General features: G+C 62.8%; 59 protein-coding genes, 1 tRNA gene and 1 pseudogene (1 of these 61 only partly in view). 5 read left to right on the top strand and 56 right to left on the bottom strand.

Translation table 11 applies throughout. The annotated features are described in order from the left end of the window. On the bottom strand, positions 1-777 hold the 5' portion of the coding sequence (locus CK221_RS10220) for an NAD(P)H-hydrate dehydratase (protein WP_095777799.1). The gene continues 750 nt to the left of window position 1, outside the view; the window shows 777 of its 1,527 coding nt (coding positions 1-777); the start codon lies at positions 775-777; its stop codon lies off the left edge, out of view. Positions 778-1,121: 344 nt separating this feature from the next. Between CK221_RS10220 and CK221_RS10215 the strand changes: the two genes are divergently transcribed. Continuing rightward, entirely contained in the window at positions 1,122-1,460 is a 339-nt protein-coding gene (locus tag CK221_RS10215; RefSeq protein ID WP_006205430.1) for a P-II family nitrogen regulator, read from the top strand. A gap of 60 nt (positions 1,461-1,520) precedes the next feature. Further along, complete coding sequence (gene glnA / locus CK221_RS10210; RefSeq protein ID WP_066989632.1) at positions 1,521-2,930, top strand: type I glutamate--ammonia ligase; 1,410 nt, start codon at positions 1,521-1,523, stop codon at positions 2,928-2,930. Between the two features lie 241 nt (positions 2,931-3,171). Here the strand turns inward: glnA and CK221_RS10205 are convergent, their stop codons facing one another. Then, entirely contained in the window at positions 3,172-4,212 is a 1,041-nt protein-coding gene (locus tag CK221_RS10205; RefSeq protein ID WP_066989630.1) for a glutamine synthetase beta-grasp domain-containing protein, read from the bottom strand. Positions 4,213-4,520: 308 nt separating this feature from the next. Here CK221_RS10205 and CK221_RS10200 point away from each other — a divergent pair, with 308 nt between their 5' ends. Next, positions 4,521-4,715, top strand: coding sequence for a DUF2735 domain-containing protein (locus CK221_RS10200; RefSeq protein ID WP_095777631.1), 195 nt, complete (start codon positions 4,521-4,523; stop codon positions 4,713-4,715). Between the two features lie 77 nt (positions 4,716-4,792). On the opposite strand, the gene CK221_RS10195 is transcribed toward CK221_RS10200, so the two are convergent. The 38 genes from CK221_RS10195 to rpsL form a co-directional block, all read right to left on the bottom strand. After that, a complete protein-coding gene (locus CK221_RS10195; RefSeq protein ID WP_095777630.1) occupies positions 4,793-6,682 on the bottom strand; it encodes an MFS transporter in 1,890 nt (629 codons plus the stop codon). Positions 6,683-6,861: 179 nt separating this feature from the next. Further along, positions 6,862-7,653 (bottom strand): ATP12 family chaperone protein, encoded by a 792-nt coding sequence (locus CK221_RS10190; RefSeq protein WP_095777629.1) that lies wholly within the window; start codon positions 7,651-7,653, stop codon positions 6,862-6,864. 10 nt (positions 7,654-7,663) lie between these two features. Then, positions 7,664-8,539 (bottom strand): DMT family transporter, encoded by an 876-nt coding sequence (locus CK221_RS10185; RefSeq protein WP_067321630.1) that lies wholly within the window; start codon positions 8,537-8,539, stop codon positions 7,664-7,666. A 41-nt stretch (positions 8,540-8,580) separates the two neighbouring features. Next, the gene (locus tag CK221_RS10180) at positions 8,581-9,567 is read right to left on the bottom strand and encodes an RluA family pseudouridine synthase (protein WP_067321449.1); all 987 of its coding nucleotides are present in this window, start codon (positions 9,565-9,567) and stop codon (positions 8,581-8,583) included. Positions 9,568-9,688: 121 nt separating this feature from the next. Next, positions 9,689-10,519 (bottom strand): aspartyl/asparaginyl beta-hydroxylase domain-containing protein, encoded by an 831-nt coding sequence (locus CK221_RS10175; RefSeq protein ID WP_095777627.1) that lies wholly within the window; start codon positions 10,517-10,519, stop codon positions 9,689-9,691. A gap of 206 nt (positions 10,520-10,725) precedes the next feature. Continuing rightward, positions 10,726-12,033 (bottom strand): replication-associated recombination protein A, encoded by a 1,308-nt coding sequence (locus CK221_RS10170; protein WP_095777626.1) that lies wholly within the window; start codon positions 12,031-12,033, stop codon positions 10,726-10,728. A 44-nt stretch (positions 12,034-12,077) separates the two neighbouring features. Next, on the bottom strand, positions 12,078-13,571 hold the full coding sequence (locus tag CK221_RS10165) for a DegQ family serine endoprotease (protein ID WP_095777625.1): 1,494 nt from the start codon (positions 13,569-13,571) through the stop codon (positions 12,078-12,080). A 190-nt stretch (positions 13,572-13,761) separates the two neighbouring features. Then, complete coding sequence (gene rplQ / locus CK221_RS10160) at positions 13,762-14,193, bottom strand: 50S ribosomal protein L17 (RefSeq protein WP_066989613.1); 432 nt, start codon at positions 14,191-14,193, stop codon at positions 13,762-13,764. A 104-nt stretch (positions 14,194-14,297) separates the two neighbouring features. Beyond that, positions 14,298-15,308: a DNA-directed RNA polymerase subunit alpha gene (locus CK221_RS10155; protein WP_059188661.1), complete on the bottom strand. Its 1,011-nt coding sequence runs from the start codon at positions 15,306-15,308 to the stop codon at positions 14,298-14,300. 99 nt (positions 15,309-15,407) lie between these two features. Continuing rightward, entirely contained in the window at positions 15,408-15,797 is a 390-nt protein-coding gene (gene rpsK / locus CK221_RS10150) for a 30S ribosomal protein S11 (protein ID WP_006205444.1), read from the bottom strand. 156 nt (positions 15,798-15,953) lie between these two features. Further along, entirely contained in the window at positions 15,954-16,322 is a 369-nt protein-coding gene (gene rpsM, locus CK221_RS10145; RefSeq protein WP_027170351.1) for a 30S ribosomal protein S13, read from the bottom strand. A gap of 223 nt (positions 16,323-16,545) precedes the next feature. Next, a complete protein-coding gene (locus tag CK221_RS10140) occupies positions 16,546-17,136 on the bottom strand; it encodes an adenylate kinase (RefSeq protein WP_095777624.1) in 591 nt (196 codons plus the stop codon). Further along, positions 17,133-18,473 carry a preprotein translocase subunit SecY gene (gene secY / locus CK221_RS10135; protein WP_066989608.1) on the bottom strand — a complete coding sequence of 447 codons (1,341 nt, stop codon included), beginning with the start codon at positions 18,471-18,473 and terminating at the stop codon, positions 17,133-17,135. Before secY ends, CK221_RS10140 begins: the two co-directional genes overlap by 4 nt. A 260-nt stretch (positions 18,474-18,733) precedes the next feature. Next, positions 18,734-19,207, bottom strand: a complete 474-nt coding sequence (rplO, locus tag CK221_RS10130; protein WP_066989606.1) for a 50S ribosomal protein L15 — start codon at positions 19,205-19,207, stop codon at positions 18,734-18,736. 23 nt (positions 19,208-19,230) lie between these two features. Continuing rightward, positions 19,231-19,428 (bottom strand): 50S ribosomal protein L30, encoded by a 198-nt coding sequence (rpmD, locus tag CK221_RS10125; protein WP_027170355.1) that lies wholly within the window; start codon positions 19,426-19,428, stop codon positions 19,231-19,233. Between the two features lie 25 nt (positions 19,429-19,453). Continuing rightward, complete coding sequence (gene rpsE, locus CK221_RS10120) at positions 19,454-20,023, bottom strand: 30S ribosomal protein S5 (protein WP_027046810.1); 570 nt, start codon at positions 20,021-20,023, stop codon at positions 19,454-19,456. Positions 20,024-20,149: 126 nt separating this feature from the next. Continuing rightward, complete coding sequence (gene rplR, locus CK221_RS10115) at positions 20,150-20,512, bottom strand: 50S ribosomal protein L18 (protein ID WP_066989604.1); 363 nt, start codon at positions 20,510-20,512, stop codon at positions 20,150-20,152. Positions 20,513-20,600: 88 nt separating this feature from the next. After that, positions 20,601-21,134, bottom strand: a complete 534-nt coding sequence (gene rplF / locus CK221_RS10110; protein ID WP_067321468.1) for a 50S ribosomal protein L6 — start codon at positions 21,132-21,134, stop codon at positions 20,601-20,603. 113 nt (positions 21,135-21,247) lie between these two features. Beyond that, positions 21,248-21,646, bottom strand: coding sequence for a 30S ribosomal protein S8 (rpsH, locus tag CK221_RS10105; protein WP_066989600.1), 399 nt, complete (start codon positions 21,644-21,646; stop codon positions 21,248-21,250). 12 nt (positions 21,647-21,658) lie between these two features. Then, complete coding sequence (gene rpsN, locus CK221_RS10100) at positions 21,659-21,964, bottom strand: 30S ribosomal protein S14 (protein ID WP_095777623.1); 306 nt, start codon at positions 21,962-21,964, stop codon at positions 21,659-21,661. Positions 21,965-21,990: 26 nt separating this feature from the next. Next, a complete protein-coding gene (gene rplE / locus CK221_RS10095; RefSeq protein ID WP_095777622.1) occupies positions 21,991-22,569 on the bottom strand; it encodes a 50S ribosomal protein L5 in 579 nt (192 codons plus the stop codon). Next, positions 22,562-22,876, bottom strand: a complete 315-nt coding sequence (gene rplX / locus CK221_RS10090) for a 50S ribosomal protein L24 (RefSeq protein ID WP_059188493.1) — start codon at positions 22,874-22,876, stop codon at positions 22,562-22,564. Before rplX ends, rplE begins: the two co-directional genes overlap by 8 nt. A 12-nt stretch (positions 22,877-22,888) precedes the next feature. Then, positions 22,889-23,257, bottom strand: a complete 369-nt coding sequence (gene rplN, locus CK221_RS10085; protein ID WP_006205457.1) for a 50S ribosomal protein L14 — start codon at positions 23,255-23,257, stop codon at positions 22,889-22,891. Between the two features lie 81 nt (positions 23,258-23,338). Next, positions 23,339-23,578: a 30S ribosomal protein S17 gene (gene rpsQ / locus CK221_RS10080; RefSeq protein WP_040970380.1), complete on the bottom strand. Its 240-nt coding sequence runs from the start codon at positions 23,576-23,578 to the stop codon at positions 23,339-23,341. Between the two features lie 11 nt (positions 23,579-23,589). Further along, complete coding sequence (rpmC, locus tag CK221_RS10075; protein ID WP_040970379.1) at positions 23,590-23,790, bottom strand: 50S ribosomal protein L29; 201 nt, start codon at positions 23,788-23,790, stop codon at positions 23,590-23,592. Positions 23,791-23,802: 12 nt separating this feature from the next. Further along, a complete protein-coding gene (rplP, locus tag CK221_RS10070) occupies positions 23,803-24,216 on the bottom strand; it encodes a 50S ribosomal protein L16 (RefSeq protein ID WP_027170364.1) in 414 nt (137 codons plus the stop codon). Between the two features lie 27 nt (positions 24,217-24,243). After that, complete coding sequence (rpsC, locus tag CK221_RS10065) at positions 24,244-24,966, bottom strand: 30S ribosomal protein S3 (RefSeq protein ID WP_066989596.1); 723 nt, start codon at positions 24,964-24,966, stop codon at positions 24,244-24,246. Beyond that, on the bottom strand, positions 24,966-25,355 hold the full coding sequence (gene rplV, locus CK221_RS10060) for a 50S ribosomal protein L22 (protein WP_066989594.1): 390 nt from the start codon (positions 25,353-25,355) through the stop codon (positions 24,966-24,968). Before rplV ends, rpsC begins: the two co-directional genes overlap by 1 nt. Positions 25,356-25,357: 2 nt before the next feature. Continuing rightward, a complete protein-coding gene (gene rpsS, locus CK221_RS10055; protein ID WP_006205463.1) occupies positions 25,358-25,636 on the bottom strand; it encodes a 30S ribosomal protein S19 in 279 nt (92 codons plus the stop codon). Positions 25,637-25,652: 16 nt separating this feature from the next. After that, positions 25,653-26,486 (bottom strand): 50S ribosomal protein L2, encoded by an 834-nt coding sequence (gene rplB / locus CK221_RS10050; RefSeq protein WP_040970375.1) that lies wholly within the window; start codon positions 26,484-26,486, stop codon positions 25,653-25,655. 22 nt (positions 26,487-26,508) lie between these two features. Then, the gene (locus CK221_RS10045) at positions 26,509-26,802 is read right to left on the bottom strand and encodes a 50S ribosomal protein L23 (protein WP_040983033.1); all 294 of its coding nucleotides are present in this window, start codon (positions 26,800-26,802) and stop codon (positions 26,509-26,511) included. Next, positions 26,799-27,419: a 50S ribosomal protein L4 gene (gene rplD, locus CK221_RS10040; protein WP_066989592.1), complete on the bottom strand. Its 621-nt coding sequence runs from the start codon at positions 27,417-27,419 to the stop codon at positions 26,799-26,801. Before rplD ends, CK221_RS10045 begins: the two co-directional genes overlap by 4 nt. Further along, positions 27,419-28,135 carry a 50S ribosomal protein L3 gene (gene rplC / locus CK221_RS10035; RefSeq protein ID WP_067321479.1) on the bottom strand — a complete coding sequence of 239 codons (717 nt, stop codon included), beginning with the start codon at positions 28,133-28,135 and terminating at the stop codon, positions 27,419-27,421. The genes rplD and rplC overlap by 1 nt, the downstream gene beginning before the upstream one ends. Before the next feature lie 94 nt (positions 28,136-28,229). Further along, a complete protein-coding gene (rpsJ, locus tag CK221_RS10030; protein WP_006205468.1) occupies positions 28,230-28,538 on the bottom strand; it encodes a 30S ribosomal protein S10 in 309 nt (102 codons plus the stop codon). A 66-nt stretch (positions 28,539-28,604) separates the two neighbouring features. Continuing rightward, on the bottom strand, positions 28,605-29,780 hold the full coding sequence (gene tuf, locus CK221_RS10025) for an elongation factor Tu (RefSeq protein ID WP_066989565.1): 1,176 nt from the start codon (positions 29,778-29,780) through the stop codon (positions 28,605-28,607). A 101-nt stretch (positions 29,781-29,881) separates the two neighbouring features. Continuing rightward, complete coding sequence (fusA, locus tag CK221_RS10020) at positions 29,882-31,972, bottom strand: elongation factor G (RefSeq protein ID WP_067321482.1); 2,091 nt, start codon at positions 31,970-31,972, stop codon at positions 29,882-29,884. A gap of 29 nt (positions 31,973-32,001) precedes the next feature. After that, positions 32,002-32,472, bottom strand: coding sequence for a 30S ribosomal protein S7 (gene rpsG / locus CK221_RS10015; RefSeq protein WP_041003106.1), 471 nt, complete (start codon positions 32,470-32,472; stop codon positions 32,002-32,004). Between the two features lie 62 nt (positions 32,473-32,534). Next, positions 32,535-32,906, bottom strand: a complete 372-nt coding sequence (gene rpsL, locus CK221_RS10010) for a 30S ribosomal protein S12 (RefSeq protein ID WP_006202128.1) — start codon at positions 32,904-32,906, stop codon at positions 32,535-32,537. Between the two features lie 463 nt (positions 32,907-33,369). Here rpsL and CK221_RS10005 point away from each other — a divergent pair, with 463 nt between their 5' ends. Further along, positions 33,370-33,651 carry a transcriptional regulator gene (locus CK221_RS10005; protein ID WP_066989908.1) on the top strand — a complete coding sequence of 94 codons (282 nt, stop codon included), beginning with the start codon at positions 33,370-33,372 and terminating at the stop codon, positions 33,649-33,651. Positions 33,652-33,748: 97 nt separating this feature from the next. Then, positions 33,749-34,678 carry a Gfo/Idh/MocA family oxidoreductase gene (locus CK221_RS10000; RefSeq protein WP_095777621.1) on the top strand — a complete coding sequence of 310 codons (930 nt, stop codon included), beginning with the start codon at positions 33,749-33,751 and terminating at the stop codon, positions 34,676-34,678. An 18-nt stretch (positions 34,679-34,696) separates the two neighbouring features. Here CK221_RS10000 and CK221_RS09995 read toward each other — a convergent pair whose 3' ends face one another. The 16 genes and pseudogenes from CK221_RS09995 to tuf (CK221_RS09920) form a co-directional block, all read right to left on the bottom strand. Beyond that, the gene (locus CK221_RS09995; protein WP_095777620.1) at positions 34,697-35,779 is read right to left on the bottom strand and encodes a WG repeat-containing protein; all 1,083 of its coding nucleotides are present in this window, start codon (positions 35,777-35,779) and stop codon (positions 34,697-34,699) included. Positions 35,780-35,854: 75 nt separating this feature from the next. Beyond that, a pseudogene (locus CK221_RS09990) lies at positions 35,855-36,521 on the bottom strand (O-methyltransferase). 76 nt (positions 36,522-36,597) lie between these two features. Beyond that, a complete protein-coding gene (gene rpoC, locus CK221_RS09985) occupies positions 36,598-40,794 on the bottom strand; it encodes a DNA-directed RNA polymerase subunit beta' (RefSeq protein WP_066989905.1) in 4,197 nt (1,398 codons plus the stop codon). A gap of 146 nt (positions 40,795-40,940) precedes the next feature. Next, positions 40,941-45,077: a DNA-directed RNA polymerase subunit beta gene (gene rpoB / locus CK221_RS09980; RefSeq protein WP_066989583.1), complete on the bottom strand. Its 4,137-nt coding sequence runs from the start codon at positions 45,075-45,077 to the stop codon at positions 40,941-40,943. 265 nt (positions 45,078-45,342) lie between these two features. Continuing rightward, positions 45,343-45,723: a 50S ribosomal protein L7/L12 gene (rplL, locus tag CK221_RS09975; RefSeq protein WP_066989581.1), complete on the bottom strand. Its 381-nt coding sequence runs from the start codon at positions 45,721-45,723 to the stop codon at positions 45,343-45,345. A 54-nt stretch (positions 45,724-45,777) separates the two neighbouring features. Beyond that, positions 45,778-46,296: a 50S ribosomal protein L10 gene (rplJ, locus tag CK221_RS09970; protein WP_066989579.1), complete on the bottom strand. Its 519-nt coding sequence runs from the start codon at positions 46,294-46,296 to the stop codon at positions 45,778-45,780. A 386-nt stretch (positions 46,297-46,682) separates the two neighbouring features. Next, positions 46,683-47,381 (bottom strand): 50S ribosomal protein L1, encoded by a 699-nt coding sequence (gene rplA, locus CK221_RS09965; RefSeq protein ID WP_066989577.1) that lies wholly within the window; start codon positions 47,379-47,381, stop codon positions 46,683-46,685. A 4-nt stretch (positions 47,382-47,385) separates the two neighbouring features. Continuing rightward, positions 47,386-47,814 (bottom strand): 50S ribosomal protein L11, encoded by a 429-nt coding sequence (rplK, locus tag CK221_RS09960; RefSeq protein WP_059189557.1) that lies wholly within the window; start codon positions 47,812-47,814, stop codon positions 47,386-47,388. A 160-nt stretch (positions 47,815-47,974) separates the two neighbouring features. Beyond that, on the bottom strand, positions 47,975-48,499 hold the full coding sequence (gene nusG / locus CK221_RS09955) for a transcription termination/antitermination protein NusG (protein WP_066989575.1): 525 nt from the start codon (positions 48,497-48,499) through the stop codon (positions 47,975-47,977). 27 nt (positions 48,500-48,526) lie between these two features. Next, the gene (gene secE, locus CK221_RS09950) at positions 48,527-48,730 is read right to left on the bottom strand and encodes a preprotein translocase subunit SecE (protein WP_066989573.1); all 204 of its coding nucleotides are present in this window, start codon (positions 48,728-48,730) and stop codon (positions 48,527-48,529) included. Positions 48,731-49,087: 357 nt separating this feature from the next. Further along, positions 49,088-49,163 (bottom strand) — tRNA-Trp (locus tag CK221_RS09945). A gap of 36 nt (positions 49,164-49,199) precedes the next feature. After that, the gene (locus CK221_RS09940; RefSeq protein WP_095777619.1) at positions 49,200-49,709 is read right to left on the bottom strand and encodes a metal-dependent hydrolase; all 510 of its coding nucleotides are present in this window, start codon (positions 49,707-49,709) and stop codon (positions 49,200-49,202) included. Between the two features lie 88 nt (positions 49,710-49,797). Next, positions 49,798-50,283 (bottom strand): group II truncated hemoglobin, encoded by a 486-nt coding sequence (locus CK221_RS09935; RefSeq protein ID WP_095777618.1) that lies wholly within the window; start codon positions 50,281-50,283, stop codon positions 49,798-49,800. 98 nt (positions 50,284-50,381) lie between these two features. Next, positions 50,382-51,926 carry a hypothetical protein gene (locus CK221_RS09930; protein ID WP_095777798.1) on the bottom strand — a complete coding sequence of 515 codons (1,545 nt, stop codon included), beginning with the start codon at positions 51,924-51,926 and terminating at the stop codon, positions 50,382-50,384. A 251-nt stretch (positions 51,927-52,177) separates the two neighbouring features. Next, positions 52,178-54,067: a hypothetical protein gene (locus CK221_RS09925; protein WP_245430603.1), complete on the bottom strand. Its 1,890-nt coding sequence runs from the start codon at positions 54,065-54,067 to the stop codon at positions 52,178-52,180. A gap of 12 nt (positions 54,068-54,079) precedes the next feature. Then, the coding region (tuf, locus tag CK221_RS09920; RefSeq protein ID WP_095833147.1) for an elongation factor Tu at positions 54,080-55,254 on the bottom strand (1,175 nt) is incomplete at its 5' end.

Below are 55,254 nucleotides of genomic sequence, written 5' to 3'. Positions count from 1 at the left end.
CGCCGACAGGCGCGCGGCACCGGTGGCCGCAGGACCGCCCGAAAAGACACTGGCAAGACCGCGCTTATATTTATGCGCATCGACGGCCGGAACCGGAACGACAGGCAGCCAGACCACCGGCGCATTCTCGAAAGTGCGCGGCGCGACTCGAGCGATGACGTCGTCATCGATGCCGATATCGGCGAGCACGATCTCGCCGCTCATTTCCCGCCCCGGCAGCAGCAGATGGCCCGGTTTCTTTCGCGCGAACGTCACGGTAACCGCCGCCCGAAATGCGCTGCCGAGGATGGCGCCGCTTTCGCCGGAAACGCCCGAGGGCAGGTCCACGGCGACGACCGGCAAGCCGAGATCCGTAACGACCTGGACGGCCCGGCCGGCATCGCCCGACAGTGCCTTCGAGAGCCCCGCTCCGTACAGCGCGTCGACCACCAGCGATCCCGGTTCGGCCGCGAAGGCAGATAGCGGTCGTGGCTCCAACGGGCAATCGGCTGCAGCCAGCGCGGCATCGCTGCCCGCGCGCGGTTCGCCCGATCTCCACAACGCAACGTCGACACCGCTCTTCCGGAGCAGGCTCGCCACGACATAGCCGTCGCCGCCATTGTTGCCGGGTCCGCAAAGCATGTGCACCCTTGCCGCCGCCGGATAGCGCGCCATGAGCACGGCCGCCAAGGCCTCGCCGGCCCGGCGCATCAATCCGTAGCCGTCGAGCGGACCTTGTGCGATCGCCAGCCGGTCGGCTTCGGCCATTTCGGACGGGGAAAGAAGTTCATTGCGCATGGGATTGCCGATCTCCATCCGATCAAGCATTGTCCGATTTGCGGCTCGAAGCAAACAGCGGCGGGCTATGCATCCCAAAGCGGTGGCGCCCGGAGGGGAATCTGCCTGCAAATTGCGCTATCTGCTCAAGTTTTGCGCAGACGGATGGAGGAGCGATGTATAGGCTTTGGGCGTCGATGACGCATCCGATGCAGCGGATGACGCGGATTTGCATTCGGATGCGGCAAGGCATGGAAATCGCCCGATACCGCCCTCAACCTCTGGTAATTGGCACGCTTCGTGCTTGATGAAGGCGCAAGCGGGGCGCGCAACCCGTCTCTTTGGCAGTGGAGGCCACTTTCTACATGAAAAAGATCGAAGCGATCATCAAGCCATTCAAGCTGGACGAAGTGAAGGAAGCGCTTCAGGAGGCCGGGCTGCAAGGCATCACCGTCACCGAGGCCAAGGGTTTCGGTCGGCAGAAGGGCCATACCGAGCTTTATCGGGGCGCCGAATATGTCGTCGACTTCCTGCCCAAGGTGAAGATCGAGGTCGTGCTCGGCGACGACGCCGTCGAAGGCGCCATCGAAGCCATACGCAAGGCGGCGCAGACCGGCCGCATCGGCGACGGCAAGATCTTCGTCTCCAACATCGAGGAAGTCGTCCGCATCCGCACCGGCGAGACCGGCATGGACGCGGTCTGACTCCACCCGTCTTCCTGAACCGTCATCATCAAAAAACGTCAGCACACAGGGATACATGACATGACGACAGCCAAAGACATCATGAAGCAGATCAAGGACAACGATGTAAAATTCGTCGACCTGCGCTTCACCGATCCGAGGGGCAAGCTGCAGCATGTGACGATGGACGTCGTGGAGGTCGAGGAAGACATGTTCGCCGACGGCGTCATGTTCGACGGCTCCTCGATCGCGGGCTGGAAGGCGATCAACGAGTCCGACATGGTGCTGATGCCGGACACGGATACGGTCCACATGGATCCGTTCTTCGCCCAGTCGACCATGGTCATCCTGTGCGACATCCTCGATCCGATCTCGGGCGAGGCCTACAATCGCGACCCGCGCGGCACCGCCAAGAAGGCCGAAGCCTACATGAAGTCGGAAGGCATCGGCGACACCATCTATGTCGGCCCCGAAGCCGAGTTCTTCGTGTTCGATGACGTCAAGTACAAGGCCGACCCCTACAACACCGGGTTCCGCCTGGACTCGACCGAGCTTCCGTCCAACGACGACACCGACTATGAGACCGGCAATCTCGGCCATCGGCCGCGCATCAAGGGCGGCTACTTCCCTGTGCCGCCGATCGACTCCTGCCAGGACATGCGTTCCGAGATGCTGACAGTGCTCGCCGAAATGGGCGTGCGCGTCGAAAAGCATCACCACGAGGTCGCGGCCGCCCAGCACGAACTCGGCATCAAGTTCGACACGCTGGTGCGCAACGCCGACAAGATGCTGATCTATAAGTATGTCGTGCACCAGGTCGCCAATGCCTATGGCAAGACGGCCACTTTCATGCCGAAGCCGGTGTTCGGCGACAACGGCTCGGGCATGCACGTGCACCAGTCGATCTGGAAGGGCGGCAAGCCGACCTTCGCCGGCAACGAATACGCCGGCTTGTCGGAAACCTGCCTCTTCTACATCGGCGGCATCATCAGGCACGCCAAGGCGATCAATGCCTTCACCAACCCGCTCACCAACTCCTATAAGCGTCTGGTGCCGGGTTACGAAGCGCCGGTGCTGCTCGCCTATTCGGCGCGCAACCGTTCGGCCTCCTGCCGCATTCCGTTCGGCTCCTCGCCGAAGTCGAAGCGCGTCGAGGTCCGCTTCCCCGATCCGGGCGCGAACCCCTATCTCGGCTTTGCCGCCATGCTGATGGCGGGTCTCGACGGCATCAAGAACAAGATTCATCCCGGACAGCCGATGGACAAGGATCTCTACGACCTGCCGCCGAAGGAATTGAAGAAGATCCCGACGGTCTGCGGCTCCCTGCGCGAAGCGTTGCAGAACCTCGACAAGGACCGCGGCTTCCTGAAGGCAGGCGGCGTGTTCGACGACGACCAGATCGACTCTTACATCGAGCTCAAGATGGCCGAGGTGATGCGCTTCGAAATGACCCCGCACCCGGTCGAGTACGACATGTACTATTCGGTGTAAGCGACTGCATTCCCGACAGAAAACAACCCCGGCGAAAGCCGGGGTTTTTTCGTGAACAGCTCGCCAGAGGGCGGAAAGGCCGCAGGACGGGCCTCGTCAGAACAGCAGGCCAGCACTGTCGCGAGAGCACGGATCTCATCGCCGCCAAGCAAGCCAGGCCTAAAAAAAGCCCCGGCATTTTCGCCAGGGCTTTTTAATCTTCGATGGTCTGGCGGGGAATGCCGCCGACGCATTTAAGGCATCACGCCGCAGCCGAGACCTTCGCGTCGGTCGCGACCTCCGAGATCGTCTTCAAGACCTGCGAGGCGATCTGGTAGGGGTCGCCCTGGGAGTTCGGGCGGCGGTCTTCCAGATAGCCCTTGTAGTCGTTCTTGATGAAGGAGTGCGGCACGCGGATCGAGGCACCGCGGTCGGCAACGCCATAGGAGAACTTGTTCCAAGGCGCGGTCTCATGCTTGCCGGTCAGGCGCTTGTCGTTGTCCGGACCATAGACGGCGATGTGATCCATCAGGTTCTTTTCGAACTGGGCCATCAGCGCCTCGAAATAGGCCTTGCCGCCGACTTCGCGCATGTACTTGGTCGAGAAGTTGCAGTGCATGCCCGAGCCGTTCCAATCGGTATCGCCAAGCGGCTTGCAGTGGAACTCGATGTCGATGCCGTACTTTTCGGTAAGGCGCAGCAGCAGGTAGCGCGCCATCCAGATCTGGTCGGCGGCTTTCTTGGAACCCTTGCCGAAGATCTGGAACTCCCACTGGCCCTTGGCCACTTCGGCGTTGATGCCTTCATGATTGATGCCGGCGGCGAGACAGAGGTCGAGATGCTCCTCGACGATCTGGCGCGCGACATCGCCGACATTCTTGTAGCCGACGCCGGTGTAATAAGGTCCCTGCGGCGCCGGATAGCCGCTCTCGGGGAAGCCGAGCGGGCGGCCATCCTTGTAGAAGAAATATTCCTGCTCGAAGCCGAACCAGGCGTCCTCGTCGTCGAGGATGGTCGCGCGGCTGTTCGATGCATGCGGGGTGACGCCATCGGGCATCATGACTTCGCACATGACGAGAACGCCGTTGGTGCGCGCCGGATCCGGATAGAGCGCGACCGGCTTCAGCACGCAGTCGGAGCTGCGGCCTTCGGCCTGGTTCGTGGAAGAGCCGTCGAAGCCCCACAGTGGCAGCTGCTCGAGCGTCGGGAACTCGGCAAACTCCTTGATCTGGGTCTTGCCGCGCAGATTGGGGGTCGGGGTGTAGCCGTCGAGCCAAATATACTCGAGTTTGTATTTGGTCATTCCAGTGCCTCTCGTTGCTTGGACGCCGGGGCGGCATCAACGCATGGCCGGACCGAGCCGGCCTGCCGTGCGCTAAAATGCAATTCATATGCCACTCTCCTCGTCCAGGGTGCGGCAAAATGGTCATCGCAAAGCGTTGATTTTACTGAGCCTGCGCAGCAATGCGCGGCGATCGTTCAGGCGCGCTTTCTGCATAAATGTTGTGCAACGGCTGATCTTTTTGTGAGCATATTGCCTAAATGAATCGCAGAACCTATCTTGGGAACAGATTTGAATCGACTTGCTCCTGAAGAGGTAGGAGGCCGCCAATGGAAGTCACCACGTCCCGTCCGTCGGCAAGGATCCTGATGTTCCCGCTTGCAGGCCGGGCGTCTGCCTCAAATTTAGGCGCGAAGGCGAAATTCGCGGCAGAGCTTGCCTCGTTGCGCAATACGCACGCAGATTTCGACGGCTGGTACCATCAGGCGGCAATCGAGGAAGAACACAAGCAGCGCAAGAGCTGACCAATTCTTTCCAGCTCGAGACGAGAAAGAGCCCGGCGCGATCGCTCGCGCCGGGCTCTTCATTTGCCGAGGATCGGCTACTGCTTGGCGTCCAGATCGGTGCCCAGCGTATCCCTGACGAAGATCATGCCGATGATCAGCGACATCGCGGCGATCACCACTGGGTACCAGAGGCCGTAATAGATGTCGCCCTTGTAGGCGCTAAGCGCGAACACCGTTGCCGGCAGCAGGCCGCCGAACCAGCCATTGCCGATATGGTAAGGCAGCGACATGCCGGTATAGCGGATGCGGGTCGGGAACATCTCGACCAGGATCGCGGCGATCGGCCCGTAGACCATGGTCACGAACACGACCAAGATGAACAGGATGCCGATCGTCACCGGCCAATTCACCGCCTCCGGATCGGCGACCATGGCAAAGGCACCACCGCCCGGGATGTTGTAGACAGTGACCTCGGGGGCGCCGGCCGCTTCCTCCTTGGTCAGCAGCTTGTCGGCGACCGCCTTGTCGGTCGGAACGGTCGTCTTCTCGCCGCCGCGGATCGCCGCCGCATCGAGCTTCAATTCCGGATTGGCTGCGACGAAGGCGTCGAGCTTCTGGTCCGGCACCTTGGCCGCGGCCCGCTTCAGCGGATAACCGCCATCCTGCAGAGACATGTTGACTGCCTTTTGGAAGGCGGCCTCCGTGGCCTTGGCCTGATCGCCGGCGGCGACGGCGTCATAGGACTGCACCGTCTCGTTGCCGATCTTGACCGTGGCGGCGGTGCCGGGTGCCGCCGTCGAAACGACGTCGTAAGGCACCGAGTTCTTGGTCAGGAACGAGGTCGCGATATCGCAGGATGTCGTGAACTTCGCCGTGCCGACCGGATTGAACTGGAACCTGCAGTCGCCGGGGGCCGCGGTCACCGTTGCGCGCGTGTTTTGCTGTGCGGTGGCCAGCGCCGGATTGGCGGCCCAGGTCAGCGCCTTGAACAGCGGGAAGGTGCAGACGATTCCCAAAGCAAGGCCGGCCATGATGATCGGCTTGCGGCCGATCTTGTCGGACAGCCAGCCGAACACGACGAAGAAGATCGAGCCGACGGCAAGCGCGATCGCGATCATGACGTTGACCGACCACGCGTCGACCTTCAGCACGTTCTGCAGGAAGAACAGCGCGTAGAACTGGCCGTTGTACCAGATCACGGCCTGGCCTGCGGTGAGGCCGAGCAGCGCCAGAAGCGCGATCTTGGCGTTCTTCCACTGGCCGAAGGCTTCTGACAGCGGCGCCTTGGAGCCCTTGCCCTCCTCTTTCATGCGCTGGAAGGTCGGCGACTCCGAAAGCGACAGCCGGATCCAGATCGAGATGGCAAGCAGCAGGAAGGAGACGATGAAGGGAATGCGCCAGCCCCAGGCAGCGTAGGTTTCCTTGCTGAGCGAACCCTGGACGATGAGGATGACGATCAGCGACAGGAATAGGCCGAGCGTTGCCGTCGTCTGGATCCAGGAGGTGTAGAAGCCGCGGCGATCGTCCGGCGCGTGCTCGGCGACATAGGTTGCGGCACCGCCATATTCGCCGCCAAGCGCCAGCCCCTGCAGCATGCGCAGCCCGATCAGGATCACCGGTGCCGCGATGCCCCAGCTGGCATAGCCGGGCAGCAGGCCGACCAGGAAGGTCGACAGGCCCATGATCGTCATGGTGACGAGGAAGGTGTATTTGCGGCCGACGAGGTCGCCGATGCGGCCGAACACAAGCGCGCCGAAGGGACGGACGAGGAAGCCGGCGGCGAAAGCCAGCAGCGCGAAGATGTTGCGCGTCGCCTCGGGGATGGTCGGGCTGAAGAAGGTCGCGCCGATGAAGGCGGCCAGCGAACCGTAAAGATAGAAATCGTACCATTCGAAAACGGTACCGAGCGAGGAGGCGAAGATGACCTTCTTTTCCTCCCGCGTCATGCCGCGGCTTTTTCCGCCGGCGGTCGATGCCATTGCCATTGATATATCCTCCCGTGGATCCCGTCTGTCCTCGATGGCTGCGCGCCACCGTCCGCAATTCCTCCGAACGCGGACTCAAAAACGCGGCCAACGAAGGAAAAAATGGCAGAAAGCGCCCCGGAAAGGCACCGCGACGATGGGATTATGACTTTGGTATTAGATGCAATGCGAAGCGGAGCTCAGGCTTTGAGCGCCTCAAGCAGGCTGACTGCCGCCATCATGTCGCGCATGCGGGCGGAGCGGCGCGCGACGGCTTCGGCATCCTGGCCCCAGTGCTCGATCTGCCAGTCTTCGTCGACATGGCCGGCGGCCCAGGCCTCCTCGCCGTCGAGCTCGCCGAAGTCGACGGCAAGCGCCAGCAGCGCTGAGCCGGTCAGCGAGGTCATGACGTGGATCGCGGCCAGACGCAGCGGCTCGGCGCGCTGGGCAAGATGAGCGCCAAGGACGGCGATCGTCTCGCGCGGCTGCTCGACATGGATGACACCTTCGGCGAGGTTGAAGCGCACGCCGAGGTTGCTTCTTGCCCAATCGAGAACCGGATCCCAGAGCCTGTTCTGACGGTCTACCAGCCCCTGCGGGCCATCGGCTCGGTAGCAAAGCAGGTCCGACGAAGCGAAGCGCAGGACATCCTCCAGCACCGCTTGCGGGTCGCTGGCCACACCGTCGAGTGCCGTGTTGGCAAGGCGCATCACCGGCATGGTCACAGGGTCGATGATCTCGCGCTGGGCGGAAAATTCGTCAGCAACCAGCGTCGCGGCTCCTTCAGTCGGCAACACCAGCAGCGCCTTTCCCGGCGTGCGGACCGGCCTGCCGTCCAGATGGACGGCAAAACCGCCTTCGACCGGCACTACCGAAACCGCCTCGTAGAAGCGCTTCGGCAGCGGCGTCTTCATCTGGATCTGGGCGCGGCGCACCGGATCGGGATCTGAAAGCTGCTTTCCCGCTTCGAGGTCGTTGAGGATGTCGCGCATCTCGAACTCCTTACGCTGGGACCTGCTTGCGCGACGGCCGATTGACGATGATCAGCCCGGCCGCGATCAGGCCCAGTGCCAGGAAGATCCTGATCGTCAGCGGCTCGCCCAAAAGCACGGCGCCGCACAGAACGCCGAACACCGGCGACAGGAAGGCGAAGCTGGACAGGCCCGCCGCCGGATAGCGCGTGAGCAGCCAGAACCACAAAACATAGGTGAAAGCGACGATATAGAAAGACTGGAACATCAATGCCAGTGTCGGCAATGCAGCGATTTCGCGGATCGGCGGGCCGGCGAACGGCATCACAAGGGCGCCGACGACGGCAGCGCCCGCCAGCTGATAGAGCAGAAGCTTCTCGGCGCTGGTCTCGACCAACTTCGATCGCTTGATGACGATGCTGGTCAACGCCCACAGGATGCCCGAGCCAAGACTGAGCAGATCGCCCGTCAGCGTCGCGTCATTGCCGGCGAAGATGCCGTCTGAGAACACGGCCAGAAGCCCGCAGAAAGCAAGCACGAGGCCCCCAAGCTTGCGCGCGTTGATGCGCTCGCCGAGCAAAAAATGGCCGCCGATCAGGACCCAGAACGGCATGGTGTTGACCAACAGCGTGTTGCGAGCGACGGTCGTGTATTCCAGCCCGATATAGAGAAACAGGAACTCGACGCCGAAGAGCACGCCGACGACAATACCGGCGCTGAGCGTCCCATCCGCTTCAAACAGCTTGATGCCGCGCAACCGGCACCAGCCGAGAACGCACAGCCCGCCGATGATCGAGCGCGCGATCGAGACGAAGACCGGATCGTAGCCGGCATAGGAGACCTTGGCGGCGACGTAGTTCAGGCCCCAGGACAATGTCAGCCCGACCATCATGGCGGCCGCGGTCATGTCGACCGCCTCGCGTCGGCCGAATGTATCGGCAGCACCGCTCAATTGTCGTCCTCCGCGCTCTGCTCATCGAAGCCGAGCAAGTTCCAGCTTTGGCGCATATGCGGCGGCATCGGCGCGGTAACATCGATGACGCCCTGGTCTGGATGCGGGATAACGATGCGGCGCGCGTGAAGATGAAGGCGGTTCTGGATGCCGCCGGGAAACTCCCAATTGGTGTCGGCCTCGAAATATTTGGGATCGCCGATGATCGGGCAGCCGATATGGGCGGCATGGACGCGAAGCTGGTGGGTGCGGCCGGTATAGGGTTCCATTTCCAGCCAGGACAGCGACTGCGCCGCCTGCTCGACGACGCGGTAATAGGAAACGGCATGGTCGGCGCCCTTCTCGCCATGCTTGGCGATGCGCACGCGGTCGCCGTCCGGCGTCGCCTCCTTGACCAGCCATGTCGAGATCTTGTCCTCGCGCTTCGGCGGCACGCCCTTGACCAAGGCCCAATAGGTTTTCTTCGTCTCGCGCGCCCGGAACGCTTCCGACAGCTTCATCGCGGCAAGGCGGGTGCGGGCAACGACCAGCACACCGGAAGTGTCACGGTCGAGGCGATGGACGAGGCGCGGCTTCTCGCCCTTCTGGTTGCGCCAGGCCTCCAGCATGTCGTCGACATTGCGCGTGACGCCGGAGCCGCCCTGCACGGCAAGCCCGGCCGGCTTGTTGAAGACGAAGACCTTCGGGTCCTCGTGCAGCAGCATCTTGGCCAGCACATCGGCATCGCCCTGGTTGCGGATCGAATGGCCGGTGAGTGGGGCGTCGCCCTTCTTGTCGACTTCGAGCGGCGGAATGCGCACGGTCTGCCCGGGCTCGACGCGCGTGTCGGCCTTCACGCGGCCGCCATCAACGCGGACCTGGCCCGAGCGCAAGAGCTTTTGCAGGTGACCGAAGCCGAGGCCCGGATAATGGACCTTGAACCAGCGGTCGAGCCGCATGCCCGCTTCGCCGGCCTCCACCGTGATTTGTTCGACACCTGCCATGGTTACGCTTTTCCGTTTGAAGGCGGCGCCATAGCACTAAGGCAGAGAGGTTGCGAGCCAAAGACCCAACAACGGACAAAGATCGCGCCAAAGAGCGTTGCGGAGCCGCGGGCGCGGAGCTTCAGTTTGCGGCCGCCTTCTTGGCCTTGGACGAGCCGATCATCTTCCAGTTCTTGTAGAACATGGAATTGATGCGCTCGACGCTGACCGAGACGATGGCGAGAAGGTTGGCGATCAGGCCGGGGAATGGCGATGGACGGACGATATCCATGAACACGCAGTAGCGGCGTCCGTCATATTCGTTCACCGAACGGTGCAGCAGCGTGTCGTCGAAAATGTAAAGCGGGTTGTCATGCCAGTAGTTCCTGGCGCCGTTGCACTCGACGAAAATCTCAGCCTTGACCGGCAACAGGTTGTAGAGGATGCGCAGGCTGAGCCGTAGCGGCCCGAAATGCCAGGAAGTCGATTCCTTGCCTCTGAAGACTGAGACCGCGATGGTCTTGATGTATTTGAAGTCCTTGTTGAATTCCGCGACGTTGTCGATCTTGTGCTTGCCATACCACTGATAGACGTACATGCCGCGCCGACCGGTGCCGAAATTGGCGTCGATATCGGCGATAATCTCGTCCTTGCGAGTCTTGAAGACGTCGAGAACCTCGTTGACCTCGCGCTGATAGTCTGCGGGGAACTGCTCCAGCTTCCATACGCCCGGGTTCCGATAGCAAAGCAGGTCGACCAAAAGGTTGAACGGCGACAGCAGCCAGGTGAAGATGCCGTTGCCGAGGAAATAGCCGCGGAACAACGACAGATCCTTGTTTGCATTGCGCATCACGTCGATCAGACCGCAGACGATCCAGATCGTGGTCAGGATCGGGATAAAATAAAAGCCAAGCGCGAGAAGCGGGACTGCGATAGCAGCCTGACGAAGAGTCTTACGGGTTTGCTTTGTCATAGTCTTTCGCCTGGGAGCGCGATCCTGTTCGCATGAGCCAAATCACGGCGACCCCCGCCAGCCGTGCGCCTTCATAGGATTTTTCATGACGCGGCACAATCTGGAACAGGTTTGCCCGCTCACGATCGCGCCAGCATCTCGACTTTGCTGTCATGCCGACGAAGCTTCGCCGCGAAGCACCCGGGCTCGCCGAGCCGCGGAAGCGGCTATTCCCGCTCTTTGCGCAGCTTTGCCCAGTATTCCAACCGCTTCTTGACCTCGCGCTCGAAGCCGCGCTCGGGCGGATCGTAGAAAGTGCGGCGGCCCATCTTTTCCGGGAAATAGTCCTGGCCGGAAAAGGCATCCGGCTCGTCGTGGTCGTAGCGGTAGCCGGCGCCGTAATCCTCTTCCTTCATCAGCTTGGTTGGCGCATTGAGGATGTGCTTGGGCGGCAGCAGCGAGCCGAATTCCTTGGCCGCTTGTGTCGCCGCCTTGAAGGCGGTGTAGACGGCGTTCGACTTGGGCGCGGTGGCGAGATAGACGGTGGCCTCGGCGAAGGCGAGTTCGCCCTCGGGCGAGCCGAGATAATCGTAGGCGTCCTTTGCGGCATTGGCGACGACCAGGGCCTGCGGATCGGCAAGCCCGATATCTTCCACCGCCATGCGCACCAGCCGGCGGCCGAGATAGAGCGGATCCTCACCGGCATCGAACACGCGGGCGAGGTAATACAGCGCGGCGTCCGGATCCGAGCCGCGTACTGATTTATGCAGCGCCGAGATCAGGTTGTAGTGGCCGTCCTGGCCCTTGTCGTAGATCGGCGCGCGACGCTGGATGACGCGCTGCAGGCCTTCGGGCCCAAACACCTCGCCCGGCTTGGCGGCGCGCCAGACCTCCTCGGCGAGCGTCAGCGAGGCACGACCGTCGCCATCGCTCATGCGGATCAGCATGGCCCGCGCCTCGTCGTCGAGCGGCAGCGCCCTGCCCTCGGTCGCCTCGGCCCGCTCCAGCAGCTTGGCGATGCTCTCCTCGTCCAGCGAGCGGAAGACGAGCACCCGCGCGCGGGACAGAAGCGCCGCGTTCAGCTCGAAGGATGGGTTCTCCGTCGTGGCGCCGACCAGCACCACCGTGCCGTCTTCCATGACCGGCAAAAAACCGTCCTGCTGGGCGCGGTTGAAGCGATGGATCTCGTCGACGAAGAGCAGCGTCTGGCGGCCATTGGTCCGGCGCAATTTTGCTGCCTCGAACACTTTCTTCAGGTCGGCGACGCCGGAAAACACCGCCGATATCTGCTCGAAGGCGAGGTGGGTTTCGCCGGCGAGCAACCGCGCCACCGTCGTCTTGCCGGTGCCGGGCGGGCCCCAGAAAATCATCGAGCCGAGCGTGCCGGAATTGATCAGCCGCGTCAGCGCGCCATCCGGGCCGGTCAAGTGCTCCTGGCCAACGACCTCGCCAAGGGTCTTCGGGCGCAACCGGTCAGCCAGCGGCCGGCCAGGCGGCGCCTTCTCCGGTTCATCGACGCTGAACAGATCGGCCATGCACTTTTATTTGGTTGGAACGCGGCCCCTTTTCCAGAGCCTGCTCAGTAACGCAACACTTGGCGCAGTATCTGCCCACCGCGCTCGACGGTAAACCGCCACCACCGCGTGTCCTGCTGCGCAATCTGTGCCAGCGTCGCCGCCTTATCGATGCTGGTGCCGTTCACTTCGCGCACGATATCGCCCGGTTGGAAGCCGAAATCGGCGGCCGGTGAATCGCGGTTGATGTCGACCACGGTGACCCCCTTCATGTCGGTGCGCAGCCCGAGACGCTGGGCAAGGCGCGGCGAAAGCTCTGCCACCTTGGCGCCGGCGAAGGGGCTGCGGCCATGCAGCGTGACCTCGCTCGCCTTCGCGCCTTCGGGGGCGCGCTCCAGCGCAATCTCGAGCGTTGCCTGCTGGCCCTTGCTCAGTACGGCGAAGGTCGCCTTCGTACCGATCGACAGCGTCGCCATGCGGTAGTCCAGCGCCTCGATGCTTTCGACCGGCGTCTTGTTGAGCGACAGCACGACGTCGCCCGGCTTGAGCCCCGCCTTGCCGGCCGGTCCGGCCGCATCGACCGACGAGACCAACGCGCCGGTCGGCTTTTCCATGCCGAGCGATTCCGCGATCTGCGGTGTCACGGCTTCAAACTCGGCGCCGATATAGGGCCGCTCGAAGAAATCCAGGCCGGCCTTGGCGGCGTCGGCGAAAGCCCTGACCATGTTCGACGGAATGGCGAAACCGATACCGATCGAGCCGCCGCTGCGGCTATAGATAGCCGTGTTGATGCCGACCAGTTGGCCGCCCATGTTGATCAGCGCGCCGCCGGAATTGCCGGGATTGATGGCGGCATCGGTCTGGATGAAATAGCCGGAATCGGAAACGCCGATATGGCTGCGGGCAAGCGCCGAAACGATGCCGCTGGTGGTCGTCTGGCCGACGCCGAAGGGATTGCCGATGGCGAGCACCAGGTCGCCGACCTCAAGCGCGTCGGAATCGCCGATGGCGATCACCGGGAACGGCTTGTCGGCGGAAATCTTGAGCACGGCAAGATCCAGTGTCTCGTCCTTCAGCATCACCTTGGATGTGAACTCGCGCCCGTCGGCCGTCGCGACCTTCACCTCGTCGGCATCCTTGATGACATGGTAGTTGGTGACGATCACGCCGCTCGGATCGACCAGCACGCCGGAACCGAGCGAAGACTGCGCGCGCGGCTGCGCGCGGCCGAAGAACTCCTCGAAGAAGGGATCGCCCTCGAACGGCGAGGTCACCTTTGCGGTCTGCGAGGCATAGACGTTGACCACGGCCGGCGCCGTCTGCTTGACCAGCGGCGCAAACGAAAGCTGCACCTCCTCGCGGCCGAACGGCACGCGCTTGTCGGGCCCGGAAGTGGAGTTCTCGCCCTCGACGCCATGCAAGAGATCGGTCAGCACGTCGGAAAGGCCAGGGTCGGCCGGCTTGGCGGCATCTTCTGCGAATGCCTGTCTGACGCTAGGAGCCGCGGCGAAAGCGGCAAGCGTGCAAACCGCAATAAGAAACAGCCGTTTGAGGTGCATTCCGAATCCTCCAGATCAGGCGCCATTGTCCCGACGATTGTGCAGAATGAAAGGCTAATGCACGGAAATACGATGCTTGTCGCGCAAAAGCGTGAGAACGAGAACGAAAATCCGCTCGCCCTGCTCGCTGGTTTCAGAACGAAAAAGGGGCCCCGAAGGCCCCTTGAATTCATTCGCTGAAAACCTGGCCTTATGCGGCCGCGGCTTCCTCTTCGCCGCCTTCGGCCTCGAGACGCGCGCGGTCGGCGGCGCCCTTGGCCGAGGTGTCGCGGTCGACGAACTCGATGACCGCCATGGCGGCATTGTCGCCGTGGCGGAAGCCCGCCTTCATGATGCGCAGGTAGCCGCCGTTGCGGCTGGCGTAGCGCGGTGCGATGGTTTCGAACAGGCGCTTGACGACGCCTTCATTGCCGATCTGCGCGATCACCTGGCGGCGGGCGTGCAGGTCGCCGCGCTTGCCGAGCGTCACCAGCTTCTCGACGATCGGACGCAGGTCCTTCGCCTTCGGCAGGGTGGTGACGATCTGCTCGTGCTCGATCAGAGACACGGCGAGGTTGGCGAACATCGACTTGCGGTGGCTCACGCTGCGGGCGAAGCGACGGCCTTTGAAACCGTGGCGCATGGCTCTTTTCCTTCTTTAGTTGTTCAAGAGGCCACGGCCTCTGATGGTTTTCCGCATGACCGTCGGATCGAGCGGCTCGCGCCGCCGATCCTTGGAATTCATGCTCAATATTGATCTTCGTAACGCTTGGCGAGGTCTTCGATGTTTTCCGGGGGCCAATCCGGCACTTCCATGCCGAGGTGCAGACCCATCGCCGCCAGCACTTCCTTGATCTCGTTCAGCGACTTGCGGCCGAAATTCGGAGTGCGCAGCATCTCGGCTTCCGTCTTCTGGATCAGGTCGCCGATATAGACGATGTTGTCGTTCTTCAGGCAGTTGGCCGAACGCACCGAAAGCTCGAGCTCGTCGACCTTCTTGAGCAGCGCCGGGTTGAAGGCGAGCTCGGTGACGGCCTCGGTGGCGACTTCCTTCTGCGGCTCGTCGAAGTTGACGAACAGGCTGAGCTGGTCCTGCAGGATGCGGGCCGCGAAAGCCACGGCGTCCTCGCCCGAGATCGAACCGTCGGTCTCGATGGTCATGGTCAGCTTGTCATAGTCGAGAACCTGGCCCTCGCGGGTGTTCTCGACCTTGTAGGAGACCTTCTTGACTGGCGAGTAGAGGCTGTCGACCGGGATCAAGCCGATCGGCGCGTCCTCGGCGCGGTTGCGCTCAGCCGGCACATAGCCCTTGCCGGTGTCGACGGTGAACTCCATGCGGATCTCCGCACCCTCGTCCAGCGTGCAGATCACGTGGTCGGGGTTGAGGATCTCGACGTCGCCGACGGTCTGGATGTCGCCGGCAAGGACGGCGCCCGGACCCTGCTTGCGCACGACCATGCGCTTGGGACCATCGCCTTCCATGCGGATGGCGATTTCCTTGATGTTGAGCACGATGTCGGTCACGTCCTCGCGCACGCCGGCGATGGACGAGAACTCATGCAGCACGCCGTCGATCTGCACGGCGGTGACGGCCGCGCCGCGCAGCGAAGACAGAAGCACGCGCCGCAGCGCGTTGCCGAGCGTGAGGCCGAAGCCGCGCTCGAGCGGCTCGGCCACGAGCGTGGTCAGCGTCTTCTTCTTCGACGAGAACTCGATCTTGTTCGGCTTGATCAGTTCCTGCCAGTTTTTCTGGATCATGGTGTCTTCCTTCCTTTGACCCGCCACCATCCAATCGTGGCGGGCAGCCTGGAATTGCCGCGGAGGAGCGCCTTGGCGCTCACGCGGCGTTCAAAAATATTAGACGCGGCGCTTCTTGCGCGGACGGCAGCCATTGTGCGGGATCGGCGTCACATCGCGGATCGAGGTGATCGTGAAGCCGGCGGCCTGCAGGGCGCGCAGCGCCGATTCACGGCCGGAGCCGGGTCCGCAGACCTCGACCTCGAGCATGCGCATGCCGTGTTCCTGGGCCTTCTTGGCGACGTCCTCGGCGGCCATCTGGGCGGCGAACGGGGTCGACTTGCGCGAACCCTTGAAGCCCTGGGCGCCGGCCGACGACCAGGCGATCGAATTGCCCTGCGCGTCGGTGATGGTGATCATCGTGTTGTTGAAGGTCGAATTGACGTGGGCAACGCCCGACGAGATGTTCTTGCGTTCGCGACGGCGAACACGAGCGGCTTCCTTGGCCATGGTAGTCCTTTCAGTTGATCTCTACACCGCCGTAACGCCAGCGGCTCCACCTTCGTAAGGGAGTAGGGGAATAGGGCAGTAAGGGAGTGGGAAATGAACGATCCGATTTCGGACTATTCCCTACTGCCTTACTCCCCTACTCCCTTATTCCCCTAATTACTTCTTCTTGCCGGCGATCGCCTTGGCCGGGCCCTTGCGGGTGCGCGCATTGGTATGCGTGCGCTGGCCGCGGACCGGCAGCGAGCGGCGGTGACGCAGCCCGCGGTAGCAGCCGAGGTCCATCAGCCGCTTGATGTTCATCGAGACCTCGCGGCGCAGGTCGCCTTCGACCTGGTAGTCGCGGTCGATCGTCTCGCGGATCTGCAGCACTTCCGCGTCGGTCAGCTGGTTGACGCGGCGGTCTGCCGGGATGCCGACCTTGTCGACGATCTCCTGGGCAAACTTCTTGCCGATGCCGTGAATGTACTGAAGCGCAATGACGACGCGCTTGTTGGTCGGAATGTTGACGCCGGCTATACGAGCCATGTTCTTTCATCTCCATTTGGGCCGGCCATCCTTCAAAAAGGCAGGCCCGGCGCTATCTAAGTTGCCCCGCGTCCGGTGGAGGCCGGCCCTTGCGGGAGTTTCCTGGTTCAAAGCGGATGCCCTGCCCTTGCGGGCAAGCAAAGTCCATGCCTGATAGGAAGACGGGCCGCCATACCCCAATGGCTTCTTCCAGTCAAGCGCAATCTTTGCTTGCCGGAGCGGCCTAGCTCACCGCCGCCGTGAGCACCTTCTCGATCTCCGCGGTCACCGCGTCGATGCTGGCCATGCCGTCAACGCTAATCAGCCTGCCTTTGGCATAGTAGTAGCCGGTCAGCGGCGCCGTCTTCTTGTAATATTCTCGCAGGCGCTCCTCGAACACCGCCGGGTTGTCGTCCTTGCGCACCGGCTGGCCGGCCGCCTTGGCATCCTCGGCCCGCTTGACGATGCGCCCGACCAGCGCCTTGTCGTCGACGACGAGCTCGATGACGCTGTCGAGCGCGATGTTGCGCTCGGCGAGCATGGCTTCGACGGCATCGGCCTGCACCAGCGTGCGCGGATAACCGTCGAGAATGAAGCCCCTGGCGCAGTCGGGCTGGTCGATCCGCTCGGCAACGATCGCATTGACGATCGCGTCCGATACCAGCTCGCCGGCATCCATCACCGCCTTGGCCCGCTTGCCGACTTCGGTTCCGGCCTGGACGGCGGCACGCAGCATATCTCCCGTCGAAAGCTGGGGTATGCCGTGTTTTTCTACCAGTCTCTGTGCTTGCGTCCCCTTGCCCGCTCCTGGCGGCCCAAGCAATATCAGCCTCATCTGCTCCTCTTACCCCCGCGCAACTTCGACTTCTTGATCAGGCCCTCATACTGGTGCGCGATCAGGTGACCCTGAATCTGCGCCACCGTGTCGAGCGTGACACTGACCACGATCAGAAGCGATGTGCCACCGAGATAGAAAGGTACGCCAGTCGCTGAAATCAGGAACTCAGGCAGCAGACACACCAGCACCAGATAGATGGCGCCGATGACGGTGATACGCGTCAGAACATAGTCGATATATTCGGCGGTGCGCTCGCCCGGACGATAGCCCGGGATGAAGCCGGAATGCTTCTTGAGCTGGTCGGCCGTGTCCTTCGGGTTGAAGACGATTGCCGTATAGAAGAAGGCGAAGAAAATGATCATCGCCGCATAGAACGCCATATAGAGCGGCTGGCCGTGGCCCAGCGCCGCCAGGACCGTGCTCGCCCAGGCAGGCAGGTTGGTGGTCTGCGAGAAGCCGGCAACCGTTGCCGGCAGCAACAGCAGCGAGGAGGCGAAGATCGGCGGGATGACGCCCGAGGTGTTGAGCTTCAGCGGCAAATGCGAGGTATCGCCCTGGAACATGCGGTTGCCGACCTGCCGCTTCGGATACTGGATGAGCAGGCGGCGCTGAGCGCGCTCGAAGAAGACGATGACGCCGATGACGACGACGGCGAGCACGATGATCGCGAGAATCAGGCTCGTGGACAGCGCACCGGTGCGGCCGAGTTCCAGCGTGCCTGAAATGGCGTGCGGCAGACCGGCGACGATGCCCGAGAAGATGATCAGCGAAATGCCGTTGCCGATGCCGCGCGCGGTGATTTGCTCGCCGAGCCACATCAGGAACATGGTGCCGCCGACAAGCGTGACGACGGTCGAGATGCGGAAGAACATGCCGGGATCGGTGACGATACCGTTGCCGCCCTCCAGCCCGACCGAAATGCCGTAGGCCTGCACCAAGGCCAGCAGCACGGTGCCGTAGCGCGTGTACTGGTTGATGATCTTGCGGCCCTGCTCGCCTTCCTTCTTGAGCGCTTCCAGCGACGGGATGACCGAGGTCATCAGCTGCATGATGATGGAGGCGGAGATGTAGGGCATGATGCCGAGCGCGAAGATCGCCATGCGCTGCACGGCGCCGCCGGCAAACATGTTGAACATGCCGAGCACGCCCTTGCTCTGCGAGGAGAAGGCCTGCGCGAAAGCGTCGGGATTGATCCCGGGAAGCGGGATGTAGGTGCCGAGGCGGTAGACGAGCAGCGCGCCGACGGTGAACCAGATGCGCTTCTTCAAATCCTCGGCCTTGGCGAAGGCCGCAAAATTCAGATTGGAGGCTAGTTGTTCAGCAGCCGAAGCCATGCCTGATTTTCTCCGCTAGAGCATGATGCCGAAAAAGTGTGAAGCGGTTTTCGGAAGACATCATGCTCTACTTCATTGATTTCTATGTCGCGCTCGATGCCCGCAGCTCAGGCGGCGCGTGTCACCGAAGCTCACGAGATAAGCTCCGGACCGTCAACATGCAAGCGGCCGCGTTGACGCGGCCGCCTAATTGATCAGATCAAAGCGCGGACGGGCGGCAAAAATGAAACCATACCCGCCGGCCGCGCTTCAAATCGCCGTTACTCGGCGGCGGCCGCTTCCGGCAGCTTCACCGAACCGCCGGCCTTCTCGATCTTCTCGATCGCAGCTTTGGAGGCGCCGGCGACGTCGAAGCTGAGCTTGGCCTTGAGCTCGCCGTCGGAGAGCACGCGCACGCCGTCCTTGGCGCGGCGGATGACGCCGGCAGCGATCAGGGTCTCAGCCGTCACGGTCTCCTTCGCGTCGAGCTTCTTGGCATCGACCGCAGCCTGGATGCGGGCAAGCGACACGACGGTGAAGCTCTTGGCGAACAGGTTGTTGAAGCCGCGCTTCGGCAGGCGCCGGTAAAGCGGCATCTGGCCGCCCTCGAAGCCGTTGATGGCAACGCCCGAGCGTGCCTTCTGGCCCTTGACGCCGCGACCGGCGGTCTTGCCAGAGCCGGAGCCGATGCCGCGACCGAGGCGCTTCCTGGAGTGCGTGGCGCCGTCCTTGTCACGCAGATCGTTGAGTTTCATGTTTCTGTCTCCTGCGCTTCCGTTCAGGCCTCGTCCACAACGCGGACGAGGTGCTGGACGGCGGCGATCATGCCGCGCACCGAAGGGGTGTCTTCCAGCGTGCGCCGCTTGTGCATCTTGTTGAGGCCGAGGCCGACCAGCGTCGCGCGCTGCTCCTTCGGCCGGCGGATCGGCGAACCGATCTGCTCGACGGTGATGGTCTTGGTAGCTTTCTTGGCCATGGTCGAAATCCCTGGTCAGCGTCGACTATTCTTCGGCCGCGACGGCGGTGCCGCGGCGGGCCTGAAGGGTCGAGTACTTGATGCCGCGCGCAGCAGCCACATCCTTCGGATGCATCTGGCTCTTCAGCGCGTCGAAGGTGGCGCGAACCATGTTGTAGGGGTTCGACGAACCCATCGACTTGGCGACCACGTCATGCATGCCGAGCGTCTCGAAGACGGCGCGCATCGGGCCGCCAGCGATGATGCCGGTACCCTGCTTGGCGGCGCGCAGCAGAACGCGTCCGGCGCCCCAGCGGCCCTCGACGTCGTGATGCAGCGTGCGGCCCGAACGCAGCGGCACGAAGATCATGTCGCGCTTGGCCGATTCGGTCGCCTTGCGGATCGCCTCCGGCACTTCGCGCGCCTTGCCGTGGCCGAAGCCGACGCGGCCCTTCTGGTCGCCGACGACGACGAGCGCGGCAAAGCCGAAGCGACGGCCGCCCTTCACCACCTTGGCGACGCGGTTGATGTGGACAAGCTTGTCCACCATGCCGTCGTCGCGCTCTTCGCGTTCACGCTCGCGGCCGCGGCCGCCTTCCCTACGTTCCTGTGCCATATCCTAGTCCTTGTTCTTTTCCGGAAGCACGGGTTGCTGTTTGCCGGCGCCTCTATCGACACCGGCGGTGAATTTCTCCTTTGCATGATCTTGTCCGAAAAGTCTGCAACTTTTCGGGATCATGCATTAGAAGCTCAGACCGCCTTCGCGGGCAGCCTCGGCCAGCGCCTTGACGCGGCCGTGATAGATGTACGGGCCACGATCGAAGACGACTTCCTTGACGCCGGCCTTCGACGCGCGCTCGGCGATCAGCTTGCCGACCGCGGCAGCAGCGGCGCTGTCGGCGCCGGTCTTGAGCGAGCCCTTCAGCTCCTTCTCCAGCGTCGAGGCGGCGGCCAGCGTGTGGCCCTTCGCGTCGTCGATGACCTGGACGTATATGTGCTTCGAGGTGCGATGCACCGAAAGCCGCGGCCGCTCGCCGGCGACCTTCTTGAGCTGGCGGCGCACGCGCTGCGCGCGGCGCTGGGTGGTTTCTTTGGGGCTAGCCATGATTCTGTTCCTTGCCTTCAGAAAACGGGGGCAACCGTGTGCGGTAGGCCAAGCCTCCCGCGGTCGCGCCCCGCGGCGATCAAAAGTCTTACTTCTTCTTGCCTTCCTTGCGGACGATCCGCTCGTCGGCATAGCGCACGCCCTTGCCCTTGTAGGGTTCGGGACCGCGATACTCGCGGATCTCGGCCGCGACCTGGCCGACCTGCTGCTTGTCGATGCCGGAGACCGTGATTTCGGTCGGCTTCGGCACCGAGATCGTGATGCCCTGCGGCGTCTCATAGACCACGTCGTGGCTGAAGCCGAGCGCCAGCTGCAGGTTCTTGCCCTGCATGGCGGCGCGATAGCCGACGCCGGTGATCTCGAGCTTCTTCTCGAAGCCGTCCTTGACGCCCTGCAGGATGTTGACGATCTGCGTGCGCGACATGCCCCACTTGGCGCGGGCGGTCTTGGTCTGGTCGCGCGGCTCGACCGAAATCTCGGCGCCTTCCATCTTGACCAGCACTTCGTCGTTGACCACGAACTTCAGCTCGCCCTTGGGGCCCTTGGCCGTCACGGTCTGGCCGTTGACGGTCGCGGAGACGCCCTGCGGCAGCGAAACGGGTTTCTTTCCGATACGAGACATTGTTGTCTCCTCTTCCTTTACTGCTGTGAATGGTGAATGGTGAAATGGCGAACGGCGCGGTCAAAAGTCCCGTGCAGTCTCACCATTCACTATTCACCATTGACCATTCACCCTTAGAAAATCTGGCAGAGGATCTCGCCGCCGACATTCTGCTCGCGCGCTTCGTGATCGGCCATGACGCCCTTCGGCGTCGAAAGGATGGCGATGCCGAGGCCGTTGGCGACATGCGGGATCGACTTGGCCGAGACATAGACGCGGCGGCCGGGCTTCGAGACGCGCTCGATTTCGCGCACGACCGGAGCGCCGTCGAAATACTTCAGCTCGATCTCGATTTCCGACTTGCCGTTCTCGAAATCGGTCTGGCTGTAGTCGCGGATATAGCCTTCCGACTTCAGCACTTCGAGGACGCGGGCGCGCAGACGCGAGGCCGGAGTCGAGACGCTCGACTTCTTGCGGCCATAGGCGTTGCGGATGCGGGTCAGCATATCGCCGAGAGGATCGCTCAATGACATCTCAGTGTCTCCTTACCAGCTCGACTTGACCAGGCCCGGGATCTGGCCGTTGTTGCCCAGATCGCGAAGCGCGATACGCGAAAGCTTGAGCTTGCGATAGTAGGCGCGCGGACGCCCCGTCACTTCGCAGCGGTTGCGGATGCGGATCTTGGCCGAGTTGCGCGGCAGCGCCGAAAGCTTCAACTGGGCGCGGAAACGCTCTTCCATCGGCTTGGACTGGTCCATGACGATTTCCTTGAGCGCCTTGCGCTTGGCGGCGTACTGACCGGCAAGCTTGCGGCGCCGGTTGTTCTTCTCGACTGAGCTGGTCTTTGCCATTTCAGATTTTTCCTTTTTCGCTGCCGTTACTGGCGGAAGGGGAAGTTGAAGGCCTTGAGCAGCGCCCTGGCCTCGTCATCCGTCTTCGCCGTCGTACAAACGATGACGTCCATGCCCCAGACCTGATCAACCTTGTCGTAGTTGATCTCCGGGAACACGATGTGCTCCTTGATGCCCATGGCGTAGTTGCCACGGCCGTCAAAGCTCTTCGGGTTGAGTCCGCGGAAGTCGCGAACGCGCGGCAGCGCGATGTTCACGAGGCGGTCGAGGAACTCGTACATCCGTTCCTTGCGCAGCGTGACCTTGGCGCCGATCGGCATGTTCTCGCGCACCTTGAAGCCCGCGATCGAGTTGCGGGCGCGGGTGACGACAGCCTTCTGGCCGGCGATCAGCGCGAGGTCCTCGGCCGCGACCGAGGGCTTCTTGGAATCGCCGGTCGCTTCACCGACGCCCATGTTCAGCACGATCTTGTCGATGCGCGGAACCTGCATCTCGTTGTCGTAGCCGAACTGCTCCTGCAGCGCCTTGCGGATGGTCTCCTGATAGACCTTCTTGAGGCGCGGCTCGTTCTTGGCAGCTGCCTGCTTGGTTTCAGCTTTAGCCATTGATGACTTCTCCCGAACGCTTGGCGACGCGCACCTTCTTGCCGTCCTTCTGGATGGCGAAGCCGACGCGGGTCGGCTTGCCGTCCTTGGGGTCGGCCAGCGCGATGTTCGACAGGTGGATCGGCGCTTCCTTGGTGATGATCCCGCCCTCTTGGGACTGGGTCTGCTTCTGGTGACGGCGAATGAGGTTCACGCCGCGGACCAGCGCGGTGTCTTCCTTCGGCTGCACCGACAGGACTTCGCCCGAACGGCCCTTGTCCTTGCCGGCAAGCACGACGACCTTGTCGCCTTTTCTGATCTTTTGCATGGGTCCGGCTCCTTACAGCACTTCAGGCGCGAGCGAGATGATCTTCATGTGGTTCTTGGCGCGAAGCTCGCGCGGAACCGGCCCGAAGATACGCGTGCCGATCGGCTCTTTCTTGTTGTCGACGAGAACGGCCGCGTTCTTGTCGAAACGGATCACGCTGCCGTCCGGACGGCGGATGTCCTTGGCCGTGCGAACCACGACCGCCTTCATCACATCGCCCTTCTTAACGCGGCCGCGCGGGATGGCTTCCTTGATCGACACCACGATGATGTCGCCGACGGAGGCATACTTCCGCTTCGAACCGCCCAGCACCTTGATGCACATGACACGACGGGCGCCGGAATTGTCCGCGACGTCGAGGTTTGTTTGCATCTGAATCATGACTGGCCGCCTTCTTCTTTTCTAACGGGACGGGCTTTCACCCCTCCCCGGTCTGTCCAAAATTCGTTTCGTTCGCCCGGATCAAGCCTGATCCGCGGTGATGACGACCCAGCGCTTGTCCTTGGAGATCGGCTTCGATTCCTGGATGAACACCTGGTCGCCGACCTTATGGGCGTTGTTCTCGTCATGCGCCTTGTACTTCTTGGTCAGGCGCACGGTCTTCTTCATCACGGGATGCGTGAAGCGCCGCTCGACCTTGACGACGACCGTCTTCTCGTTCTTGTCGCTGACGACGGTGCCCTGCAGGATGCGCTTTGGCATGGTTCTCGTCCTTAAGCCTTCTTGGCCGCGGCTTTTTCCGCGGCGATGGTCTTGATGCGCGCGATGTCCCTGCGGACCTGCTTCACGCGTGCGGTCTTCTCGAGCTGGCCGGTGGCCTTCTGGAAGCGCAGGTTGAACTGCTCCTTCTTGAGGGCGGCCAGGTCGTCGGCCAGCTGATCCTGGGTCTTGGTCCGGATGTCTTCGGCTTTCATGATCGCCTGTCCTTATTCTGCGATGCGCTGCACGAAGCGCGTCTTGACCGAGAGCTTGGCGGCGCCGAGACGCAGCGCCTCACGCGCTGTTTCTTCGCTGACGCCGTCGATCTCGAACATGATGCGGCCAGGCTTGACGCGCGCCGCCCAGTAGTCGACGGCGCCCTTGCCCTTACCCATGCGCACTTCGGTCGGCTTTGAGGTGACCGGCAGATCCGGGAACACCCGGATCCAGACGCGGCCGGCGCGCTTCATCTCGCGGGTGATCGCGCGGCGGGCCGCCTCGATCTCGCGCGCGGTGACGCGGTTCGGCTCAAGCGCCTTCAGCCCGAAACCGCCGAAATCCAGATTGGTGCCGCCCTTGGCGGTACCGTGGATACGGCCCTTGAACTGCTTGCGGAACTTTGTGCGCTTTGGCTGCAGCATCGTTCTAACTCCAAATTCTCAAATTTCTCAGGCGTTCTCGCGACGGCGACCGCGCTCACGCTCGCCGGTCTGACCGCCGTGATCGCCTTCCGTGGCGCGACGCTCCGACGCCATCGGGTCGTGCTCGAGGATCTCGCCCTTGAACACCCACACCTTGACGCCGCAGATGCCGTACGCCGTGTTCGCCTCGGCCGTGCCGTAGTCGACATCGGCGCGCAGCGTATGCAGCGGCACGCGGCCTTCGCGGTACCACTCCATGCGCGCGATTTCGGCGCCGCCGAGACGGCCGGAGCAGTTGATGCGGATGCCTTCGGCGCCGAGACGCATGGCCGACTGAACGGCGCGCTTCATGGCGCGACGGAACGCGATGCGGCGTTCGAGCTGCTGGGCGATCGACTGGGCGATCAGCGTGGCGTCGATTTCCGGCTTGCGCACTTCAACGATGTTGAGGTGCGTCTCGGACTTCGTCATCTCCATCAGCTTCCTGCGGAGCTTCTCGATGTCGGCGCCCTTCTTGCCGATGATCAGGCCCGGACGCGCGGCATGGATGGTGACGCGGCACTTCTTGTGCGGACGCTCGATCACGACCTTGGAGATCGCGGCCTGCTTGAGTTCCTTCTCGAGATACTTACGGATCTTGATGTCTTCATGCAGCAGCTGACCGTATTCGCCGGTGTTCGCGAACCAGCGCGAATCCCAGGTGCGGTTGATGCCGAGACGCAGCCCGATCGGATTGACTTTCTGGCCCATTATGCGGCCTCCCCTTTTTCCTCGACTTCACGAACGACGATCGTGAGGTGCGAGAACGGCTTTTCGATACGGCTGGCGCGACCACGGCCACGCGCGTGGAAACGCTTCATGACGATCGACTTGCCGACATAGGCTTCCGATACGATCAGCGCGTCGACATCAAGGTCGTGGTTGTTTTCCGCGTTGGCGATCGCGGACTCCAGCGTCTTCTTGACCGTGCCGGAAATCCGCTTGGCCGAGAATTCGAGGTCGGAAAGCGCTGTCGCGACCTTCTTGCCGCGGATCAGCGCGGCAACCAGGTTCAGCTTCTGCGGGCTGATACGGATGGTGCGCAGAACGGCGCGCGCCTCGTTGTCAGCAAGCCTGCGCGGAGCTTTGGCCTTGCCCATGATTATTTCCTCTTCGCCTTCTTATCCGCGCCATGACCGTAATAGGTCCGGGTCGGAGCGAATTCACCGAACTTGTGGCCGACCATGTCCTCGTTCACCGAGACGGGAACGTGCTTCTGGCCGTTGTAGACACCGAAGGTGAAGCCGACGAACTGCGGCAGGATGGTGGAGCGACGGCTCCACATCTTGATCACCTCATTGCGACCGCCTTCACGAACCTTGTCCACCTTCTTGAGAAGGTAGCCGTCGATGAAGGGGCCTTTCCAAATCGAACGAGTCACGTGGCGTTACCTCTTCTTAGCTCTTGCGCTGATGGCGCGAGCGCACGATGAACTTGTCGGTCGCCTTGTTGGACCGCGTCTTCTTGCCCTTGGTCGGCTTGCCCCAGGGCGAAACCGGGTGACGGCCACCCGAGGTGCGGCCTTCGCCACCACCGTGCGGATGATCGACCGGGTTCATGGCCACGCCGCGATTGTGCGGGCGCTTGCCACGCCACACCGTGCGGCCGGCCTTGCCGTCGTTGATGTTGCCGTGATCGGGGTTCGACACGGCGCCGACGGTGGCCATGCACGAGCCGTGCACGACGCGCTGCTCGCCCGAGTTGAGGCGCAGGATCGCCATGCCCTGGTCGCGGCCGACGAGCTGGGCGTAACCGCCGGCCGAACGGGCGACCTGGCCGCCCTTGCCCGGCTTCAGCTCAATATTGTGGACGATCGTGCCGACCGGCATCGAGGCCAGCGGCATCGCGTTGCCCGGCTTCACGTCGACCGCTTCGCCGGCCACGATCTTGTCGCCGGCAGCCAGACGCTGCGGCGCCAGGATGTAGGACAGCTCGCCGTCGTCATACTTGATCAGGGCGATGAAGGCGGTGCGGTTCGGATCGTATTCGATGCGCTCGACCGTGCCGACGACGTCGTACTTCTTACGCTTGAAGTCGATGATGCGGTACGAACGCTTGTGACCGCCGCCGATGAAGCGGGCCGTGATGCGGCCGTAATTATTGCGGCCGCCCGACTTGGTCAGGCCTTCGGTCAGGCCCTTGACGGGCTTGCCCTTGTAGAGGCCCGAGCGGTCGACGATGACCAGCTGACGGGTGCTCGGCGTTACCGGGTTGAATTTCTTGAGTGCCATTGTCCTGTCCTCGCGGCCTTGCTCAGAGACCCGTCGCGACGTCGATCGACTGGCCGTCGGCCAGCGTCACAACCGCCTTCTTGACGTCGCCCTGGCGGCCAACCGTGCCGCGGAAGCGCTTGATCTTGCCCTTACGGACGAGCGTGTTCACGGCCGTAACCTTGACCCCGAAGAGAGCTTCCACGGCGGCCTTGATTTCCGGCTTCGACGCCTTCTTGGCGACATTGAAGACGACCTGGTTCTGCTCGGAAGCCATGGTCGACTTTTCGGTGATCGCCGGCGAGACGATCACGTCGTAATGACGGAGGTCGGTCATTTGAAGCGCTCCTCGAGAGCCTCGACGGCGGCCTTCGAAAGGACCAGCGTGCCGCGGCGCAGAATGTCGTAGACGTTGATGCCCTGGATCGGCAGCACGTCGATGTTGGGAATGTTGGTCGCCGCCAGCTTGAAGTTCTGGTCAAGCTCGGCGCCGCCGATCACCAGGGCATTGGTGAGCCCGAGCGTCTCGAGGCTCGCCACCAGCGCCTTGGTCTTGGCTTCGGCGAGCTTCAGCTCGTCGACGATGATCAGCGAAGCGCTCTTGGCCTTGGCCGAGAGAGCGTGCTTCAGGCCCAGCGCGCGCACCTTCTTCGGCAGCTCGTGCTCATGGCTGCGCACGACCGGGCCGTGCGCCTTGCCACCGCCGCGGAACTGCGGAGCGCGAGCCGAATGGTGACGGGCGCGGCCCGTACCCTTCTGCTTGTACATCTTGGCGCCGGTGCGCGCGATCTCGGCGCGGCCCTTGGCCTTGTGCGTGCCCTGCTGCTTCTTGGCCAGCTGCCAGCGCACGACGCGCTGCAGGATGTCCTCACGCGGGTCAAGGCCGAAGATCTCCTCGGAGAGCTTTACCTTGCCAGCGTCCTTGCCGCCGAGGGTTGTGATCTTGAGGTCCATTATTCCGCTCCCTCATTGGCCGGGGCATCGTTCTTGGCGGCAGCGGCACGGATCGCGGCTGGCTTCGGCGCGTTGGCCGGCAGCGCAACCTTGGCCGCGTCACGGACCAGGATCCAGGCGCCCTTCACTCCCGGGACGGCGCCGCGGATCAGGATCAGGCCGCGGTCGGCATCGGTCGAGACGACCTCGACATTCTGGGTGGTGACGCGGACGTCGCCCATGTGGCCGGCCATCTTCTTGCCCTTGAACACCTTACCGGGGTCCTGGCGCTGACCGGTCGAGCCGTGCGTGCGGTGCGAGACCGAGTTACCGTGCGTGGCGCGGCCGCCACCCATGTTGTGCCGCTTGATCACGCCCTGGAAACCCTTGCCGGTCGAGGTGCCCGTCACGTCGACCTTCTGGCCGGCGACGAAGTGCTCGACGGTGAGCTCGGCGCCGACGTCGATCATGTTGTCGGCGGAGACGCGGAACTCGGCGAGCTTCGCCTTCGGCTCGACGGAGGCGGCAGCGAAATGGCCGCGCATCGCCTTCGACGTGTTCTTCACCTTGGCAAGGCCAACGCCGAGCTGGACGGCGGTGTAGCCGTTCTTCTCCTGCGTGCGCTGCGCCACGACCTGGCAGTTCTCCATCTGGAGAACGGTGACGGGAACGTGTTCCCCGGCATCGTTATAGATGCGGGTCATTCCCACCTTCTTTGCAATCACACCTGAACGCATCGGTTCAATTCCTTTAGAGTTCCCTGTCGGGGCTGACGCCCCTCCACGCCTCTTGCTTCCTTCAGAGTTCCGGGTCGCCCCGCCCTCTTGTTCCTTAGAGCTTGATCTCGACGTCGACACCGGCGGCCAGATCGAGCTTCATCAGAGCATCGACCGTCTGCGGGGTCGGATCGACGATGTCGAGCAGTCGCTTGTGGGTGCGCATCTCGAACTGCTCGCGGCTCTTCTTGTCGACGTGAGGCGACCGGTTGACCGTGAACTTTTCGATCCGCGTCGGCAGCGGAATGGGGCCGCGGACGTTGGCGCCGGTGCGCTTGGCGGTCGACACGATTTCGCGCGTCGAGGCGTCGAGCACCCGGTGGTCAAACGCCTTAAGGCGGATGCGGATATTCTGTCCGTTCATGCGTCAATTCCTTGTTCTGGCGCGGCGCGGGCAGCCCCGCGCCCGCGACAGATCCGTTTCGTCCAGTTATTCTTTGATGGTGACGACGATGCCGGCACCGACGGTGCGGCCGCCTTCACGGATGGCGAAGCGCAGCTTCTCTTCCATGGCGATCGGCACGATCAGCTCGACGTCGACGGTGATGTTGTCGCCGGGCATCACCATCTCGGTGCCGGCCGGCAGCGTCACGATGCCGGTCACGTCGGTGGTGCGGAAGTAGAACTGCGGACGGTAGTTGGTGAAGAACGGCGTGTGACGGCCGCCCTCGTCCTTGGTCAGGATGTAGGCTTCGGCCACGAACTTCTTGTGCGGCTTCACCGAACCCGGCTTGGCCAGAACCTGGCCGCGCTCGACACCCTCGCGGTCGATGCCGCGCAAGAGCGCGCCGATGTTGTCGCCGGCCTGGCCCTGGTCGAGCAGCTTGCGGAACATCTCGACGCCCGTGCAGGTGGTCTTGGCCGTCGGACGGATGCCGACGATCTCCAATTCCTCGCCGACCTTGACCACGCCGCGCTCGACGCGGCCGGTCACGACCGTGCCGCGGCCCGAGATCGAGAACACGTCCTCGATCGGCATCAGGAACGGCTTGTCCAGCGGACGGACCGGCGTCGGGATGTAGGCGTCGACCTGCGCCATCAGCTCGCGGATGGCGTCCTCGCCGATGGTCTTGTTCGAATCTTCGAGCGCAGCCAGAGCCGAACCCTTGACGATCGGAATGTCGTCGCCGGGGAACTCGTTCTTGGTCAGCAGTTCGCGAACCTCGAGCTCGACCAGCTCGAGCAGCTCGGCGTCGTCGACCTGGTCGACCTTGTTCAGGAACACCACGATCGAGGGCACGCCGACCTGGCGGGCCAAAAGGATGTGCTCGCGGGTCTGCGGCATCGGGCCGTCGGCGGCCGAAACCACCAGGATCGCGCCGTCCATCTGCGCGGCGCCGGTGATCATGTTCTTCACATAGTCGGCATGGCCGGGGCAGTCGACATGGGCGTAGTGACGGTTGGCCGTCTCATACTCGACATGCGCCGTCGAGATGGTGATGCCGCGCGCCTTCTCTTCCGGCGCCGCGTCGATCTGGTCATAGCGCTTGTATTCGCCAAAATACTTCGTGATCGCCGCCGTCAGCGACGTCTTGCCATGATCGACGTGGCCGATCGTGCCAATGTTCACATGCGGCTTGGTGCGCTCGAATTTACCTTTTGCCACTGTATTTCTCCGTCTTTACTCATCCCGCTCGGGGAAATTGATATTCGCTCCAGCCGAACCGGAAACGCGCAAGAGCCGCGGCTCCGGTGGCACAGGCATTCTCACGCGTACTTTTTCTGGACTTCCTGGGCCACCGCCGTAGGGACCGGCTCATAGTGGTCGAACTGCATCGTGTACTGGGCGCGGCCCTGCGACATCGAACGCAGATTGTCGACGTACTTGAACATGTTGGCCAAAGGCACCATCGCGTTGATGACGACTGCCACGCCACGCGCTTCCTGGCCCTGGATCTGGCCGCGACGGCCGTTGAGGTCACCGATAACGCCGCCGACATAGTCTTCCGGCGTCACGACCTCGACCTTCATGATCGGCTCCAGCAGCTGCACGCCGAGCCTCGGGGCCGCTTCCTTGAAGCAGGCGCGGGAGGCAATTTCGAACGCCAGCACCGAGGAGTCGACGTCGTGGAAGGCGCCGTCGATCAGCGTCGCCTTGACACCGATCATCGGGAAGCCGGCAAACGGGCCGGAACCCATGACGCTCTGGATGCCCTTCTCGACGCCGGGGATGTATTCCTTCGGCACCGCGCCGCCGACGATCTTGGACTCGAACAGGAACTCTTCGCTCTCGGTGTTCGGCTCGAACACGATCTTGACGCGAGCGAACTGGCCGGTGCCGCCCGTCTGCTTCTTGTGCGTGTAGTCCTGCTCGTGGGTCCGGGTGATCGTCTCGCGATAGGCCACCTGCGGAGCGCCGACATTGGCTTCCACCTTGAACTCGCGGCGCATGCGGTCGACGATGATGTCGAGATGCAGCTCGCCCATGCCGGCGATGATGGTCTGGCCGCTTTCCTCGTCGGTCTTGACGCGGAAGGACGGATCCTCTGCCGCCAGGCGATGCAGCGCGAGGCCCATCTTTTCCTGGTCGTTCTTGGTCTTCGGCTCGATGGCGATCTGGATGACCGGATCGGGGAATTCCATGCGCTCGAGGATGACCGGATGCAGCGGATCGCAGAGCGTGTCGCCGGTCGTCGTGTCCTTGAGGCCGGCCAGCGCGACGATGTCGCCGGCATAGGCTTCCTCGATATCGGCGCGCGAATTCGCATGCATCTGCAACATGCGGCCGATGCGCTCCTTCTTGCCCTTCACGGTGTTGTCGAGCGAGGTGCCCTTGGTGAGCTTGCCCGAGTAGATGCGAGCGAAGGTCAGCGAGCCGACGAACGGGTCGTTCATGATCTTGAACGCCAGCATCGACAGCGGCTCGTTGTCGTCGGCATGACGCTCGATCTCGGCGTCGGTCTTGGCGTCGACACCCTTGATGGCCGGCACGTCGATCGGCGACGGCAGGTATTCGACAACGGCGTCCAGCAGCGGCTGCACGCCCTTGTTCTTGAAGGCCGAGCCGCAGAACATCGGGAAGAACTTGACCGCGATGGTGCCCTTGCGGATCAGCGCACGGATCTCGTCGTTCGACGGCATGTTGCCTTCGAGGTAATTCTCGAGCGCGGTCTCGTCCATCTCGACGGCGGCCTCGATCATCTTCTCGCGATACTGAGCGGCCTTGTCCTTGAGGTCGGCCGGGATCTCGACGACGTCCCAGGCAGCGCCCAGTGTCTCGTCGCGCCAGACCAGCGCGTTCATTTCGACGAGGTCGACGACGCCCTTGAACTCGGTCTCGGCGCCGATCGGCAGCTGCATGACAACGGCCTGCGCGCCGAGGCGCGAGCCGATCATTTCCACCGAGCGGTAGAAGTCGGCGCCGATCTTGTCCATCTTGTTGCAGAAGATCATGCGCGGCACGTGGTACTTGTCGGCCTGGCGCCACACGGTCTCGGTCTGCGGCTCGACGCCGGCGTTGGCATCGAGCAGCGCGATGGCGCCGTCGAGCACGCGCAGCGAGCGCTCGACCTCGATGGTGAAGTCGACGTGTCCGGGAGTGTCGATGATGTTGAAGCGGCGCATCTTGCCGTCACGACCCTTCCAGAAGGTCGTGGTCGCGGCCGAGGTGATGGTGATGCCGCGTTCCTGCTCCTGCTCCATCCAGTCCATGGTGGCAGCGCCGTCATGGACTTCGCCGATCTTGTGCGACTTGCCCGTGTAGTACAGGACGCGCTCGGTCGTCGTCGTCTTGCCGGCGTCGATATGCGCCATGATACCGAAATTGCGGTAGTCTTCGATTTTGTATTCGCGGGCCATGGGAGGTGCCTCTCAGTCTCGTTCGCGCTTTACCAGCGGTAGTGCGCGAAGGCGCGGTTGGCTTCCGCCATCTTGTGGGTGTCTTCACGCTTCTTGACGGCCGTGCCGCGGTTGTTGGCCGCGTCCATCAGCTCGCCCGAGAGGCGGTCGACCATCGTAGTCTCGTTGCGGTTGCGTGCGGCGGCGATCAGCCAGCGGATGGCCAGCGCCTGGCGGCGCTCGGGGCGCACGTCCACCGGAACCTGGTAGGTGGCGCCGCCGACGCGACGCGAACGCACTTCCACATGCGGCGCGACATTGTCGAGCGCCTGGTGGAAGACAGCGACCGGCTCCTGCTTGGTCTTGGCCTGGACCTGGTCCAGCGCGCCGTAGACGATGGTCTCGGCGACCGACTTCTTGCCGTCATACATGACGGCGTTCATGAACTTGGTGACGACCAGATCGCCGAACTTGGGGTCCGGATTGATCTCACGCTTTTCTGCACTGTGACGACGGGACATGGCTCTTGTCTCTCAATCTCGTGGCACGGCGCAGTCAAAAAAAGCGCCGAAGCCGGAAACCCTTACTTCGGACGCTTGGCACCGTATTTCGAACGGCGCTGCTTGCGGTTCTTCACACCCTGGGTGTCGAGCACGCCGCGGATGATGTGATAGCGGACGCCCGGCAGATCCTTGACGCGGCCGCCACGGATCATGACCACCGAGTGCTCCTGAAGGTTATGGCCTTCGCCCGGGATGTAGCCGATCACTTCGAAACCATTGGTCAGACGGATCTTGGCCACCTTGCGCAGCGCCGAGTTCGGCTTCTTCGGCGTCGTCGTGTAGACGCGCGTGCAGACGCCCCGCTTCTGCGGGTTCTGCTGCATGGCCGGGACCTTGTTGCGCTTCACCGGCGCCAGGCGCGGCTTGCGGATCAGCTGGTTGACGGTAGGCATTAAACCCTCTTGTCTCTCAATTCCGTGTCTTGCCCTGTCAGGGCCGCTCAAAGCGTCATTTCCATACGCGAATTCGGGCAACACACCGCGCCTCGCGGTCCTGCCCGAACAAATTGCAGAGGAAGCGGAAGCCGCTTCATGCGCGCCGGAGATGTCTTTTCGCTCGTAAAACGAACCCTGTTTGAGGCAAACTCCAAGGCGCGTCGCCTCGGAAAAGCAAGTCTCACATCGGTTCTGACGTGGCGGCTTCTACTCGCAAGCCCCCTATCCGTCAACCCCGGAACGGCAAATATTGCGCCCGATCCGGAGCTTGGCAGCCATGCGGAAAACGCATGTAATTTTCTTGCGTCTTTTTTCAAGAGCGAGGAAGAAAGTGACCCGCTTTCGCCTGTCATCTCGGCCGGCTTCGTGCAAATAAGGCGGCATGAATGGCAAAACTCCCCGCTTCCGGAGGAATCAGCCCGTGAACGACAACGAGGAGCGCCCGGTCACCATCATCACCGGCCGGGTGTGGCGGCGAAAAGGCGGCAAGCCGGAAGGCGTGCATGTGATGCTGGTCGCGCCCGACGATGATTCTGCCGTCCGCCGCGCGCTCGAATCGCTCGCCGCCGAAGGATTCGCCGAAGCCGAGCTCGACCAGATCGGCGACATGGAAGGCACCCCCGACGAAGAGCCGCATCTGTCCGCCTATCAGGGCGCGCTGGAGGGCGAAGTCTCGATCGTTACCTTCGACGAGCCGAGCTGATCCCGTGAGGGATCGCGAGATTGCGATTTCGTCCAGGCTTGCCGGGCACCGTTGTCCTGCCTAAGAACACCTACTTCTTCCATCCCTCGGAGTCCCAATGACCAGCAACCCCCTCAGGATCGGTATCGTCGGCGTGGGAAAGATCGTCCGCGACCAGCATCTTCCGGCACTGGCCAAGGACAGCAGTTATCAGCTTGCGGCCGCCGCCAGCCGCCATGGCAAGGTGGACGGCATCCCGAACTATCCGACGATCGAGGCGATGCTCGAGGCCGAGCCGGGCCTGGAAGCCGTCTCGCTCTGCATGCCGCCGCAGTTCCGCTATGACGCCGCGCGCACCGCGCTCGACGCCGGAAAGCACGTCTTCATGGAGAAGCCGCCGGGCGCCACCGTCAGCGAGGTCGAGCACCTGAAGGCGATTGCCGCGAAGAAAGGCGTTTCGCTTTTCGCCAGCTGGCATTCGCGCTACGCGCCGGCGGTCGAGGCCGCGCGCGCCCTCCTGGCTTCGGCCAGAATCGACTCGGCGGCGATCAACTGGAAGGAAGACGTGCGCCGCTGGCACCCGAACCAGGAATGGATCTGGGCGCCGGGCGGTTTCGGCGTGTTCGATCCCGGCATCAACGCGCTATCGATCGCTACCCACATCTTGCCGCCGATGTTCATCACCTCGGCCGTGCTCGACTTCCCCGAGAACCGCGCCTCGCCGGTCGCGGCGCATGTCACCTTCCGCACCTCGAACGGGCTCCCGGTGACGATGGAACTCGACTGGCTGCAGACCGGTCCGCAGAGCTGGGACATCCTGGCCGAGACCGACGAGGGCAAGATGGTGCTTTCGGGCGGCGGCGCAAAGCTCGCCGTCGACGGCAAGATCATCCATGACGAGCCGGAAGCCGAATATCCGATGCTCTACAAGCGTTTCGCCGAGATTGTCCGCGCCGGCATCTGCGACGTCGACCTGGCCCCGCTCCAGCACGTCGCCGACGCCTTCATGCTCGGCAAGCGCAATGTGGTCGAGCCTTTCTTCGATTGAACCAGTAATGATCGGGCGTCAGGCTGCGGAGCCATTCAAGTTGCTGCCAAGTCGATCGATGTACATTTCATGGCCGCCGAGTTCGACACGAATCAGGTCTCCGAAGTCTTCAGCCTTGTCGTAAATTGGTTTGATGATCCAGTTCATCGAACGATCGAGGAACCCATACTTCCCATTGAGCTTGGCCTCGGCGAGACCATTGAATAGCGGCCAGGCGACGTCGAGAACCGGCTCAAACACCCACACGCCTTGCATATTCAGGAAGCCAAATCGATCGTGGTACTCGACGGGAGCCACGCCTGCGGAGCACTGGAGCGCGCCTTGGAAACCCGGCTCTATGATCCACGCGCCCGTACTGTCAATAAAACCCCATCGTTCGTGTTCGAGAATGATGTCATCGCCGGGGTCGCCCCGTTGTGCACACGCAAATCCTTCGGAGAAGCGCCCCGCGCGATGAAACTTTGGCTCGATAGCCCATTTCGCATCTTGGTCGATATAGCCTTCAAGATATCCCCGGGTATCAGTCATGACGCCGGCAGCGGCAAGCCCGCTCACAGGATCACGTACTGAAAGGCTTCTGAAGGCCGGCGGAACATTCCAGCTACCGCTGGCGTCGAGGCAGCCAAAGAGGCCGTTTGAGAGTTTTGCGATTGCCTCGCCGCCATAGAACGCGCCGATCATCCCGTAGACGGGCGGAATGACCCAATTCCCGGCAAAATTTACGCAGCCGTACCTTCCCTCAAGAATGACGCTGCAGAGGCCTGACGAAAACCATGACATGGACGAGAACTGCGGCTTGATGATCCAGTTTCCCGCATCGTCGATAAGGCCCCATTTTCCAGCCACCTGCGCACGCACCGGGCCTTCCCCGTACGTGTTCAGCGCGTTTGTTGCCCTCGGAGCAGCCAACCAATCGCCTTGCTTGTTCAGAACTCCCCAGCGATCGCCCAGAAGTGCGCCGGCTCTGCAGCTGTGGAAATAGGTAGCCTTGTCAAATGTTGGCTTGATGGCCCAATCGCCATTGCGATCGATGTATCCGGTCTTGCCATTTGACTTAGAGCGCAATGGCCACAACTCTTGATGGCTTTGGAAAGTGACCATGACCAATTCCAGTCGGACCAAAAAAAGCTTAGCGGTTTCTCGTATCAAATTGCAATGCGCTGGCCGCCCATATGTTCAATCGACGATCGCTATCGCAAATCCGTCATAGCCCTTGGCGCCGACGGTCTGGATGGCGGTGCCGTCCAGCCGCTTCTCCTGCCCGATGAATGAGAGCGCTGCGCGGGCACCGACGACGTATTCGTCGCGGCCGTCATCCTTCAGCACGGCGCCGTCGCGGATGACATTGTCGCAGACTATCACCGTTCCGGAGCGCGACAGCCGCATGGCCCAGCTGAGATAATTCGGGTTGTTCGGCTTGTCGGCGTCGATGAAGATCAGGTCGAACGGACCGGTATTTTCGCTGACCAAGGCTGCTAGCGATTGAAGAGCTGGCCCGAGCCGCAGATCCACCTTGTCGGAAACCCCTGCCCGCTCGAAGTTCGAGCGCGCGACCCTGGCACGGTGCGGCTCAAGCTCCAGCGTCACTACTCTGCCATCGGCAGGCAGGCCCCTTGCCATCCAGATGGTCGAGTAACCACCGAGCGTGCCGATCTCGAGCACCTTCCTTTGCGCCGCGAATCCGCACCAGAAGCGAAAGCAATTTGCCCTGCGCGGCCGAGACGTCGATCGCCGGCAGGCCCTGCTCGCGGTTCGCCGCAAGCACCGCGTCTAGCGCGGGATCCGCATCGAAAAGAGAGGAGACGATGTAGTCGTCGACAGCTGTCCAGGTCCTGGCGCTCATGGTTTTTCCTCGTTCATAACCCGAATGAAAAAAGGGGCCACGCGGGCCCCTTTTCTTTCTCTCATTGCATCCGCGCTTACTGCGCGGCGTTGACCATGTTGGTCAGCATCGGCTCGGCGACCTCGACACCGGAGGCCTTGCGGCGCTCGTCGATGATGAGCTCGTCGCGCGAGGTGGCGATGCGCCTTATTTGGCTCATCGTGCCGCCCGTGCCCGCCGGGATCAGGCGGCCGACGATGACGTTCTCCTTCAGACCCTGCAGCATGTCGGTCTTACCGGCGACCGCGGCTTCCGTCAGCACCCTGGTCGTCTCCTGGAAGGACGCGGCCGAGATGAAGGACGGCGTCTGCAGCGAGGCCTTGGTGATGCCGAGCAGCACCGGCTGACCTTCGGCCGGCTTCTTGCCGTCCTCGATCAACCGCTCGTTGACCTCTTCCAGCTCGATCACGTCGACGTGGTCGCCCGGAATGTAGGTCGAGTCGCCCTGCGTGGTGATCTCGACCTTCTGCAGCATCTGGCGAACGATCACCTCGATGTGCTTGTCGTTGATCGACACGCCCTGCAGGCGGTAGACCTCCTGGATCTCGTTGACGAGGTAGGACGCAAGCGCCTCCACGCCCTTGATCGCGAGGATGTCGTGCGGCGCCGGGTTGCCGTCGAGGATGTAGTCGCCCTTCTCGATGACGTCGCCGTCCTGCAGATGGAACGGCTTGCCCTTCGGGATCAGGTACTCGACCGGCTCCAGCGTCGAGTCGTGCGGCTCGATGATGATGCGGCGCTTGTTCTTGTAGTCGCGGCCGAAGCGGACCGTGCCGTCGATCTCGGCGATGATGGCGTGATCCTTCGGACGGCGAGCCTCGAACAATTCGGCCACCCGCGGCAGACCGCCGGTGATGTCCTTGGTCTTGGCGCTTTCCATCGGGATACGCGCAAGCACGTCGCCCGGACGGACATGCGCGCCCGGCTCGACCGAGAGAATGGCCTCGACCGAGAGCAGGAAACGTGCATCGCCGCCCTTCGACAGCTTGCCCACCTTGCCCTTGGCGTCCTGCACGACGATCGCCGGCTTCAGGTCGCTGCCGCGCGGCGTCGAACGCCAGTCGATGACCTCACGCTTGGTGATGCCGGTCGACTCGTCGGCCGTCTCCTGAACGGAGATGCCGTCGACCAGATCCTCGAACGCCACCTTGCCCTCGATTTCGGTGAGGATCGGGCGGGTGTAAGGATCCCACTCGGCGATGCGCTGCCCGCGCTTCACCTTGTCGCCGTCATCCACGAAGATGCGCGAGCCGTAGGCGACGCGGTGCGTGGCGCGTTCCTTGCCGGCCTCGTCGAGGATCAGAACCGCCATGTTGCGGCCCATCACCATCTGCTGACCTTCGGAATTGCGCACCACGTTGCGGTTGCGGATCTCGACCTTGCCCTCATAGGAGGCTTCGAGGAACGAAGAATCCACCACCTGCGCGGTGCCGCCCATGTGGAAGGTGCGCATGGTGAGCTGGGTGCCCGGCTCGCCGATCGACTGCGCCGCGATGACGCCGACGGCCTCGCCCTGGTTGACGGGCGTGCCGCGGGCAAGATCGCGACCGTAGCAGACCGCGCAGACGCCGGTCCTGACCTCGCAGGTCAGCGCCGAGCGGATGCGTACCGACTGCACGCCGGCCTTCTCGATCTGCTCCACGTCACGCTCGTCCATCAGCTTGCCGGCCTTGACCAGCACTTCGCCCGAGACCGGGTGGTTGATGTCATCGAGCGCCGTGCGGCCGAGCACGCGTTGACCGACCGAGGCGACGATCTGACCGGCATCGACGATCGGCTGCATGGTGAGGCCCTTGTCGGTGCCGCAATCCAGCGAATTGACGATGCAGTCCTGCGCCACGTCGACCAGACGGCGGGTCAGGTACCCCGAGTTCGCCGTCTTCAAGGCGGTGTCGGCCAGACCCTTGCGGGCGCCGTGGGTCGAGTTGAAGTACTCGAGCACGGTGAGGCCTTCCTTGAAGTTCGAGATGATCGGCGTCTCGATGATCTCACCCGAAGGCTTGGCCATCAGGCCGCGCATGCCGGCGAGCTGGCGCATCTGGGTGGGCGAACCGCGCGCACCCGAATGCGACATCATATAGATCGAGTTCATCGGCTTCTGACGGCCGTTTTCCTCGAACTCGACCGCCTTGATGCGGGCCATCATCTCGTCGGCGACCTTCTCCGAGCACTTGGCCCAGGCGTCGACCACCTTGTTGTACTTCTCGCCCTGCGTGATCAGGCCGTCATTGTACTGCTGCTCGTACTCCTTGGCCAAAGCCTCGGTATCGGAGACCAGCTTCAGCTTGGTGTCCGGAATCACCATGTCGTCCTTGCCGAACGAAATGCCGGCGCGGCAGGCATGCGCAAAGCCGAGAGCCATGATGCGGTCGCAGAAGATGACCGTCTCCTTCTGGCCGCAGTGGCGGTAGACGGTGTCGATCATCTTGGAGATGTTCTTCTTGGTCATCTCCTGGTTGGCGATGTCGTACGGTACGTTGACGTTCTTCGGCAGAAGCTCGCCGATGATCATGCGGCCGGGCGTGGTTTCATAGATCTTCGACACCGTCTTGCCTTCGGCATCGACGGTGCGGAAGCGGCCCTTGATCTTGGCGTGCAGGGTCACCGCCTTGGTCTCCAGCGCATGCTGGAGCTCGCCCATGTCGGCGAACACCATGCCTTCGCCCGGCTCGTTCTGGTTGACAATCGACAGATAGTAGAGACCGAGAACCATGTCCTGCGACGGCACGATGATCGGCGCGCCGGAGGCCGGGTGCAGGATGTTGTTGGTCGACATCATCAGCACGCGCGCTTCGAGCTGCGCTTCCAGGGACAGCGGCACATGGACCGCCATCTGGTCGCCGTCGAAGTCGGCATTGAAGGCCGTGCAGACCAGCGGATGCAGCTGGATCGCCTTGCCTTCGATCAGGATCGGCTCGAACGCCTGGATGCCGAGGCGGTGCAGCGTCGGCGCGCGGTTCAAGAGCACCGGATGCTCGCGGATGACCTCGTCGAGGATATCCCAGACCTCCGGACGCTCCTTCTCGACCAGCTTCTTCGCCTGCTTGACGGTCGAGGAGAAACCCTTGGCATCGAGGCGGGCGTAGATGAAGGGCTTGAACAGCTCCAGCGCCATCTTCTTCGGCAGGCCGCACTGATGCAGCTTGAGTTCCGGACCGGTCACAATGACCGAGCGGCCAGAATAGTCGACACGCTTGCCGAGCAGGTTCTGGCGGAACCGACCCTGCTTGCCCTTGAGCATGTCGGACAGCGACTTCAGCGGACGCTTGTTGGCGCCGGTGATGACGCGGCCGCGGCGGCCGTTGTCGAACAGCGCGTCGACGGCCTCCTGCAGCATGCGCTTTTCATTGCGCACGATGATGCCGGGCGCGCGCAGCTCGATCAGCCGCTTCAAACGATTGTTGCGGTTGATGACGCGGCGATAGAGGTCGTTGAGGTCGGACGTGGCGAAGCGGCCGCCGTCCAGCGGGACCAGCGGGCGCAGGTCCGGCGGGATCACCGGGACGACCTTCATGATCATCCATTCCGGACGGTTGCCGGATTCCATGAAGTTCTCGACGACCTTGAGCCGCTTCAGAAGCTTCTTCTGCTTCAGCTCGGACGAGGTCGAAGCCAGCTCCGAGCGCAGATCGCCGGCGATCTTCTCCAGATCCATGCCGGCCAACAGGTCATGGATGGCCTCGGCGCCGATCATGGCGGTGAAAGAGTCCTCGCCATACTCGTCGACGGCCAGCATGTACTCTTCCTCGCTGAGCAGCTGGTGCTCCTTCAGCGCGGTGAGGCCAGGCTCGGTGACGATGTAGTTCTCGAAGTAGAGGACGCGCTCGATATCCTTCAGCGTCATGTCGAGCAGCGTGCCGATGCGCGAAGGCAACGACTTCAGGAACCAGATATGGGCGACGGGGGCGGCGAGCTCGATATGGCCCATGCGCTCGCGGCGGACGCGCGACAGCGTGACTTCGACGCCGCACTTTTCGCAGATGACGCCCTTGTACTTCATGCGCTTGTACTTGCCGCACAGGCACTCGTAGTCCTTGATCGGACCAAAAATGCGCGCGCAGAACAGACCGTCACGCTCCGGCTTGAAGGTGCGGTAGTTGATGGTCTCCGGCTTTTTGATCTCACCGAACGACCAGGACAGAATCTTCTCAGGGCTGGCGAGCGAGATCCGGATGGAATCGAACACCTGCGCAGGCGCCTGGGGGTTGAAGAGATTCATGACCTCTTGGTTCATGCCGTTCTCCTTTTCGGGGTCCTCGAAAACCCCTTGCATCGAGCGCGGGCCGAATGCCCGCAGACTGGCCGGCCTGACCGGCCGAGAATTTGTGGGGCGCGCCACGTTGTTTCGCGACGCGCCATTACCCTTGTTCGGCCGCGCCCCTATTCGGCAGCATCGGGCAGCCGCACGGCAGCGTCTTCGAACTTGGTGTTCTCCAGTTCGACATTGAGGCCGAGGGAGCGCATCTCCTTGACGAGAACGTTGAAGCTCTCGGGAATGCCGGCTTCGAACGTATCGTCGCCGCGCACGATCGCCTCGTAGACCTTGGTGCGTCCGGCAACGTCGTCCGACTTCACCGTCAGCATCTCCTGCAACGTATAAGCGGCGCCGTAGGCTTCCAGCGCCCAGACCTCCATTTCGCCGAAGCGCTGGCCGCCGAACTGCGCCTTGCCGCCCAGCGGCTGCTGGGTGACGAGCGAGTACGGACCGATCGAGCGCGCGTGGATCTTGTCGTCCACCAGGTGGTGAAGCTTGAGCATATAGATGTAGCCCATCGTCACCTTGCGATCGAACGGCTCGCCGGTGCGGCCGTCATAGAGCTGCGACTGACCGCTGGTGTGCAGGCCCGCCTGCTGCAGCATGGTGTTGATGTCGGCTTCGTGCGCGCCGTCGAACACCGGAGTCGCGATGGAGACGCCGCGGCGCATCTGCTCGCTCAGGCGAATGATGCTCTCGTCGTCATAGTCGCGGACCGGCTCGTTGCGGTCGTTGGAAGGCATGAAGCTTTCCAGCGTCTTGCGCAGCGGCTTGATGTCGCCGCCAGCCTTGTAGGCGTCGATCAGCTCGCCGATCTTCCTGCCCATGCCGGCGCAGGCCCAGCCCAGATGCGTTTCCAGGATCTGGCCGACATTCATGCGGCTCGGCACACCCAGCGGGTTGAGCACGATATCGGCATGCGTGCCGTCCTCGAGGAAAGGCATGTCCTCGACCGGAACGATGCGCGACACCACGCCCTTGTTGCCGTGACGGCCGGCCATCTTGTCGCCCGGCTGCATCTTGCGCTTCACCGCCACGAAGACCTTGACCATCTTCATGACGCCCGGAGGCATCTCGTCGCCGCGCTGCACCTTCTCGACCTTGTCCATGAAGCGCTGCTCTAGCGCCTTCTTGGAGTCGTCGTACTGGCCGCGCAGGGCTTCCAGCTCGCTCTGGAGCTTTTCGTTCTCCACGGCGAACTGCCACCACTGCGAGCGCGGATACTCGTCGAGCGTGTCCTTCGACAGCTTCGAGCCCTTCTTGAAGCCCTTCGGCCCGGCAATCGCTTCCTTGCCGACCAGCATGTCCGACAGGCGCGAATAGACGTTGCGGTCGAGGATCGCCTGCTCGTCGTCGCGGTCCTTGGCCAGACGCTCGATCTCCTCGCGCTCGATCGCCATGGCGCGCTCGTCCTTCTCCACGCCGTGGCGGTTGAAGACGCGCACTTCGACGACCGTGCCGAAGGTACCCGGAGGCATGCGCATAGAGGTGTCGCGAACGTCCGAGGCCTTTTCGCCGAAGATGGCGCGCAGGAGCTTCTCTTCCGGCGTCATCGGGCTTTCGCCCTTCGGCGTGATCTTGCCGACCAGGATGTCGCCCGGCTGCACTTCCGCGCCGATATAGACGATGCCGGCCTCGTCGAGGTTCTTCAGCGCTTCTTCCGAGACGTTCGGAATGTCGCGCGTGATCTCCTCCGGTCCGAGCTTGGTGTCGCGGGCCATAACCTCGAACTCCTCAATGTGGATCGAGGTGAAGACGTCGTCGGCCACGATGCGCTCGGAGAGCAGGATCGAGTCCTCGTAGTTGTAGCCGTTCCACGGCATGAACGCGACCAGCACGTTGCGGCCGAGCGCCAGATCGCCGAGCTCGGTCGAAGGACCGTCGGCGATGATGTCGCCCTTGTTCACCCGGTCGCCGACACGCACCAGCGGACGCTGGTTGATGCAGGTGTTCTGGTTCGAACGCTGGAACTTCATCAGCCGGTAGATGTCGACGCCGGACTTGCCCGGGTCGAGATCTTCGGTGGCGCGGATAACGATACGGGTGGCGTCCACCTGGTCGACCACGCCGCCGCGGCGGGCACCGATGGCGGCGCCTGAGTCACGGGCCACGACCGGCTCCATGCCGGTGCCGACGAACGGCGCCTCGGCGCGCACCAGCGGCACGGCCTGACGCTGCATGTTCGAGCCCATCAGCGCGCGGTTGGCGTCGTCGTTCTCGAGGAACGGGATGAGGGCCGCGGCCACGGACACCATCTGCTTCGGCGACACGTCCATCAGGTCGACGTTCTCGCGCGGCGCCATCATCACCTCGCCGGCGTTGCGGCAGATGACGAACTCGTCGACAAAGCTGCCGTTCTTATCGAGCTCGGCGTTGGCCTGCGCGACGTGGTGCTTGGCCTCCTCCATCGCCGACAGATAGACGACTTCATTGGTCAGCTTGCCGTTGACGATCTTGCGGTACGGGCTCTCGATGAAGCCGTACTTGTTGACGCGCGCGAAGGTGGCGAGCGAGTTGATCAGACCGATATTCGGGCCTTCCGGCGTCTCGATCGGGCAGATGCGGCCGTAATGCGTCGGATGCACGTCGCGCACCTCGAAGCCGGCACGCTCGCGGGTCAGACCGCCCGGTCCAAGCGCCGACAGGCGACGCTTGTGGGTGATCTCCGACAGCGGGTTGGTCTGGTCCATGAACTGCGAGAGCTGCGAGGAGCCGAAGAACTCGCGCACGGCGGCGGCCGCCGGCTTGGCGTTGATCAGGTCTTGCGGCATGACCGTGTCGATCTCGATCGAGGACATACGCTCCTTGATCGCGCGCTCCATGCGCAGCAGGCCGACGCGGTACTGGTTCTCCATCAGCTCGCCGACCGAGCGGACGCGGCGGTTGCCGAGATTGTCGATGTCGTCGATCTCGCCCTTGCCGTCGCGCAGCTCGACCAGCGTCTTGACCACGGCCAGGATGTCTTCCTTGCGCAGCACGCGCACGGTGTCCTCGGCCTTGAGCTCGAGGCGCATGTTCATCTTGACGCGGCCGACAGCCGACAGGTCATAGCGCTCGCTGTCGAAGAACAGCGAGTTGAACATGGCTTCGGCGGTCTCGAGCGTCGGCGGCTCGCCCGGACGCATGACGCGGTAGATGTCGAACAGCGCGTCCTGGCGGCTCTCGTTCTTGTCGACGGCGAGCGTGTTGCGGATGTAGGCGCCGACATTGACGTGGTCGATGTCCAGGATCTGGATCTCGTCCTCGCCGGTGCCGAGCAGCACCTTCAGCGTCTTCTCGTCGATCTCGTCGCCGGCCTCGAGAAAGATCTCGCCGGTGGCGTAGTTGACGATGTCCTCGGCCAGGTAGTTGCCGAGCAGGTCCTCGTCGGTCGCCTTGATCGCCTTGAGACCCTTTTCGCCGAGCTGGCGGGCCTGGCGGGCGGTGATCTTCTTGCCGGCCTCGACGACGATCTCGCCCGTGTCGGCGTCGACCAGGTCGCCGACAGCCTTGAGGCCGCGGAAGCGCTCGACATTGAACGGGATGCGCCAGTGGTCGCCGGCGCGCTTGTAGGTGATCTTGTTGTAGAAGGTCGACAGGATCTCTTCGCCGTCCATGCCGAGCGCCATCAGCAGCGACGTCACCGGAATCTTGCGGCGGCGGTCGATGCGGGCGTGGACCACGTCCTTGGAATCGAACTCGATGTCGAGCCACGAGCCGCGATAGGGGATGACGCGCGCGGCAAACAGAAGCTTGCCCGACGAGTGCGACTTGCCCTTGTCGTGGTCGAAGAAGACGCCCGGCGAACGGTGCATCTGCGAGACGATGACGCGCTCGGTGCCGTTGACGATGAAGGTGCCGTTCGACGTCATGAGCGGCATGTCGCCCATATAGACGTCCTGCTCCTTGATGTCCTTGATCGACTTCGCGCCGGTATCCTCATCGATATCGAACACGATGAGGCGCAGCGTCACCTTCAGCGGCGCAGCATAGGTCAGGTCGCGCTGACGGCATTCGTCGACGTCGAACTTCGGTCCTTCGAACTCATACTTCACGAATTCCAGCATCGAGGAGCCGGAAAAATCGGAGATCGGGAAGACCGACTTGAAAACAGCCTGCAGCCCCTCGTCCGGACGCCCACCCTTGGGCTCGTCCACCATCAGGAACTGGTCATAGGATGCCTTCTGAACCTCGATGAGGTTCGGCATCTCCGCAACTTCCGGGATCTTCCCGAAGAACTTGCGTACGCGTCTGCGGCCATTGAAAGTCTGGGTCTGGGCCATCGTCGCTCCTTAGCTCAAAACTCGGGGCGAACCTCGCCGCGGTTCGCCTTGCACCAATGGGCCGCTCGCCGGCCGCCCCTGTCTGTTTTCCGGCCGCCCTTCCAATTGCTTGGGGGCTGCCGGTAAAAACGGGAGAAAACCCGTTTCCTGAAGGCCGCTTCCGGCCCTCAGGAAAGAGGTTTTCAAATGTCTCGCGCAACGAAGCCTCCCTTTCGTCAAGGGAGGGGGCGGCCGGCGCGAGGCCGTCCGCCCTCAACCATAAGGCTTACTTCAGCTCGACCTTGGCGCCAGCTGCTTCCAGCTGAGCCTTGAACTTGTCAGCATCGGCCTTGGAAACGCCTTCCTTGACCGGCTTCGGAGCCGCCTCGACGAGGTCCTTGGCTTCCTTGAGGCCAAGGCCGGTGATGGCGCGGACTTCCTTGATGACGTTGATCTTCTGGGCGCCGGCGTCGGCGAGAACGACGTCGAATTCCGTCTTCTCTTCAGCCGGAGCAGCAGCAGCGGCAGCGCCACCGCCAGCAGCGGCGACCGCCACCGGAGCAGCAGCCGAAACGCCCCACTTCTCTTCCAGGAGCTTCGACAGCTCGGCCGCCTCGAGGACGGTCAGCTTCGAAAGGTCGTCTACGATCTTTGCCAGATCAGCCATTTGTGTATTCCTTTACTTGGTTCGAACGTGTGTTGTTGACAGCGAGGAACGGCCTCATGCCGCCTCGTCCTTCCGGGCGTAAGCGCCGATGACGCGCGCGACCGAAGCCGCGGGCGCATTGACGATCTGGGCGATCCGGGTTGCCGGCGTGGCGATCATGCCAACCAGCTTGGCGCGCAGCTCGTCGAGCGACGGCATCGTGGCGAGTGCCTTGACACCGTCGGCGTTGAGCGAGGTCGAGCCCATTGCGCCGCCGAGAATGATCAGCTTGTCATTCCCCTTGGCGAACTCGGACGCGATCTTCGGCGCCGCAACCGGATCCTCCGAATAAGCGATCAGCGTCTGTCCCTTGAACAGATCGACGATCGATGCGGAGTCCGTGCCCTGAAGAGCGATCTTGGCGAGACGGTTCTTCGCGACTTTGACGGTGCCACCGGCGGCGCGCATCTTCGACCGAAGGTCGTTCATTTGCGCGACGGTGATACCGGCGTAGTGGGCCACGACGACTGAACCCGCGTTCGAGAACGCTTCGTTCAGGCCCGTGACGAGTTCGCGTTTTTCCGCTCTGTCCACTGCCTATCTCCAGTTGACCCCTGCCCCATTCACGAGGTCAGAAGTCGGGTTGCCTTTTGCCGGCCGGGCCATCCACAAACGGATCTCCCGAACGGCGCTCGAGGATCCTGCCCCCTTTCGCCACATCCGCCGGCAAAGCCGGTTGATGTGCTGACAAAAGGCAAACACGGTTCGAACCTTTCATTGGAGCTTTTCGCTCCTTTGTCGGGTCTTCACCCGTCTCATGCAGGCCCACATGAATTAAGGCCCCCTTTTGAACCAAGGCCGGCCGCCTGCAATCTCGGACAGGATATCCGGAAACCTTTCAGCCTCCGGGTTACCGGGCCGCCGACGGATCGGCGGTCCGGAATTCTTTTGCGACCGGCCAGAAGCCGGTCAGGCGACATTTACGACGCGGCGAGCGTCGCGATGTCGAGCTTGAGGCCGGGACCCATCGTCGAGGTGACCGACACCTTCTTGACGTAGTTGCCCTTGGCGCCGGCGGGCTTGGCCTTGTTCACCGCATCGGCGAAGGCCCGCACATTCTCTTCCAGCGCCTTGACGTCGAACGAGACCTTGCCGACGCCGGCCTGGACGATGCCGGCCTTCTCGACGCGGAACTCGACGGCGCCGCCCTTCGAGGCCTTGACGGCGGCCGCGACATCGGGGGTCACGGTGCCGACCTTCGGGTTCGGCATCATGCCGCGCGGGCCGAGCACCTTACCCAGGCGGCCGACCAGCGGCATCATGTCCGGGGTGGCGATGCAGCGATCGAAATCGATCGTGCCCTTCTGGACGATGTCGACCAGGTCCTCGGCGCCAACGATATCGGCGCCGGCCGCCTTGGCCTCCTCGGCCTTGTCGCCGCGCGCGAACACGGCGACGCGCACCGACCGGCCAGTGCCGTTCGGCAGGTTGACAACGCCGCGGACCATCTGGTCCGCATGGCGCGGATCGACGCCGAGATTCATCGCGACCTCGACCGTCTCGTCGAACTTCACCGTGGACCGGTCCTTCAGCAGCTGCAGCGCCTCAGAGAGCGCATAGGCCTTGTTCGGGTCGATGCCTTCACGGCTCTTGGCAACACGCTTTGCAATCTTTGCCATGATCTTAGCCCACCACTTCCAGGCCCATCGAGCGGGCGGAGCCCTCGACCATGCGCATGGCCGCTTCGACGTCGTTTGCGTTCAGGTCCTTCATCTTCTGCTCGGCGATCTGGCGCACCTTGTCGCGCGAGATCGTGCCGGCCTTGACCTTGCCCGGCTCTTTCGAACCAGACTTCAGGTTGGCGGCCTTCTTCAGGAAGTAGCTCACCGGCGGCGTCTTCATGACGAAGGTGAACGACTTGTCCTGGTAGTAGGTGATGACGACCGGGATGGGCGAGCCCTTCTCCAGTTCCTGGGTCTGCGCGTTGAACGCCTTGCAGAACTCCATGATGTTTATGCCGCGCTGACCTAGCGCCGGGCCGATCGGGGGCGACGGCGTGGCCGAGCCCGCGGCAACCTGGAGCTTGAGCTGGCCTGCAACTTTCTTAGCCATCTCTATTCCTGCCTTTATCTCATGCCGGGAAAACCGGCGGTTGCAGTCTGGTGGTGCGGTTCCAGCGGCCGGCTAAGCCGCATTCGCCTCCCACCCGTTCATGGCAGCGCCATTCCTTCGCGCCGCCGATCCCTTCGCCTGTCGGACGGGGACCTTCGGATCAGCCCTTTTCGACCTGTCCGAATTCGAGATCGACGGGCACCGCGCGCCCGAAGATCGAAACTTCCACCTTGAGGCGCGCCCGCTCCTCGTCCACTTCCTGGACGAAGCCGTTGAACGACGCGAACGGACCGTCCGAGACCCGGATCGCCTCGCCGATCTCGAAGGTGACCGACGGCTTCGGACGCTCGACGCCTTCCTGAACCTGGTTCAGGATGCGTTGCGCCTCGGCCTCGGTGATCGGCACGGGCTTGGAGTCTCCGAGGAAGCCGGTGACCTTCGGCGTGTTCTTGACCAGCGAGAATACGGCGTCCGTCAGGTTGGCCTTCAAGAGCACATAACCGGGGAAGAACTTGCGCTCCGCATCGACCTTGCGGCCGCGGCGTATCTCGACGACCTTCTCCGTCGGCACCACGATCTGCTCGATCTCGCCCGACAGGCCCTTCTGCTTGGCCTTGTTCTCGATGTCCTCGGCGACCTTCTTCTCGAAGTTCGAATAAGCGTGGACGATGTACCACCGCGTCATTTCACGACCTCTCCGTAATCGCCGAACTTAATGTCCGAGGCCCAGAATCCACTCGATCGCATAGCCCATGGCTATGTCGGCGGTGAAGAAGAAGATCATGGCGATGAGCGCAAAAACCAGGACCATTACCGTCGAGATCATAGTCTCGCGGCGCGAGGGCCATGTCACCTTGGCCGTCTCCGCGCGAACCTGCTGGAGAAATGTGAAAGGGTTTGTGGTTTTCGAAGCCATCTGCCGCCTGTCTTCAAGACCCGTTGGCCGGGTCTCCTGGATGATCCCGCTGGCCGGGACGTGCCGCCTGGACTTCGTGCCGGCGCCGAATCAGCACCACCATTTCGCCCACGCAAATCAGACGCGTAAAGCCGGCTTCCCAGCTCCACGCGTCGCGTGTCTGTTCAGTCTACATAAAACCGATTCTTGGTCCACGCAAGTGGCAAGTGTTCCGCTTTATGTTTTAGCGCCGCCTCGGAACCATCCAGTCGTTCCGTCCCGGCTATGCGGGGCCTTATGCCCCAGTTTTTGCTATATGGCAAGCCGCCCCCGGTTTTCAACGGCGGAGCGCGCCCACCCTCAGTCTGCCATGGGAGGTGGCACGGGCAGCAGGGCTCGAACCTACGACCTGCGGTTTTGGAGACCGCCGCTCTACCAACTGAGCTATGCCCGTATACGGGCGCTGCTATTTCACAAAGCCGATGAGAACTCAAGAGCCCTTTTGAGACACGTCGGCCGGAAGCGCCGATCGCAGCCATCCAAGCCGCAGGGCCCATGCGCAGATCACGAGTTCAAGCGCGAAAGTCCAATGCAGAACGAAGTTCAGGACCCAGTTCCCATGGCTGGCCGGAACCGCCACGAGCTCAAACGGGCGATGACTGAACGGCGCCAACCACATGATCGGCGATGCCACCGTGTCGAGTGCCATATGCAACATGGCTCCGGCTAAGAAGATGGCGATCGACGGCAGACGCCGCGACCCCAACAACCGACCGACCGACACGCCTACCGTCCCGATCGTCGCCCAGAACAACGGCCAATGCGTGATGTAGGCATGATGGTGCGTGCGACCGCCATCGATCAGGTAAAAATAGAGCATGTCGATGTCCGGGATGACGCTGCCGAGCATTGCGGCAGCCACCACATCGGATGCCTCCCGTCGCCGTCTTCGCGCGAGCCTTCCCAGAATATAGCCCGATGGGAGATGGGCAATCAGCATGCAAGGTCGTCTCACATTGATGCAACGACCCTGCGGTGTCTTTGCGGCGTCATCTTTTCGGAATTTTGCAGAAACCCAGCATCTTCGGCTACGATTTCCCGGCCGGCGGCTTGTAAGGCCCGCCCGGCACGCCCCAACCCCAGCTTGGCATTGGCTCGATCTCAGGGTCGCAAGTCTCGCCGAGATTGGAATTCATCTTGGCCAGTCGCGATCCCCATTCGATATAGCCCATGAAGGCGGAACGGAACTCGGGATCGCCCGGCAGGCCGGCTTCGTCCGCCGCATCCGCCAGGAGGTTGATCCAGCGCCGGCGCTGCTCCTCGCTCAGATGCCTGCCGAGATGATGCATGACCATCTCGCGGTGGCCACCATGCCTTTCGCTGTAGGTCTTCGGCCCGCCGAAAACCTCGCCGATGAAGGCGGCGACATGCGCCGGATGGTCCGGCGACATGTGCCTGAACACCGGACCGACGATCGGGTCCAAGGTCACTCTGTTGTAAAAGATCTGCGTCAGCCGGTTGAGCGCCTCGCTGCCGCCGGCCCATTCGAACAAAGTCGGGACACCCTCGTTCATATCCGGTCCTCCTACGTTTGAGCCTAGAAGGATAGCGGCAAGCTCGGAGCCGGCTCAACCTGCCTCCGTGGCCAGTGCCGGGGTGGCGCCGAATGCTGCTAAAGCTTGGCCGGAGCTTCCGCTTCGGCGTTGCCGGACGGCAGAACCCGGCAGTTATCGGGTTTTGGCGAAGATTTGCAAATGGTGGCGCCCGTCAGAGCGTCTACCGACTGGCGGCTGGTGGTGAGCCCGAACCCCGCCAATTCGTCCTGGCTGAGCTCCCTGTGCTTGGCGTATTGGGCCGACTGCAACGCGACGAACAGGCCCGAGCCGATCGCCATCTCCTCAAGATACGACCGGACCTTGTCTTCCATGCCCATGGAATGCACCAGGAAACGCGTATCGGCGCCTACCAAGCGCCTGGTGCCGCCGGCGATCATCAGCACGCAGGCTGCATCGCATTCGGCGCCGGCTTCAACGGTGAGACCATTATGAAGGTTGTCCTTGGAGACGCACCCTGCCGTGCCGGGATCGCAATCGAGAAAATCCGTCCGGGCGACCGCAACATCCAATCTGCGCTCGCGGATCAGCCGGCCGGCGGCGAGCGCGCCCTGGACATCGCCGCCCTGTGAGTTGAGGACGATGGGCAGCCTGCGCCCGCCGACCTTGTCCAGCAGCTCGCGCAGCCTGTCGGGCGTGCCGGCAACGATCGTTCCCTCCGCCGAAATCCATTCCGGACAGTCGGGGTTGCAGAGCGGATTGCTGCCGCGAACGAGGACGAAACGCATTTCCTGCTGCGGCTTTGGCGGTGATGCTGCCTCCGCCGGCTGGCTGTAGGCCGGTTTGGCCGCGACCGTCGCCACCTCGGCCGGCTTGGCCTTGCCATTGGCCGGTATCTCGCGGCAGCTCGTTGGCACCGGATCGCGCCGGCATATGGCTGCTTCGGTCATCAGGTCGAGAGAATCGAGGCTGGTGACGAGCTTCATCTCCAGCATATCGTCGGGCTCGATCTGCCTTATGTCGCTTGCCGGCGTCCCCTTCATCACGTCCAGCACGCCCTGCCCAATACCCATTTCTTTCAGATAGCCGGACAGCCGTTTCTCGACCGCCTTGCTCATCTCGTAGGTCTTGTAGCTGCCGGCATTCTTGCGGCTGACGACCTTGGTGCTGAGGACCTTCTTCTTGCCGTTCACAATTCTGTAGGTGGTGCGGTAGAGCAGCTTTTCCCTGTGATATGTCGTGGTGATCTGATGAACCCCGAGAAAAGCCCACTCGCCGACCACACGGCGGACGCCGCCGGCAAACATCAGGGGACATGCGGAATTGCACATGGCGCCGCTGTCGTAGGCGATGCCGGAATACGGCGTGTTCTTACTGTCATTGTCCCGGCAGTTCTTCATTTCGGGCGAGCAGCCGGAAAACCCCGTAGTGCCCACGGCGATGTCGAGCTTGTTCTTACGGATCATACGGCCGAGTTGGAGCGCGGCGTCGACATTGCCTCCAGGAGAATTGACGACGATCGGCAGTTGCCGGCCGCCGAGCGTCTTCAAGAGGCGCTTGAACCGCGCCGGCGTGCCGGCCTCGATGCTGCCTTCGGCAGAAATCCATTCCGGGCAGCTCGGCTCGCAGCCTGGCGCGCTGCTGCGCACCACGACGAAGCGCATGGCAGGGCCGTAATCCGGCGGCGTTTCCTTCGCTGCGGCGGCAAACGCGGTAAGCCCAATAGCGATGGCCAGCCCGAGCCGAACCAGCCCTAGCGGCCACGAAATACCCTTTGAAAGGAACGCGGAAATCACGCCTGCCAAGCCCTCGGTCCAACCCATACTAGTTACGGCGACGATGCTTGCAATAGAATTGAAGAGGGTGCGAGCAATGCCAGCCTGACGGCTGCTGCCTCGACTTCGTCGCGACAACGCTAAAGTTCTGGCGGCATCTTTGCCTGGGCGTTGGCGGAGGGCGGGAGCCGGCAATTGTCCGGCTTTGGCGAGGACCTGCAAATGGCGGGGCCAGTCAGCGTGTCCGATGTGTCCAGCCCGGTCACCAGCCCGACCTTGAGCATTACATCGGGTTCAAGCTGACGCTCGACCGAACTCTGATCTATCGCTGCGAACAGGCCTGGGCTGATCGCCATCTCGTCCAAATAGGCTTTGACAATCCGCTTCTGTCCCATCGAGGACACGCTGAGCCGCGCCTTGGGGTCGACCAGCCGCCTGGCGCCGCCGGCGAGCATGAGTGCGCAGGCTGAATCGCACTCCACTCCGAATTGGCTGATCAGCCCGACATAGGCGCCATTGTCGTCAAGACAGCCCGCCCCGGGCGGGTTGCAACCCAGGATATTGGTGCGGGCGACGACGACGTCTAGCTTGCGTTCGTGGATAAGCCGCCCTGCGGCCAAGGCGCCGAACAAGTCGCCGCCTCGTGAGCTGATCACAATGGGAAGTCGCGGGTTGTCGAGCGCGGCGAGCAACTGGCGAAGTTTTTGCGGGGTTCGAGGGGTGACCGCGCCTTCCGCCGAAATCCATTCCGGGCAGTCGGGATCGCAGAGCGGATCGCTGCCGCGAACGACCACGAAACGCATCTCCGGCGCGGCATTTCCTGCCGCTCCTCGAAACGGCACGGCAGTCGGGGCTTTGGCTGGCTTGGAAGATGGAGCTTCCGCCTGTCGAGAAGGTGCCGGCTTTGCCGTCGTTACAGCGGCCGGCCGGGCATCCTCCGCTATTTCCCGGCAATTCGGAGCCGGTTTGTCACCCATGCACAGGATCACTCCGGTGAACAGCTCCACGGTGTCTGTGCTGGTGGCCAGTTTCATCGTTAGCATGTCGTGGAGGGTGATCCGCTGAATGTCGCTCGCCGGCGTGGCTTTCATTTTGTCGAGGACCCCCTGCCCCACGCCCATCTCTGCCAAATAGGCCGAGATTTTCCGCGCGAACCCCTTGCTCATCTTATAGGTCTTGTAGCTTCGGCCTTCGGTGACGGTCTCCGTTGTGACCTGATATCTTTTGCCCCGAATGGTTTTATAGGTGGTTCGAAAATGCCTTGTGGAGGGGAACCAAGTGGTGGTGATCTGATGAACACCCAGATAGGCCCAGCCACCGGCTACGCGGCGAACGCCACCTGCGAACATCAGGGGACATGCAGAGTTGCACATGGCGGCGCCATCAGACGCCACGCCGAAATAGGCAACGCCCTTGCCGAAGCTGGCCCCGCAGCCCTCCGTTCCCGGCCAACAATCGGAAAACTCGGTCTTGCCGATCGCGATGTCGAGCCCGTTCTTCCGTATGATGCGACCAAGTTGAAGTGCGGCGTCGACATCGCCGCCAGGGGAATTGACAATGATCGGCAGTTTGCGGGTGCCGAGCTTTTTCAGCACTCGCTTGAGCAGAGCCGGCGTGTCGGCAGTGATGGCGCCTTCCGCTGAAATCCATTCCGGACAATTGGTCTTACAGCCGACTGCACTGCTACGCGCAAAGATGAACCGCATTTCCGAAAAGCCGTCGGAAGACGGGCCGTTCAAAATGAACGTATCGGGCCATGCCCGTATGAGGACGTCATCGGCCTTTGCTGCAAAGGCCACCACCACAATAGCAAGCACCGGTGCCCGGCGAACCAGTATGCGAAACCATCTTGATGTGCAGTTTGAATGACGCCCGGAAATCATGTTGGCGAAGCCCCTGCCGCAACCTATGATAGTTGCGGCGGCGGTGGTTGCAATAGCTTTTGCATCACCTCGAATGTTCGACTCCGCAGCAACGTGAGAAACAAAAAGGGCGGCCCGAAGTCCGCCCTTTCCTTGTCGAACCAGCAAGTGCCGGATCGATTATTCTTTGATGGTGACGACGATGCCGGCACCGACGGTGCGGCCGCCTTCACGGATGGCGAAGCGCAGCTTCTCTTCCATCGCGATCGGCACGATCAGCTCGACATCGACGGTGATGTTGTCGCCGGGCATCACCATCTCGGTGCCGGCCGGCAGCGTCACGATGCCGGTCACGTCGGTGGTGCGGAAGTAGAACTGCGGACGGTAGTTGGTGAAGAACGGCGTGTGACGGCCGCCCTCGTCCTTGGTCAGGATGTAGGCTTCGGCCACGAACTTCTTGTGCGGCTTCACCGAGCCCGGCTTGGCCAGAACCTGGCCGCGCTCGACACCCTCGCGGTCGATGCCGCGCAAGAGCGCGCCGATGTTGTCGCCGGCCTGGCCCTGGTCGAGCAGCTTGCGGAACATCTCGACGCCCGTGCAGGTGGTCTTGGCCGTCGGACGGATGCCGACGATCTCCAATTCCTCGCCGACCTTGACCACGCCGCGCTCGACGCGGCCGGTCACGACCGTGCCGCGGCCCGAGATCGAGAACACGTCCTCGATCGGCATCAGGAACGGCTTGTCCAGCGGACGGACCGGCGTCGGGATGTAGGCGTCGACCTGCGCCATCAGCTCGCGGATGGCGTCCTCGCCGATGGTCTTGTTCGAATCTTCGAGCGCAGCCAGAGCCGAACCCTTGACGATCGGAATGTCGTCGCCAGGGAACTCGTTCTTGGTCAGCAGTTCGCGAACCTCGAGCTCGACCAGCTCGAGCAGCTCGGCGTCGTCGACCTGGTCGACCTTGTTCAGGAACACCACGATCGAGGGCACGCCGACCTGACGGGCCAAAAGGATGTGCTCGCGGGTCTGCGGCATCGGGCCGTCGGCGGCCGAAACCACCAGGATCGCGCCGTCCATCTGCGCGGCGCCGGTGATCATGTTCTTCACATAGTCGGCATGGCCGGGGCAGTCGACATGGGCGTAGTGACGGTTGGCCGTCTCATACTCGACATGCGCCGTCGAGATGGTGATGCCGCGCGCCTTCTCTTCCGGCGCCGCGTCGATCTGGTCATAGCGCTTGTATTCGCCAAAATACTTCGTGATCGCCGCCGTCAGCGACGTCTTGCCATGATCGACGTGGCCGATCGTGCCAATGTTCACATGCGGCTTGGTGCGCTCGAATTTACCTTTTGCCA

This window comes from Mesorhizobium sp. WSM3868 (genome assembly GCF_002294785.1).
Lineage (GTDB): Bacteria > Pseudomonadota > Alphaproteobacteria > Rhizobiales > Rhizobiaceae > Mesorhizobium.
Note: the sequence above shows the minus strand (reverse complement) of the source record. Positions and strands in the feature narration are given on the sequence as shown.

What these genes read in the sequence shown, in the direction of transcription:
- CK221_RS10215 (WP_006205430.1), top strand. Translation starts at nt 1,122, where the DNA reads ATGAAAAAGATCGAAGCGATCATCAAGCCATTCAAGCTGGACGAAGTG.
- glnA (WP_066989632.1), top strand. Translation starts at nt 1,521, where the DNA reads ATGACGACAGCCAAAGACATCATGAAGCAGATCAAGGACAACGATGTA.
- CK221_RS10205 (WP_066989630.1), bottom strand. Translation starts at nt 4,212, where the DNA reads ATGACCAAATACAAACTCGAGTATATTTGGCTCGACGGCTACACCCCG.
- CK221_RS10200 (WP_095777631.1), top strand. Translation starts at nt 4,521, where the DNA reads ATGGAAGTCACCACGTCCCGTCCGTCGGCAAGGATCCTGATGTTCCCG.
- CK221_RS10195 (WP_095777630.1), bottom strand. Translation starts at nt 6,682, where the DNA reads ATGGCAATGGCATCGACCGCCGGCGGAAAAAGCCGCGGCATGACGCGG.
- CK221_RS10190 (WP_095777629.1), bottom strand. Translation starts at nt 7,653, where the DNA reads ATGCGCGACATCCTCAACGACCTCGAAGCGGGAAAGCAGCTTTCAGAT.
- CK221_RS10185 (WP_067321630.1), bottom strand. Translation starts at nt 8,539, where the DNA reads ATGACCGCGGCCGCCATGATGGTCGGGCTGACATTGTCCTGGGGCCTG.
- CK221_RS10180 (WP_067321449.1), bottom strand. Translation starts at nt 9,567, where the DNA reads ATGGCAGGTGTCGAACAAATCACGGTGGAGGCCGGCGAAGCGGGCATG.
- CK221_RS10175 (WP_095777627.1), bottom strand. Translation starts at nt 10,519, where the DNA reads ATGACAAAGCAAACCCGTAAGACTCTTCGTCAGGCTGCTATCGCAGTC.
- CK221_RS10170 (WP_095777626.1), bottom strand. Translation starts at nt 12,033, where the DNA reads ATGGCCGATCTGTTCAGCGTCGATGAACCGGAGAAGGCGCCGCCTGGC.
- CK221_RS10165 (WP_095777625.1), bottom strand. Translation starts at nt 13,571, where the DNA reads ATGCACCTCAAACGGCTGTTTCTTATTGCGGTTTGCACGCTTGCCGCT.
- rplQ (WP_066989613.1), bottom strand. Translation starts at nt 14,193, where the DNA reads ATGCGCCACGGTTTCAAAGGCCGTCGCTTCGCCCGCAGCGTGAGCCAC.
- CK221_RS10155 (WP_059188661.1), bottom strand. Translation starts at nt 15,308, where the DNA reads ATGATCCAGAAAAACTGGCAGGAACTGATCAAGCCGAACAAGATCGAG.
- rpsK (WP_006205444.1), bottom strand. Translation starts at nt 15,797, where the DNA reads ATGGCCAAGGAAGCCGCTCGTGTTCGCCGTCGCGAACGCAAGAACATC.
- rpsM (WP_027170351.1), bottom strand. Translation starts at nt 16,322, where the DNA reads ATGGCTCGTATAGCCGGCGTCAACATTCCGACCAACAAGCGCGTCGTC.
- CK221_RS10140 (WP_095777624.1), bottom strand. Translation starts at nt 17,136, where the DNA reads ATGAGGCTGATATTGCTTGGGCCGCCAGGAGCGGGCAAGGGGACGCAA.
- secY (WP_066989608.1), bottom strand. Translation starts at nt 18,473, where the DNA reads ATGGCTTCGGCTGCTGAACAACTAGCCTCCAATCTGAATTTTGCGGCC.
- rplO (WP_066989606.1), bottom strand. Translation starts at nt 19,207, where the DNA reads ATGAAACTCAACGATCTGCGTGACAAGGACGGCGCCACGCACTCCAGG.
- rpmD (WP_027170355.1), bottom strand. Translation starts at nt 19,428, where the DNA reads ATGGCCAAGAAAGCTACCAAGACCATCACCGTCGAGCAGATCGGTTCG.
- rpsE (WP_027046810.1), bottom strand. Translation starts at nt 20,023, where the DNA reads ATGGCACAGGAACGTAGGGAAGGCGGCCGCGGCCGCGAGCGTGAACGC.
- rplR (WP_066989604.1), bottom strand. Translation starts at nt 20,512, where the DNA reads ATGGCTAGCCCCAAAGAAACCACCCAGCGCCGCGCGCAGCGCGTGCGC.
- rplF (WP_067321468.1), bottom strand. Translation starts at nt 21,134, where the DNA reads ATGTCTCGTATCGGAAAGAAACCCGTTTCGCTGCCGCAGGGCGTCTCC.
- rpsH (WP_066989600.1), bottom strand. Translation starts at nt 21,646, where the DNA reads ATGTCATTGAGCGATCCTCTCGGCGATATGCTGACCCGCATCCGCAAC.
- rpsN (WP_095777623.1), bottom strand. Translation starts at nt 21,964, where the DNA reads ATGGCAAAGACCAGCTCAGTCGAGAAGAACAACCGGCGCCGCAAGCTT.
- rplE (WP_095777622.1), bottom strand. Translation starts at nt 22,569, where the DNA reads ATGGCTAAAGCTGAAACCAAGCAGGCAGCTGCCAAGAACGAGCCGCGC.
- rplX (WP_059188493.1), bottom strand. Translation starts at nt 22,876, where the DNA reads ATGCAAAAGATCAGAAAAGGCGACAAGGTCGTCGTGCTTGCCGGCAAG.
- rplN (WP_006205457.1), bottom strand. Translation starts at nt 23,257, where the DNA reads ATGATTCAGATGCAAACAAACCTCGACGTCGCGGACAATTCCGGCGCC.
- rpsQ (WP_040970380.1), bottom strand. Translation starts at nt 23,578, where the DNA reads ATGCCAAAGCGCATCCTGCAGGGCACCGTCGTCAGCGACAAGAACGAG.
- rpmC (WP_040970379.1), bottom strand. Translation starts at nt 23,790, where the DNA reads ATGAAAGCCGAAGACATCCGGACCAAGACCCAGGATCAGCTGGCCGAC.
- rplP (WP_027170364.1), bottom strand. Translation starts at nt 24,216, where the DNA reads ATGCTGCAGCCAAAGCGCACAAAGTTCCGCAAGCAGTTCAAGGGCCGT.
- rpsC (WP_066989596.1), bottom strand. Translation starts at nt 24,966, where the DNA reads ATGGGCCAGAAAGTCAATCCGATCGGGCTGCGTCTCGGCATCAACCGC.
- rplV (WP_066989594.1), bottom strand. Translation starts at nt 25,355, where the DNA reads ATGGGCAAGGCCAAAGCTCCGCGCAGGCTTGCTGACAACGAGGCGCGC.
- rplB (WP_040970375.1), bottom strand. Translation starts at nt 26,486, where the DNA reads ATGGCACTCAAGAAATTCAACCCGGTAACGCCGAGCACCCGTCAGCTG.
- CK221_RS10045 (WP_040983033.1), bottom strand. Translation starts at nt 26,802, where the DNA reads ATGACCGACCTCCGTCATTACGACGTGATCGTCTCGCCGGCGATCACC.
- rplD (WP_066989592.1), bottom strand. Translation starts at nt 27,419, where the DNA reads ATGGACCTCAAGATCACAACCCTCGGCGGCAAGGACGCTGGCAAGGTA.
- rplC (WP_067321479.1), bottom strand. Translation starts at nt 28,135, where the DNA reads ATGCGTTCAGGTGTGATTGCAAAGAAGGTGGGAATGACCCGCATCTAT.
- rpsJ (WP_006205468.1), bottom strand. Translation starts at nt 28,538, where the DNA reads ATGAACGGACAGAATATCCGCATCCGCCTTAAGGCGTTTGACCACCGG.
- fusA (WP_067321482.1), bottom strand. Translation starts at nt 31,972, where the DNA reads ATGGCCCGCGAATACAAAATCGAAGACTACCGCAATTTCGGTATCATG.
- rpsG (WP_041003106.1), bottom strand. Translation starts at nt 32,472, where the DNA reads ATGTCCCGTCGTCACAGTGCAGAAAAGCGTGAGATCAATCCGGACCCC.
- rpsL (WP_006202128.1), bottom strand. Translation starts at nt 32,906, where the DNA reads ATGCCTACCGTCAACCAGCTGATCCGCAAGCCGCGCCTGGCGCCGGTG.
- CK221_RS10000 (WP_095777621.1), top strand. Translation starts at nt 33,749, where the DNA reads ATGACCAGCAACCCCCTCAGGATCGGTATCGTCGGCGTGGGAAAGATC.
- CK221_RS09995 (WP_095777620.1), bottom strand. Translation starts at nt 35,779, where the DNA reads ATGGTCACTTTCCAAAGCCATCAAGAGTTGTGGCCATTGCGCTCTAAG.
- rpoC (WP_066989905.1), bottom strand. Translation starts at nt 40,794, where the DNA reads ATGAACCAAGAGGTCATGAATCTCTTCAACCCCCAGGCGCCTGCGCAG.
- rpoB (WP_066989583.1), bottom strand. Translation starts at nt 45,077, where the DNA reads ATGGCCCAGACCCAGACTTTCAATGGCCGCAGACGCGTACGCAAGTTC.
- rplL (WP_066989581.1), bottom strand. Translation starts at nt 45,723, where the DNA reads ATGGCTGATCTGGCAAAGATCGTAGACGACCTTTCGAAGCTGACCGTC.
- rplA (WP_066989577.1), bottom strand. Translation starts at nt 47,381, where the DNA reads ATGGCAAAGATTGCAAAGCGTGTTGCCAAGAGCCGTGAAGGCATCGAC.
- rplK (WP_059189557.1), bottom strand. Translation starts at nt 47,814, where the DNA reads ATGGCTAAGAAAGTTGCAGGCCAGCTCAAGCTCCAGGTTGCCGCGGGC.
- nusG (WP_066989575.1), bottom strand. Translation starts at nt 48,499, where the DNA reads ATGACGCGGTGGTACATCGTCCACGCTTATTCGAACTTCGAGAAGAAG.
- secE (WP_066989573.1), bottom strand. Translation starts at nt 48,730, where the DNA reads ATGGCTTCGAAAACCACAAACCCTTTCACATTTCTCCAGCAGGTTCGC.
- CK221_RS09940 (WP_095777619.1), bottom strand. Translation starts at nt 49,709, where the DNA reads ATGCTGATTGCCCATCTCCCATCGGGCTATATTCTGGGAAGGCTCGCG.
- CK221_RS09935 (WP_095777618.1), bottom strand. Translation starts at nt 50,283, where the DNA reads ATGAACGAGGGTGTCCCGACTTTGTTCGAATGGGCCGGCGGCAGCGAG.
- CK221_RS09930 (WP_095777798.1), bottom strand. Translation starts at nt 51,926, where the DNA reads ATGCGCTTCGTCGTGGTGCGCAGCAGCGCGCCAGGCTGCGAGCCGAGC.